General features: G+C 68.1%; 50 protein-coding genes. 22 read left to right on the top strand and 28 right to left on the bottom strand.

Translation table 11 applies throughout. The features are described from left to right. Nucleotides 1-189 precede the first annotated feature (189 nt). The 3 genes from ABD679_RS09755 to ABD679_RS09765 are packed head-to-tail and all read left to right on the top strand — an operon-like array spanning nucleotide 190 to nucleotide 2,172. On the top strand, nucleotides 190-1,032 hold the full coding sequence (locus ABD679_RS09755) for an alpha/beta fold hydrolase (protein WP_344759841.1): 843 nt from the start codon (nucleotides 190-192) through the stop codon (nucleotides 1,030-1,032). 8 nt (nucleotides 1,033-1,040) lie between these two features. Continuing rightward, nucleotides 1,041-1,484: a nuclear transport factor 2 family protein gene (locus ABD679_RS09760; protein WP_344759791.1), complete on the top strand. Its 444-nt coding sequence runs from the start codon at nucleotides 1,041-1,043 to the stop codon at nucleotides 1,482-1,484. Between the two features lie 55 nt (nucleotides 1,485-1,539). Further along, nucleotides 1,540-2,172 (top strand): class I SAM-dependent methyltransferase, encoded by a 633-nt coding sequence (locus ABD679_RS09765; RefSeq protein WP_344759792.1) that lies wholly within the window; start codon nucleotides 1,540-1,542, stop codon nucleotides 2,170-2,172. A 148-nt stretch (nucleotides 2,173-2,320) separates the two neighbouring features. Here the strand turns inward: ABD679_RS09765 and ABD679_RS09770 are convergent, their stop codons facing one another. From ABD679_RS09770 to ABD679_RS09780, 3 genes are read right to left on the bottom strand one after another with little or no spacing between them, the layout of a single operon-like run. Beyond that, nucleotides 2,321-3,607 (bottom strand): arsenic transporter, encoded by a 1,287-nt coding sequence (locus tag ABD679_RS09770; protein WP_344759793.1) that lies wholly within the window; start codon nucleotides 3,605-3,607, stop codon nucleotides 2,321-2,323. 3 nt (nucleotides 3,608-3,610) lie between these two features. Then, a complete protein-coding gene (locus tag ABD679_RS09775; RefSeq protein WP_344759794.1) occupies nucleotides 3,611-4,156 on the bottom strand; it encodes an arsenate reductase ArsC in 546 nt (181 codons plus the stop codon). A 39-nt stretch (nucleotides 4,157-4,195) separates the two neighbouring features. After that, nucleotides 4,196-4,528, bottom strand: coding sequence for an ArsR/SmtB family transcription factor (locus tag ABD679_RS09780; RefSeq protein WP_344759796.1), 333 nt, complete (start codon nucleotides 4,526-4,528; stop codon nucleotides 4,196-4,198). 17 nt (nucleotides 4,529-4,545) lie between these two features. On the opposite strand from ABD679_RS09780, the gene arsH reads away from it, so the two are divergent. The 3 genes from arsH to ABD679_RS09795 all read left to right on the top strand — a co-directional run bounded on the left by arsH (nucleotide 4,546) and on the right by ABD679_RS09795 (nucleotide 7,133). Then, entirely contained in the window at nucleotides 4,546-5,304 is a 759-nt protein-coding gene (arsH, locus tag ABD679_RS09785; RefSeq protein WP_344759797.1) for an arsenical resistance protein ArsH, read from the top strand. 151 nt (nucleotides 5,305-5,455) lie between these two features. After that, nucleotides 5,456-5,968 (top strand): arsinothricin resistance N-acetyltransferase ArsN1 family B, encoded by a 513-nt coding sequence (locus ABD679_RS09790; RefSeq protein WP_344759798.1) that lies wholly within the window; start codon nucleotides 5,456-5,458, stop codon nucleotides 5,966-5,968. A gap of 109 nt (nucleotides 5,969-6,077) precedes the next feature. Continuing rightward, nucleotides 6,078-7,133: an NAD(P)-dependent alcohol dehydrogenase gene (locus ABD679_RS09795; RefSeq protein WP_344759799.1), complete on the top strand. Its 1,056-nt coding sequence runs from the start codon at nucleotides 6,078-6,080 to the stop codon at nucleotides 7,131-7,133. Between the two features lie 326 nt (nucleotides 7,134-7,459). On the opposite strand, the gene ABD679_RS09800 is transcribed toward ABD679_RS09795, so the two are convergent. From ABD679_RS09800 to glmS, 9 genes are all read right to left on the bottom strand, one after another. Beyond that, nucleotides 7,460-8,353, bottom strand: coding sequence for a hypothetical protein (locus ABD679_RS09800; protein ID WP_344759800.1), 894 nt, complete (start codon nucleotides 8,351-8,353; stop codon nucleotides 7,460-7,462). Nucleotides 8,354-8,489: 136 nt separating this feature from the next. Beyond that, entirely contained in the window at nucleotides 8,490-9,578 is a 1,089-nt protein-coding gene (locus tag ABD679_RS09805) for an acyltransferase family protein (RefSeq protein ID WP_344759801.1), read from the bottom strand. Nucleotides 9,579-9,618: 40 nt separating this feature from the next. Further along, the gene (locus tag ABD679_RS09810; RefSeq protein WP_344759802.1) at nucleotides 9,619-10,296 is read right to left on the bottom strand and encodes an ABC-2 transporter permease; all 678 of its coding nucleotides are present in this window, start codon (nucleotides 10,294-10,296) and stop codon (nucleotides 9,619-9,621) included. Next, the gene (locus tag ABD679_RS09815) at nucleotides 10,293-11,177 is read right to left on the bottom strand and encodes an ATP-binding cassette domain-containing protein (RefSeq protein ID WP_344759803.1); all 885 of its coding nucleotides are present in this window, start codon (nucleotides 11,175-11,177) and stop codon (nucleotides 10,293-10,295) included. Before ABD679_RS09815 ends, ABD679_RS09810 begins: the two co-directional genes overlap by 4 nt. Continuing rightward, complete coding sequence (locus ABD679_RS09820; protein WP_344759804.1) at nucleotides 11,174-11,554, bottom strand: GntR family transcriptional regulator; 381 nt, start codon at nucleotides 11,552-11,554, stop codon at nucleotides 11,174-11,176. The genes ABD679_RS09815 and ABD679_RS09820 overlap by 4 nt, the downstream gene beginning before the upstream one ends. Before the next feature lie 119 nt (nucleotides 11,555-11,673). Then, the gene (locus tag ABD679_RS09825) at nucleotides 11,674-11,853 is read right to left on the bottom strand and encodes a c-type cytochrome (protein ID WP_344759805.1); all 180 of its coding nucleotides are present in this window, start codon (nucleotides 11,851-11,853) and stop codon (nucleotides 11,674-11,676) included. Further along, complete coding sequence (locus tag ABD679_RS09830; RefSeq protein WP_344759806.1) at nucleotides 11,802-12,140, bottom strand: c-type cytochrome; 339 nt, start codon at nucleotides 12,138-12,140, stop codon at nucleotides 11,802-11,804. The genes ABD679_RS09825 and ABD679_RS09830 overlap by 52 nt, the downstream gene beginning before the upstream one ends. Then, complete coding sequence (locus ABD679_RS09835) at nucleotides 12,119-12,784, bottom strand: cytochrome c oxidase subunit II (protein ID WP_344759807.1); 666 nt, start codon at nucleotides 12,782-12,784, stop codon at nucleotides 12,119-12,121. The genes ABD679_RS09830 and ABD679_RS09835 overlap by 22 nt, the downstream gene beginning before the upstream one ends. A 233-nt stretch (nucleotides 12,785-13,017) precedes the next feature. Continuing rightward, nucleotides 13,018-14,856: a glutamine--fructose-6-phosphate transaminase (isomerizing) gene (gene glmS / locus ABD679_RS09840; protein ID WP_344759808.1), complete on the bottom strand. Its 1,839-nt coding sequence runs from the start codon at nucleotides 14,854-14,856 to the stop codon at nucleotides 13,018-13,020. A 378-nt stretch (nucleotides 14,857-15,234) separates the two neighbouring features. Here glmS and ABD679_RS09845 point away from each other — a divergent pair, with 378 nt between their 5' ends. The 10 genes from ABD679_RS09845 (at nucleotide 15,235) to ABD679_RS09890 (ending at nucleotide 26,313) form a co-directional block, all read left to right on the top strand. Beyond that, the gene (locus ABD679_RS09845) at nucleotides 15,235-16,530 is read left to right on the top strand and encodes an efflux RND transporter periplasmic adaptor subunit (protein WP_344759809.1); all 1,296 of its coding nucleotides are present in this window, start codon (nucleotides 15,235-15,237) and stop codon (nucleotides 16,528-16,530) included. A gap of 3 nt (nucleotides 16,531-16,533) precedes the next feature. Then, nucleotides 16,534-16,767 (top strand): hypothetical protein, encoded by a 234-nt coding sequence (locus tag ABD679_RS09850; RefSeq protein ID WP_344759810.1) that lies wholly within the window; start codon nucleotides 16,534-16,536, stop codon nucleotides 16,765-16,767. Nucleotides 16,768-16,831: 64 nt separating this feature from the next. Then, complete coding sequence (locus ABD679_RS09855; RefSeq protein WP_344759811.1) at nucleotides 16,832-17,560, top strand: ABC transporter ATP-binding protein; 729 nt, start codon at nucleotides 16,832-16,834, stop codon at nucleotides 17,558-17,560. 11 nt (nucleotides 17,561-17,571) lie between these two features. Beyond that, nucleotides 17,572-18,894: an ABC transporter permease gene (locus tag ABD679_RS09860; RefSeq protein WP_344759812.1), complete on the top strand. Its 1,323-nt coding sequence runs from the start codon at nucleotides 17,572-17,574 to the stop codon at nucleotides 18,892-18,894. An 8-nt stretch (nucleotides 18,895-18,902) separates the two neighbouring features. Then, nucleotides 18,903-20,117: an ABC transporter permease gene (locus ABD679_RS09865; protein ID WP_344759813.1), complete on the top strand. Its 1,215-nt coding sequence runs from the start codon at nucleotides 18,903-18,905 to the stop codon at nucleotides 20,115-20,117. Between the two features lie 15 nt (nucleotides 20,118-20,132). Beyond that, nucleotides 20,133-21,443, top strand: a complete 1,311-nt coding sequence (locus tag ABD679_RS09870; RefSeq protein ID WP_344759814.1) for an ABC transporter permease — start codon at nucleotides 20,133-20,135, stop codon at nucleotides 21,441-21,443. A 113-nt stretch (nucleotides 21,444-21,556) separates the two neighbouring features. Then, nucleotides 21,557-22,789, top strand: coding sequence for an ABC transporter permease (locus ABD679_RS09875; protein ID WP_344759815.1), 1,233 nt, complete (start codon nucleotides 21,557-21,559; stop codon nucleotides 22,787-22,789). A gap of 138 nt (nucleotides 22,790-22,927) precedes the next feature. Continuing rightward, nucleotides 22,928-24,271 carry a sigma-54-dependent transcriptional regulator gene (locus ABD679_RS09880; protein ID WP_344759816.1) on the top strand — a complete coding sequence of 448 codons (1,344 nt, stop codon included), beginning with the start codon at nucleotides 22,928-22,930 and terminating at the stop codon, nucleotides 24,269-24,271. Further along, nucleotides 24,271-25,581, top strand: coding sequence for a sensor histidine kinase (locus ABD679_RS09885; protein WP_425561882.1), 1,311 nt, complete (start codon nucleotides 24,271-24,273; stop codon nucleotides 25,579-25,581). The genes ABD679_RS09880 and ABD679_RS09885 overlap by 1 nt, the downstream gene beginning before the upstream one ends. A 108-nt stretch (nucleotides 25,582-25,689) precedes the next feature. Then, entirely contained in the window at nucleotides 25,690-26,313 is a 624-nt protein-coding gene (locus ABD679_RS09890; RefSeq protein WP_344759817.1) for an LbetaH domain-containing protein, read from the top strand. A gap of 12 nt (nucleotides 26,314-26,325) precedes the next feature. On the opposite strand, the gene glmU is transcribed toward ABD679_RS09890, so the two are convergent. Continuing rightward, nucleotides 26,326-27,696: a bifunctional UDP-N-acetylglucosamine diphosphorylase/glucosamine-1-phosphate N-acetyltransferase GlmU gene (gene glmU, locus ABD679_RS09895; protein ID WP_344759819.1), complete on the bottom strand. Its 1,371-nt coding sequence runs from the start codon at nucleotides 27,694-27,696 to the stop codon at nucleotides 26,326-26,328. A gap of 87 nt (nucleotides 27,697-27,783) precedes the next feature. Here glmU and ABD679_RS09900 point away from each other — a divergent pair, with 87 nt between their 5' ends. After that, a complete protein-coding gene (locus ABD679_RS09900) occupies nucleotides 27,784-29,799 on the top strand; it encodes a hypothetical protein (RefSeq protein ID WP_344759820.1) in 2,016 nt (671 codons plus the stop codon). Next, nucleotides 29,796-30,179: a GtrA family protein gene (locus ABD679_RS09905; RefSeq protein ID WP_344759821.1), complete on the top strand. Its 384-nt coding sequence runs from the start codon at nucleotides 29,796-29,798 to the stop codon at nucleotides 30,177-30,179. The genes ABD679_RS09900 and ABD679_RS09905 overlap by 4 nt, the downstream gene beginning before the upstream one ends. A 137-nt stretch (nucleotides 30,180-30,316) precedes the next feature. On the opposite strand, the gene ABD679_RS09910 is transcribed toward ABD679_RS09905, so the two are convergent. The 10 genes from ABD679_RS09910 to ABD679_RS09955 all read right to left on the bottom strand — a co-directional run bounded on the left by ABD679_RS09910 (nucleotide 30,317) and on the right by ABD679_RS09955 (nucleotide 39,883). Next, the gene (locus ABD679_RS09910) at nucleotides 30,317-30,742 is read right to left on the bottom strand and encodes a F0F1 ATP synthase subunit epsilon (protein WP_344759822.1); all 426 of its coding nucleotides are present in this window, start codon (nucleotides 30,740-30,742) and stop codon (nucleotides 30,317-30,319) included. Nucleotides 30,743-30,802: 60 nt separating this feature from the next. After that, nucleotides 30,803-32,227, bottom strand: coding sequence for a F0F1 ATP synthase subunit beta (atpD, locus tag ABD679_RS09915; protein WP_344759823.1), 1,425 nt, complete (start codon nucleotides 32,225-32,227; stop codon nucleotides 30,803-30,805). Between the two features lie 64 nt (nucleotides 32,228-32,291). Then, complete coding sequence (atpG, locus tag ABD679_RS09920; RefSeq protein ID WP_344759824.1) at nucleotides 32,292-33,155, bottom strand: F0F1 ATP synthase subunit gamma; 864 nt, start codon at nucleotides 33,153-33,155, stop codon at nucleotides 32,292-32,294. 144 nt (nucleotides 33,156-33,299) lie between these two features. Beyond that, nucleotides 33,300-34,850 carry a F0F1 ATP synthase subunit alpha gene (gene atpA, locus ABD679_RS09925; protein WP_344759825.1) on the bottom strand — a complete coding sequence of 517 codons (1,551 nt, stop codon included), beginning with the start codon at nucleotides 34,848-34,850 and terminating at the stop codon, nucleotides 33,300-33,302. A 79-nt stretch (nucleotides 34,851-34,929) separates the two neighbouring features. After that, entirely contained in the window at nucleotides 34,930-35,457 is a 528-nt protein-coding gene (locus ABD679_RS09930; RefSeq protein WP_344759826.1) for a F0F1 ATP synthase subunit delta, read from the bottom strand. A 3-nt stretch (nucleotides 35,458-35,460) separates the two neighbouring features. After that, the gene (locus ABD679_RS09935; RefSeq protein ID WP_344759827.1) at nucleotides 35,461-35,946 is read right to left on the bottom strand and encodes a F0F1 ATP synthase subunit B; all 486 of its coding nucleotides are present in this window, start codon (nucleotides 35,944-35,946) and stop codon (nucleotides 35,461-35,463) included. Nucleotides 35,947-36,017: 71 nt separating this feature from the next. Beyond that, a complete protein-coding gene (gene atpE / locus ABD679_RS09940) occupies nucleotides 36,018-36,293 on the bottom strand; it encodes a F0F1 ATP synthase subunit C (RefSeq protein ID WP_344759828.1) in 276 nt (91 codons plus the stop codon). Between the two features lie 68 nt (nucleotides 36,294-36,361). Continuing rightward, on the bottom strand, nucleotides 36,362-37,243 hold the full coding sequence (gene atpB, locus ABD679_RS09945) for a F0F1 ATP synthase subunit A (RefSeq protein WP_344759829.1): 882 nt from the start codon (nucleotides 37,241-37,243) through the stop codon (nucleotides 36,362-36,364). Between the two features lie 4 nt (nucleotides 37,244-37,247). Then, nucleotides 37,248-37,634: a hypothetical protein gene (locus ABD679_RS09950; RefSeq protein ID WP_344759830.1), complete on the bottom strand. Its 387-nt coding sequence runs from the start codon at nucleotides 37,632-37,634 to the stop codon at nucleotides 37,248-37,250. A gap of 344 nt (nucleotides 37,635-37,978) precedes the next feature. After that, complete coding sequence (locus tag ABD679_RS09955; RefSeq protein ID WP_344759831.1) at nucleotides 37,979-39,883, bottom strand: N-acetylmuramoyl-L-alanine amidase; 1,905 nt, start codon at nucleotides 39,881-39,883, stop codon at nucleotides 37,979-37,981. A 319-nt stretch (nucleotides 39,884-40,202) separates the two neighbouring features. Here ABD679_RS09955 and ABD679_RS09960 point away from each other — a divergent pair, with 319 nt between their 5' ends. Then, nucleotides 40,203-41,012, top strand: a complete 810-nt coding sequence (locus ABD679_RS09960; protein WP_344759832.1) for a hypothetical protein — start codon at nucleotides 40,203-40,205, stop codon at nucleotides 41,010-41,012. Nucleotides 41,013-41,124: 112 nt separating this feature from the next. Here the strand turns inward: ABD679_RS09960 and lpdA are convergent, their stop codons facing one another. The 4 genes from lpdA to ABD679_RS09980 form a co-directional block, all read right to left on the bottom strand. Beyond that, nucleotides 41,125-42,987 carry a dihydrolipoyl dehydrogenase gene (gene lpdA, locus ABD679_RS09965; protein WP_344759833.1) on the bottom strand — a complete coding sequence of 621 codons (1,863 nt, stop codon included), beginning with the start codon at nucleotides 42,985-42,987 and terminating at the stop codon, nucleotides 41,125-41,127. Between the two features lie 4 nt (nucleotides 42,988-42,991). Next, nucleotides 42,992-44,155: a mechanosensitive ion channel family protein gene (locus ABD679_RS09970; protein ID WP_344759834.1), complete on the bottom strand. Its 1,164-nt coding sequence runs from the start codon at nucleotides 44,153-44,155 to the stop codon at nucleotides 42,992-42,994. 20 nt (nucleotides 44,156-44,175) lie between these two features. After that, a complete protein-coding gene (gene aceF, locus ABD679_RS09975) occupies nucleotides 44,176-45,555 on the bottom strand; it encodes a dihydrolipoyllysine-residue acetyltransferase (RefSeq protein WP_425561883.1) in 1,380 nt (459 codons plus the stop codon). Between the two features lie 171 nt (nucleotides 45,556-45,726). After that, the gene (locus tag ABD679_RS09980) at nucleotides 45,727-46,476 is read right to left on the bottom strand and encodes a DUF2884 family protein (protein ID WP_344759835.1); all 750 of its coding nucleotides are present in this window, start codon (nucleotides 46,474-46,476) and stop codon (nucleotides 45,727-45,729) included. 244 nt (nucleotides 46,477-46,720) lie between these two features. On the opposite strand from ABD679_RS09980, the gene ABD679_RS09985 reads away from it, so the two are divergent. Beyond that, entirely contained in the window at nucleotides 46,721-47,362 is a 642-nt protein-coding gene (locus ABD679_RS09985) for an OmpW/AlkL family protein (RefSeq protein ID WP_344759836.1), read from the top strand. Between the two features lie 263 nt (nucleotides 47,363-47,625). On the opposite strand, the gene ABD679_RS09990 is transcribed toward ABD679_RS09985, so the two are convergent. Then, nucleotides 47,626-48,474 (bottom strand): DMT family transporter, encoded by an 849-nt coding sequence (locus tag ABD679_RS09990; protein WP_344759837.1) that lies wholly within the window; start codon nucleotides 48,472-48,474, stop codon nucleotides 47,626-47,628. 305 nt (nucleotides 48,475-48,779) lie between these two features. Between ABD679_RS09990 and ABD679_RS09995 the strand changes: the two genes are divergently transcribed. Both ABD679_RS09995 and ABD679_RS10000 read left to right on the top strand, forming a co-directional pair. Then, entirely contained in the window at nucleotides 48,780-49,262 is a 483-nt protein-coding gene (locus tag ABD679_RS09995; protein WP_344759838.1) for a YajQ family cyclic di-GMP-binding protein, read from the top strand. Nucleotides 49,263-49,374: 112 nt separating this feature from the next. Then, a complete protein-coding gene (locus ABD679_RS10000) occupies nucleotides 49,375-49,914 on the top strand; it encodes a DUF1415 domain-containing protein (protein WP_344759839.1) in 540 nt (179 codons plus the stop codon). The last annotated feature ends 84 nt before the right edge of the window (nucleotides 49,915-49,998 follow it).

Here is a 49,998-nt window from a genome sequence, read left to right on the forward strand (position 1 = left end):
CCGAAGACGCAATCGCCTGATTCAGAGGAGGACCGTGGAATGAATCATCAGCTGGAAACCGCCTCCAGGGAACGGACGACTTTCACCCGCAGGGAATTCGTCGCCGGCGCAGCGGGAGCAATGGCAGTCAGTCTCATCCCGGCCGTCGCCTGGGCTGGCGCCGGCAAACCATCAACTGGAGATATCGCTATGAGCAAGGACTACATCACGACGAAGGATGGCGTGGACATCTTCTACAAGGATTGGGGCCCGAAGAGCGCACAACCGATTGTGTTCCACCATGGATGGCCACTTTCATCGGACGACTGGGATGCACAGATGCTCTTCTTCCTTTCGCATGGATATCGTGTCGTTGCGCACGATCGGCGCGGCCACGGACGCTCCGCACAGGTGGATTGGGGCCACGACATGGATCACTACGCAGAGGATGCCGCGGCCGTGGCTGACGCGCTCGACCTTCGCAACGCGGTCCACATCGGTCATTCGACCGGCGGAGGCCAGGTGGCGCGCTACGTCGCAAGGCACGGGCAACCGCAAGGACGTGTTGCCAAGGCGATCCTGGTAGCGGCGATACCGCCGATAATGGTCAAGAGCGATGCCAATCCGGGCGGCACTCCGATCTCCGTGTTCGACGGATTCCGAACCTCACTCGCCGCCAATCGAGCAGAGTTCTTCCTGGCTGTCGCGTCGGGTCCGTTCTATGGATTCAACCGGCCGGGAGCGGAAGTCTCGCAGGCAACCATCGACAACTGGTGGCGCCAGGGAATGATGGGAAGCGCACTGGCACATTACGAAGGCATCAAGGCATTCTCCGAGACGGATCAGACGGAAGACTTGCGCTCGATGAGCGTCCCGACGCTCGTCATGCAAGGCGACGACGACCAGGTCGTTCCTTACGCGGACGCCGCGCTGAAGCAGGTTGAGTTGCTTACGAACGGGACGCTGAAGATCTACAAGGGATATCCCCATGGAATGCTCACCACCCATGCGGGCGAACTCAACGCGGACATGCTCGAGTTCGTGCGTTCCTGAGCCGTGGCTTGAATGAGAACGGATCTGAAATGGATGCAAGGATTTCGATGAGCACCCGAGAGAATGTCCAGGTCGTGCAGGATTTTTTCGCGGCACTCCGCCGCGGCGACAGGCCAGGTGCACTGGCGCTGTGTGACGAAGATATCGAGTGGATCATTCCGGGCCAGGACTGGCCGCTGGCCGGCACGCGCCGCGGGCACGCGGGGTTGGAGGATCATTTCCAGAAAGCTTCCGAAACCGTGGAAACCTCGTTCATGGAGCCCCGCGAATTCGTGGCGCAGGCAGACCGCGTGCTGGTCGTCGGCTTCGCCAGCGGCAAGATCAAGGCCACGGGCAAGTCGTTCGAGGACGACTGGATCTTCGCCATCACTGTCCGTGATGGCAGGCTGGCGAGCATCCGGGAGTACATCGACACGCAGGCACTGGCGCGAGCCTCGCAGATGGCGTCCTGATCGGCCTGGCGCTGGCCATCCGCACCCATGATTCCCGACCGCAACGGAGGTCCCGATGTACAACCAATCCAGGCAATCCGGGTTGATCCGGTTCGCACGAGTCGATGCCGGCTCGACCGTCATCGACGTTTACCCGGGTGACGGCGACTGGACCCGAATTTTCTCCGACGCCGCGGGACCCGAAGGACGGATCTACAGCTTCGTGCCGGCAGAAGTCGCCCACTTCAACAACGATCCAGTCGGTCGCATGCGGACGCTTGCGAAGGAGCCGGGGCGGGAGAACGTCGAAGCTGTCTCAGCAGACCTCTTGGCGCTGCCCGAGGTCACGCAGCCAGCGGATGTCCTGTGGCTGCATCTGTTCTACCACGATCTCCACACCGCGCTGATCCGGGCCAGGGGCGCGACGGCTGCCGACTTCAATCGCGCCTTGTACGAGCGGCTCAAGCCCGGCGGTTCCTACGTCATCGTCGACCACGCCGCCGCAGCCGGGACGGGCACGGGCGATACCCAGTCTCTGCACCGGATCGACCCTGCTTCCGTCCGCGAGGAGGTGGAGGCGGCGGGCTTCGTACTGGACGCGCAAAGCCCCATGCTCGCGAACAAGGACGATCCGCACGCGGTCAAGGTGTTCGACCCCTCGATCAAGGGCAAGACCGATCGTTTCGCCTACCGGTTCGTGAAGCGCTGACGATTGCAGGGCCGTAGGCTGGGTTGGCTTCACCAACCCGGCGTTCGCATCAGGTTTCGCGGAGGGCTGGGTTGGTGAAGCCAACCCAGCCTACGAAGCCAACCCAGCCTACGTGGTCTCCTGGCGACGCCGCACCACCGCCGCCCCATCACCCAAGACTCAGTCGCAGCGCCAAAGCCGCCAAGGTGGCGAGCAGTACGGGCAGCGTCAGCACCACGCCGACCTTGAAGTAGTAGCCCCAGGTGATCCTGACGTTCTTGCGTGCCAGCACGTGCAGCCAGAGCAGCGTGGCCAGGCTGCCGATCGGGGTGAGCTTCGGCCCCAGGTCGCTGCCGATGACGTTGGCGTGGATCATCGCCTCGCGTACGATGCCTTCCGCCTGGCTGGCATCGATGGACAACGCGCCGACCAGCACCGTCGGCATGTTGTTCATGATCGATGACAGGAACGCGATCAGCAGGCCGGTCCCGAACGTCGCGCCCCACACGCCGTATCCGGCAAACAGGTCCAGCAATGTCGCCAAGTGGTCGGTCAGTCCCTCGTTGCGCAGGCCGTAGACCACCAGGTACATGCCGAGCGAGAACACCACGACCTGCCACGGCGCTTCCCTGATCACCTTGCGGGTCGATATCCGGTGCCCGCGTGCCGCCACGCCCAGCAAAATCAGGGCGCCGGCGCCTGCCACGGCGCTGATGGGTACGCCGATCCTCCCCAGCCCGAAGAATCCCGCCAGCAGCAACGCCAACACCGCCCAGCCCGCGTTGAAGGTTATGGTGTCGACGATCGCCGAGCGCGGTTCCTTCAACTCGGCAATCTCGTAGCGGCCCGGGATGTCGCGGCGAAAGAACCACATCAGCATGCCCAGCGACGCGGCGACGGCGACAAGGTTGACCGGCACCATGACCGACGCGTACGCGGCGAAGTCGATGTCGAAGTAGTCCGCCGACACGATGTTGACCAGGTTGGACACGACCAGCGGCAGGCTGGCGGTGTCGGCGATGAAGCCGGCCGCCATCACGAAGGCCAGCGTCGCTGCCGGGCTGAACTTCAGCGCCAGCAGCATGGCGATCACGATGGGCGTGAGGATCAGCGCCGCGCCGTCGTTGGCGAACAGCGCCGACACCGCGGCACCCAGCAGCACCAGCAGCGCGAACAGCCTGCGCCCGCTGCCCCTGCCCCAGCGCGCCACGTGCAGCGCGGCCCACTCGAAGAAGCCGGCTTCGTCCAGCAGCAGGCTGATGATGATCAACGCGATGAAGGTGAAGGTGGCGTTCCAGACGAAGCCCCAGACCGTCGGGATGTCCGCCAGCGCCACCACGCCGGTCAACAGGGCCAGCGCGGCACCGAACATGGCGCTCCAGCCCACCCCGAGGCCCTTCGGCTGCCAGACGACCAGCACGATCGTGGCGACGAAGATCAGCAGTGCCGTGAGCATGGATCAGGCCTTGGGCTTTCGGGTTATCGCCTCGGCCGTGTTGGCCGCCTCGTCGTCGGGTTCCACGAAGCCGATGCGGTCGAGCGCCTGCTTCAGGGCCGGGCGGTCATCCCAGGCATCGGCCGGCAGCGCCAACAGCGCCTGCAGGCGCGCCTTGACGATGCGGTGGGCCTGGCGGAAGGCTTCGCGCTTCGCATCATCGTCGCCCTCGACCGCCGCCGGATCCGGCAAGCCCCAGTGCGCGCGCAGGAAGTCTCCGAACACGATCGGGCATGCCTCGGCCGCTGCCGAGTCGCAGACCGTCACCACCAGGTCCATCGGCGCCGCATCCGCGGTGGCGAACTCGTCCCAGGACTTGCTGCGCAGCCCGGCGGTGGCAATGCCGTCGGCCGCCAGTTGGCCGAGCGCGTACGGGTTGACCGTGCCGGCAGGCTGGCTGCCGGCGCTGAAGACCTCGAAGCGGTGGCCGGCCCACGCGCGAAGCGTGGCCTCGGCCAGCACGCTGCGGGCCGAGTTTCCGGTGCAAAGAAACAGGACGCGACGTTTCATCGGTTGGATCCAGGTGGTGGGAATGGGCAGTCGTTGCGATCAGCAGGCACGACCAACCGCCGGGCCCGGCGCGCAGGCCTCGTCCGGCGAGTCCGCGCAGCAGTTGTGGGTCAGGTAGGCGACCAGCCCGTTCATGGCATCGAACCTGGCGCGGTAGCAGACGTTGCGGCCGCGGGTCTCGTTCTCGACCAGGCCCGCATGCACGAGCTCCTTCAGATGGAAGGACAGGGTGGCGCCGGGCACGGCGAGCGCCTCGGCGATTTCGCCAGCCATGCGGCCGTCGGGGCCCGCTTCGACCAGCAGCCGGAAGGCCGCCAGCCGGGTCGCGTGGCCCAGCGCCGTAAGCGCGGCTATTGCCTGTTCCGTTTCCATAATTCTAGAATAGTCGAATGAATATCGAGCAGCAAGTATCCCTACTCCCGGATCTCCCCCACCTGGCGACCGACCTGCTGCCGGCCCCGCGGCGCGACGCCCTCGGTGCCGACGCCGTCGCGCACGCGCCCCGCATCCTGCTGCTGTACGGCTCGCTGCGGCCGCAGTCGTACAGCCGCAAGCTGGCGCTGGAAGCGCAGCGCATCCTGCATCACCTCGGCGCCGAGACTCGGGTGTTCGACCCGCGCGACCTGCCGATGCTGGACAGCGTCGACAAGGACCACCCGAAAGTGCGACAGCTGCGCGAGTGGTCGCAGTGGTCGGAGGGCCAGGTCTGGGTCTCCCCCGAGCGGCACGGCACCATCACCGGCGTGTTCAAGAACCAGATCGACTGGCTCCCGCTCGAGGACGGCAGCGTGCGCCCGACCCAGGGGCGTACGCTGGCGGTGATGCAGGTCTCCGGGGGCTCGCAGTCGTTCAACGTGGTCAACGCCCTGCGCGTGCTGGGGCGCTGGATGCGGATGGTGACCATCCCCAACCAGTCGTCGGTCGCCAAGGCCTGGCAGGAGTTCGACGACGCCGGACGCATGCGCCCGTCGCCCTACTACGATCGCGTGGTGGACGTCATGGAGGAACTGGTGAAGTTCACCCTGATGGTTCGCGGGCGCAGCGACTACCTGGTAGATCGCTACAGCGAGCGGAAAGGCGCCGATGACGCCCGCCGCCTGGCCCGGGAGTCTGGTGCCGTCGAGGCCAGCTCTGCAACGACTGCCTGAAGGCTCTACGTCGGGTCGATTCATGGTGGCGAGCGTCCCGACGCAACAGCAGTGCCATCCCGGGGCGCGTTCTCGCGGTGATTGATTCGCAGCGATCTTCCCCAGACAATCAAGCCCTTGCAGCGATCTCGCCTGCGAGAGGACTGTTCGCATGGACATCCGTAACGCCACGGGCGATGACGCGGCAGCAATCGCCGCGATCTATAACCCCTACATAGCAAACACCTGCGCTACCTTCGAAACCGACGCCGTATCCGCGCACGATATGCGCGCGCGGATCGCGGAAGCAGGCGACTCGCAGCTCCCGTGGCTCGTTGCGACAGATCGGGGATCGATTGTCGGCTATGCCTACGCCTCCAGATGGAAAGGGCGCTGCGCCTATCGGCATTCGGCCGAATCGACCGTGTATCTGAATCAGTCGAGCCGGGGGCAAGGCATCGGCCGGGCGCTGTACACCGAGCTGGTTGATCGCCTGCGCGTCCGGGGCATTCATGCCGTCATCGGCGGCATTGCGCTGCCGAACGACGCCAGCATTGCGCTGCACGAGCGACTGGGGTTCGAGAAAGTCGCCCATTTCAAGCAGGTGGGCTTCAAGCAGGACCACTGGATCGACGTTGGATACTGGCAACTTCTGCTTAACGAACCTCGCGGACAGGCAGCCTGATACTGACGTTAGCCTTGCCGCTGGCACCGCTTCACCGTCCTCCCGCGCCTCGCGCGCGGTTGGCCACAGCCGCTCGACCTGACCCGAAACCCCACGGAGAACCTCCCCCATGACCACCAAAGCCTACGGCGCCCACGCCGGCGACCAACCCCTCGAACCCATGGACATCATCCGGCGCGCAGTGGGCGCACACGACGTGCGGATCGACATCGCCTACTGCGGCCTGTGCCATTCGGACATCCACCAGGTGCGTTCGGAATGGGCGGGCACACAGTACCCCTGCGTACCGGGGCACGAAATCGTCGGCCGCGTATCGGCGGTGGGCGGGGACGTCATGAGTTTCCAGGTGGGCGACCTGGTGGGCGTCGGTTGCATCGTCGACAGCTGCAAAAAGTGCGAGGACTGCGGCGAAGGGCTGGAGAACTACTGCGACCACATGGTCGGCACCTACAACGGCCGCACGCCCGACGCGCCCGGCTGGACGCTGGGCGGCTATTCGCAGCAGATCGTCGTGCACGAGCGCTACGTGCTGCGGATCCGCCACTCCGAAGACCAGCTCGCCGCCGTGGCGCCGCTGCTGTGCGCGGGCATCACCACCTGGTCGCCGCTGCGCCACTGGAAGGTAGGGCCGGGCAGCAAGGTCGGCGTGGTCGGCATCGGCGGGCTGGGCCACATGGGCATCAAGCTGGCGCACGCGATGGGCGCGCACGTCGTCGCCTTCACCACGTCGGAGTCCAAGCGCGAAGCTGCGAAGGCGCTGGGCGCGGACGAGGTCGTGGTGTCGCGCAACGACGACGAGATGAAGGTGCACCGGAAGAGCCTGGACTTCATCCTCGATACCGTCGCCGCCCCGCACGACCTGGACGCCTTCATGACCCTGCTCAAGCGCGACGGCACCATGGTGCTGGTGGGCGTCCCCGCCACCCCGCACCCCTCGCCGCAGGTGTTCAACCTCGTCGGCAAGCGCCGCACGCTGGCGGGCTCGATGATCGGCGGCATCCCCGAGACCCAGGAGATGCTGGACTTCTGCGCCGAACACGGCATCGTCGCCGACATCGAGATGATCCGCGCCGACCAGGTCAACGAGGCCTACGAGCGGATGCTCAGGAGCGATGTGAAGTATCGGTTCGTCCTGGAGAACAGCACACTGGGCGATGCGGCCTAGCGGCGGATGCCCGGGTCGGGGTTGATGGCTGTGACTCGGGGGGCGCAGGAAACCAGGCCTCGCCTCCGGAAATGGATAGCGGCAACCTTGCGAGAGCGGTGCAGAATTGTTCTCAGTCCCCTATGGCGACGAGCGGGTTTTCATGGATGAGGCATGACTTCAAGAAAATTCGGGAGCGCGCTGCGGCTGGAAACACCGGCGCTCTCACCGCCTGTCAAGAGGACTGCTTTCGACGCGAAGCGGACCCCCGTTGATAGCAACTAGCAGCTAGTCTTGCGTCTGCGTGGCTCCCCCGCCATGCGAAGGGCTAACAAGTCTGCCCCTAGTTATCGCATGCTCGCCTGGAGGCGTTCTTCATAGCGCCCTAGCAATTCTTGTAGGACATGGGCCGAGACGGCAGCATTCATGAAACGCCCGCTGGTCCTGAAGTCCTTATAGAGATGGAGTGGATTGGGTCGCATCGTACCTTTGACCATGGAGCCCGCGAAGGCTTGTGTTTCCTGTGCTACGAAGAGCGCCAAGAACTGCGTCTGCCACGTATGAGCACCCAATGACAAGAAGTGCACCTCCTCTGAGCTCGTGAGCGAAGGACTGAATGCGCCAAACAAAGAGGAGTTTCGTCCCCCGTGCGTACTGTCTGAGAAACGCTTTTTTGCTTCTCGATGCCGTTCCACTAATTTCGTGGCGTGCGTCTCATCGACGCCACACGCGGCGGCATACTGAAGCATTTGCTCGTACACGCGGCCGTATCCAATGTGCTTGTTCCAGAATTCGTTTGTGTCGTTCGTTTCAGCAAAGGCTTTGCAGGTCTCTGCGTTCAACGCTAGCGCCATTGCAATTTCAATACTCTCAACGAAGGCGCGAGCAAGTACGCTCGCCCCTATGCCTTGACCAATCGCGAGTAGCTCGCGAATAGAAAGAATGTCTCTCTTCAATCTAGAAACCGTTATCGCGTATCCCATCAGATTGCTGTTGGGTGGGACTTCGTACAAGTAGCGTTCGAACTGGATGAAGAATTGAATACTCTCGTCGAGCAGGACGAACCATGGTTGTAGGTGTTCATCGCGCTGCGCAGTCAGTCTCGCACGCAAAGCATCCAGTTCACGGGGTATGTCCACCCGGCCGCAATCGGCGGGCGGTGTCGCAGCGATGTGCAGGAGATCGGCGTGATCGATCAGAGCCTGCAGCGTGGGGCCGTCGATTCGTATGGGGTCATTCATTCGCGCAGTATCCGCGTACGCCAGTCAGGTGTCAGTAGGTGTGCATGATCCTGTCAAGTGGCCGAAAGCGGCCACGAGCGTCCCGCGCTCGACCCAAATGGACCATCCCAGCTGGTACGCACCCTTTACGATCCCCTCAGCCCACGAATCGACGCAGCGGCGTATGCCGCACCAGCAGCTGGTAGCTCACCAGGCACAGCGCGAGCGTGGTGGTCATGGCCAGCCCGAACTTCAGCGGCCAGAACAACGTCAGGTCCATCAGCAGGTACTGCAGCGCGAACAGCAGCGGCAGGTGCAGCAGATAAGTCCAGTAGGCGCTTTGTGCCAGGTATTGCATCGTCGCGCTGGGGCGATGGAGCAGGCGCTGGCCGGCCAGCAGGCACAGCACGGTCAGCCAGACGCTGAGGATGGCTTCCAGCGCGGCGACCAGCCATGACGCAGTGGGATGCGCCTGGCCCGGCAACTCGACGGCGAGACGCCAGAGGAAGGTGGCGTAGAGCACGACGCAGCCAACGGCGAGCCAAGGTGCTGCGCGCTGCGCGCGCGCCAGCCAATCCGGCTGCCCGTGCACCAACGTGCCCAAGGCGAAGAAAGTCCCGTAGAACGCAATCGCCCAGAACTGCGGCAACAGCCCTTCCGGCGCCGGGTGCGGTGCGCTCACCGAGGCCAGCGCGGGCAGCAGCAACAGCGGCAAGCCGGCCAGCAACCATGCCGGCGGGCGGCGAACCAGCCACTGGCCAAGGCGACCGAGCCCCAGCGTGCGCGCCACCCAGTGCAGCACGCCGAACAGCAGCAGGTAGTAGAGGAACCACAGGTGCGCCGTGTTCGGCGGTGCGCGCGGCCGGTCAGGCAGTTGCATCCACTCGCGCACCATGGCCAGGAACGCGGAGGGATGCTCCACGTTCATGGCCGCCCAGCCGGTACTGGACGACAGCGCCAGCCACACCAGCGGCCACGCCAACAGGAACGGCAGCGCGATGCGGCGCAGGCGCTGTCGCGCCAGGGCGGTGCCGCCGCGCCGGTCGATCACCCAGGCGGCGAAGAACCCCGCCACCAAAAAGAACAGCGGCATCCTTACCAGGTGCAGGCCCCAGACGACGGCATCCACCCACACGCTGCTCTGGCGGTCCGCGGTCGGGAAGAACCCGCTCATCACCGGGCTGTAGGCCAGCGCCGCGTGGAAGAGCACGCCGGCCAGCATGGCCAGCGCCCGCAGGTGATCCATGTAGTGCAATCTTTCCTGCGGGACGGGGACAGGCATGGCGTCAGTAGAACGCCGGCTTGCGGGCGTGGAACCAGCCGGTCAGCCCGAGCACTGCCAGCGACAGCACCACCAGGGTGGCCAGGATCGCCACCGCCGGGGTCGTCCACACCAGTGCATCCACGCTCACCCGCTCGCTGATATCCGGAACTTGCGTCAGCGCCATGATGTAGGGATTGATCAGCACCATGGAGCCGATCATCGCGAAGGTGGCCCAGCCTTCGGACTCCACCGACATCGCCACCGCCAGCGAGACGGCATAGGCGAACAGCAGGTACGCGAAGATCAGCAGCGCGTACACGAACAGGCCGTCGGGCAGCGGCGTGAACAGCACCACCGCCAGCGTGCCGCCCAGCAACACCACGAACGGCACCGCGAACGTGAGCGCGTTGCCCGCGAGCTTCGATACCGTGAAGTCCAGCGGCGACACCGGCAGGCTCATCACGAAGGCCAGTGTCTGCTCCTTGCGTTCGACCATCAGCGAGGTGGAAATGGAAAAGCACGCTGCGGAGACCATCACGATCAGCAGCATCAACGAGCCCACGTAGAAGGCCCACGGTTTGGCCAGGCCGAGGAAGCACAGGGCGACGATGCCGGCCAGCACGTAGAAGGCGAGCTGCTTCTGGAACAACTGCCAGTCCTTGGCGACCAGCAGGCGGATCACGGGGGTATTGAGGGTCATGCCACGCCTCCAGAACGAACTGCGGTCACGAAGATGTCTTCCAGCGCCATCGGGTCGGCGCGCTGGACCTGAAGGCCCTGCGCGGCCAGGCGAGCGGGCAGTTGGTCGTTCCAGGCTCGGGCCTTGATCTCGACCACGCTGCCGTTGGCGCGGGCGCTGGCGATCTCGGGCCACGCGTCCAGTCCGGCGGGCAATGCGCCCTGGCAGACGACGCGGCGCCAGCTGTCCACGAACGCGTGCTTGTCGGCCGAGGCCACCAGGCGGCCCTTGTGCAGGAAGGTGATGCTGTCGGCGAGCTGCTCGACGTCGTGGGTGTTGTGCGAAGAGAACAGCACACTGCGGCTCTCGTCGCGCAGCACGTCGGCCAGGGCTTCCAGTACCTCCAGGCGCGCCACCGGATCCAGACCGGTGGTCGGCTCGTCGAGCAGCAGCAGGCGCGGGCGCCGCGCCAGGCACAGCAACAGCAGGGCCTTGACCCGCTGGCCATGGGAGAAGCCGCCAAGCACCTGCTCGGGGCGCAGTTCGAAGCGCTTCACCAGGTCGTCCGCATAGGGCTCGTCCCAGCCGGGGTAGATGCGGCTCACCAGGTCCATGTGCCAGCGCAGTGTCTGGCCCCGATACAGGCGCATGTCCTCGGAGGCGAAGCCGATGTCGCGCTTGGCGTCCACCTGGCCTTCGGGCAGGCGATGCCCCAGCACCTGCACCTCGCCGGAATCGGGCGCGGCCAGCCCGGTCAGCAGGCGCAGCAGCGTGGTCTTGCCGGCGCCGTTCACGCCGACCAGGCCCATCACCTGGCCTTCGGGGAGATCCAGCGAGACATCCTGCAACGCGAAGTGCGGGTAGCGCTTGGCGATGCCGGACAGGGAGAAGGCGAGCGTCATGGCGTGGATCCTTTCCGGTTCGTGGGGTCGGCCGCGCTGCCCGTGTCGGGATCGGCGGCCTGGTCGATCAGGCGGTGCAGTTCGCTGCGCGGCAGGCCGAGCCGGGCGGCGCAGGCCAGCAAGCCCTCCAACTGGCGCTGCAGTTCCTCGTGCATCAGCACGGTGGGCAGGTCACTGCGTTCGGCCACCATCGAGCCCTTGCCCTGGCGGGTGGCAATGAGGCCGGCCCGCTCGAGCTCCTCGTACGCGCGGCGCACGGTGATCACGCTGACCCGACTGGCCGCCGCCAGCTCGCGGATGGAAGGCAGCGGCTGGCCGGCCGTCCAGTCCCCCGCCATCACCTTGGCAGTGATCTGGTCGACGATCTGCTGGTACATCGGCCTTGGATCGCTGGCCGAAAGAAACAATTCAGGGTTCACAGACTACTGTGCTTGTAGAGTATGCACAGTATGCACAGTTGTCGGGGGCTTGGCAAGCCTTCGCAGCCGGGCCCCCCTCACTGCCCCCGCAGCGACCCGTAATACGCCGACAAGTCGCGAATGTCGTCTTCCTCCAGCCGGCCCGCGATCTCCCGCATCACCGGCGTGTAGCCCGTGCCGCCGCGGCGGTCGGCCTTGAACAGCCTCAGCTGCAGCGCGAGGTATTCCGCGTACCGGCCGACGAGTTCCGGATACATCGGATTGCGTTCCGCGCGGCGGAGATCCAGCGCTCGAACGCGGCCGCGTCGTTGGGCAGCGTGCCTGCGGCCAGCTCGAGCCGGCTGCCGACGTGGGTGAGGTCCGGCCCGACCGTGCCGCGCGCACGCGTGCCGCGGACCGCGTGGCAGGCGCCGCAGCCGTTGCGCAGGAAGGCCTGTTGGCCGGCTTGCTGTTGCGGCGTGCGCGGCGCGTGCGCGGGCGCGGCCTGGGCGCGCAGCCAGCGGTCGAACTCCGCGCGCTCGCTCACCACCGCCACGAAGCGCATGTGCGCGTGTGCGCGTGTGCGGTGCCGCAGTACTCGGCGCAGGCGCCGCGGAACACGCCGGTGCGCGTGGGTTCCAGCACCAGGGTCGTGGTCCGGCCGGGGATCATGTCGACCTTGCCGGCCAGCGACGGTATCCAGAACGAGTGGATGACGTCGGGGCTGTCGAGCAGCAGCCGCACCCGTGCCCCCACCGGCAGCCTGATCTCGTTGGCGAGCGTGACCGCGTCGTCGCCGCCCTCCGCCCCGAAACCGACGTAGCGCACGCGCCACCACCACTGCTCGCCGGACACCGCGATGTACGGCCCTTCCGGCTCGGCCGGCTCGCGCAGCTGTGGCATCAGCAGCAATCCGTACACCAGCAGCGCGCCGAGCACGACCGTCGGCACGATCACGCCGCCGCCGAGAATCAGCCAGCGCCCGGTGCGACGGTCTCGCGGTCCGGGGCGCAGGGCTGCGTACAGCGCGATGCCGAACACGGCCACCCACACCACGCCCGCGCCAGCCACCATGATCCAGAACAGGTGCGCGACCGCCTCGGCTTCCGCTCCCGCCGGCGCCAACGTCGACATGCCGGAGCCGGCGCAACCGGCCAGCATCGGCATCGCCACGACGATCGCGCATGCGCTGCAGCGGTTGCGGTCCATCTCCCTTCCTGCCGTGGACCGATGCGCGCGATCGAGACGAGGCATCGAGCAGGCCGGGTCGAGCCCGCAACCGGATGGCGAATAGGCACCGAGGGTGCCGGCGCTGCGCGCAAAGGGTCGTGAAGGCAGCGCGTATGTGCTGGGAGCAACAGCAGGCTCGCTACGCTCGCGCCCTCATCCGGCGCTGCGCGCCACCTTCTCCCACTGCGCAGGAGAAGGGCTGGATCCTGCCCCTACTCCACCGTCACCGACTTGGCCAGGTTCCGCGGCTTGTCCACGTCCGTGCCGCGCGCCAGGGCGGCGTGGTAGGCGAGCAGCTGCACCGGGATGGTGTGCACGATCGGGCTGAGCACGCCGACGTGGCGCGGGGTGCGGATGACGTGGACGCCTTCGGATTCGCTGAAGTTGCTGTCGGCGTCGGTGAACACGAACAGTTCGCCGCCGCGCGCGCGGACTTCCTGCATGTTGGACTTCACCTTCTCCAGCAGGTTGTCGTTGGGGGCGATCACCACCACCGGCATGTCGGCGTCGACCAGCGCCAACGGGCCGTGCTTGAGTTCGCCCGCCGGGTAGGCCTCGGCGTGGATGTAGGAGATTTCCTTGAGCTTGAGCGCGCCCTCGAGCGCGATCGGGTAGTGCACGCCGCGGCCGAGGAACAATGCATGCTGCTTCGGCGCGAAACGCTCGGCCCACGCGGCGATCTGCGGCTCCAGGTTGAGCGCGTGCTGCACGCTGCCGGGCAGATGGCGCAGGGCTTCGATGTATTCGGCTTCCTTGTCTTCCGGCAGCCGGCCCTGCAGCTTGGCGAGCGTCGCGGCCAGCGTGAACAGGGCGACCAGCTGGGTAGTGAACGCCTTGGTGGAGGCCACGCCGATCTCGGCGCCGGCGCGGGTGTACAGCACCAGCTTGCTGGCGCGCGGGATCGCGCTCTCGGGTACGTTGCAGATCGACAGGGTCCTGTCGTGTCCTAGCGACTTGGCGTACTTGAGCGCCTCCATCGTGTCGAGCGTTTCGCCCGACTGCGAGATCGTCACCACCAGGTGCTTCGGGTTGGCCACCGCGGTGCGGTAGCGGTATTCGCTGGCAATTTCGACGCTGCACGGCAGGCCGGTGATGGCCTCGATCCAATAGCGGGCGGTGGAGCCGGCGTAATAGCTGGTGCCGCAGGCAAGGATTTGCACGCCCTCGACATCACCCAGGACAGCTTGCGCGTTTTCTCCGAACAGCTCCGGACCGAAGGCGTTGGCATCCATCAACGCCTCGACCGTATCCCCGATCGCGCGCGGCTGCTCGTGGATTTCCTTCTGCATGAAGTGGCGGTAGGGACCAAGCTCCAGCGAGGCCAGCGACACGTCGGAAACGTGCACCTCGCGCTCGACCACGGCACAGGCGTCGTCGAACACCCGCACGCCATCGCGCATGACTTCGGCGGTGTCGCCTTCCTCGAGGAAGATCACCCGGCGCGTGGCCTGGATGATGGCCGAGACATCGGAAGCGATGAAATTCTCGCCCTCGCCCAGGCCGACCAGCAGCGGGCAGCCCATACGGGCGCAGACCATGCGATTCGGTTCCGCACGGCTGACCACGGCCAGCGCGTACGCGCCATGCAGGTCCTTGACCGCACGCTGCAGGGCAGCAAGCAGGTCGTTGCCATCCTGCAGGTAGTGATGGATCAGGTGGGCGATGACCTCGGTATCGGTCTGCGATTCGAATGCGTAGCCCAGCGCCTGCAGGCGCGCGCGCTGCTCTTCGTGGTTCTCGATGATGCCGTTGTGCACCAGCGCCACGCCGTGGCTGACGTGCGGGTGCGCGTTGAGTTCGGTGACACCGCCGTGCGTGGCCCAGCGGGTGTGGCCGATGCCGAGGTCGGCACGCAATCCTTCACCGCAGGCGGCCGCCTCCATCTCCGAAACACGGCCAGTGCGGCGCACGCGACGGATGTCGCGCTGCTGGTCGCCGTCGACCACGGCGATACCGGCCGAGTCGTAGCCGCGGTATTCGAGGCGCTTGAGGCCTTCGATGAGGACGGGAACCACATCGCGATCCGCGATCGCGCCGACGATGCCGCACATGTAGGGGGGAACTCCTTTCTGGTGAAGGGCGATTGTAGTCGCACGCCAGCGCGCGCCCGCGGACGGCGCATGCGCCCAGGGACCGGCCATTGCCCATTCCCTGTGGGAGCGGCCATGGCCGCGATGGCTCCCCGCGAAGGCATCGCGGCCATGGCCGCTCCCACAGGGCCGCTCCCACATGGCTGCTCTCAAGGGAATGCCCCACGAGCGGTGCAGCCTGTATGGAAGAACGCAGGAAGGGTGTCCGCGCGGACGCTCCCGGTGTCCGACCGGACACCCGTACGCCTCGATAAACTTTAATAAAATCAACATGTTACAATTGGCACGCAACTTGCATCTTGCAACCATATGAAGCCCTCGAACATCCAAGACCTGCACATGGACAACCGCACCCGCATCCGCGACACCTCCGGCCAGGACCAGGTGGTGTCGTCCGCCCGCCTGGGCAAACGCCACCGCAAGGGCCTGATCGTCGGCGGCGTGGCCGGCGCCCTGTTGCTGGCGCTGGCGGCGTGGGTCGTGATCGGCTGGAACTCGGGCGGACGCTCGTTCGATGCCAGCCGCGTGCGCGTTGCTACCGTGACCCGCGGCGACCTGGTGCGCGACCTGTCGGCCGACGGCCGCGTGATCGCCGCCAACAGCCCGACCCTGTATGCCATCGCGGCCGGCACGGTCGCGCTCAAGGTGGTCGCCGGCGACGTGGTGAAGAAGGACCAGCCGCTGGCGGTGATCGACAGCCCCGAACTGCGCAGCAAGCTGGTGCAGGAGGAGTCGACGCTCGCCAGCATGGAAGCCGAGGCCAGCCGCGCGGTGCTCGACGCGCAGATCGCCCGCGCCGCCGCACGCAAGGTCGTGCAGCAGGCCGAGATCAGCCGCACCGCCGCACAGCGCGACCTGGAGCGCTACCAGCGCGCTTTCGAGGGCGGCGCGGTCTCCCAGAACGAACTGGCCAAGGCGCAGGACGACCTGAAGAAGGCCGAGATCGAACTGGAGAGCGCCCGCAAGGACAACACGCTGCAGGGCGAAGGCGCCGGCCTGGACGCGCGCAACAAGCGCCTGCTCGCCGACCGCCAGAAGGCAGTGGTGGCCGAGGCACGGCGCCAGGTCGAGGCGCTGACGATCCGCGCGCCGTTCGACGGCCAGGTCGGCCAGGTGCAGGTCCCGCAGGGCACCAGCGTGGTCGCCAACGGGCCGGTGCTGAGCGTCGTCGACCTGGCCCGGTTCGAGGTCGAGATCAAGGTGCCCGAAAGCTTCGCCCGCGACCTGGGCATCGGCATCCCGGCGCAGGTCACCAGCAACGGCAAGGTCTACAAGGCCGAGGTTTCGGCGGTGTCGCCCGAGGTCGTCAACGGCGAGGTCAATGCCCGCCTGCGCTTCGCCGACGGCCAGCAGCCACCCGGCCTGCGCCAGAACCAGCGGCTGTCGTCGCGCATCGTGCTCGACACGCGCAAGAACGTGCTGATGGTCGAGCGCGGCCCGTTCCTGGAACAGGACGGCGGCAGCGTCGCCTGGGTGGTCGAGGGCGGCAGCGCCACGCGCCGCCCGATCCAGGCCGGCGCCAGCAGCCTGGGCCAGGTGGAAATCATGTCCGGCCTCAAGGAAGGCGACCGCATCGTCGTCTCCGGCACGGACCAGTTTGGCAACGCGGACCGTGTCCGCATCAATGGAGAGTGAGTCATGTACGCCCTGAGCAGTAAGTCCCCCGCCTACTTCTCGTTCCCGCGGCACTGGAATGCGCAGGACCTCGTCGACGCCATGCCGCGGCACCTGCGCCTGTCGCAGATGATCGATTTCGATGCCGTGCGCGCCGGCGCCGACGCCTGCGCCAACAGCCCGGCGCGCAGGTCGCGCGTCGCGCAGCGCGGCTATGCACGCAACCCCACGCTGCAGCCGCTGTTCCGCGTGCGCTGAGCGCACGCCCCGCCGCTGCTGCGGACAGATTGCAATACCCCATTCTTCGAACAGGAACATCCCGATGCTCGACATGCGCCAGGTCTCCAAGGTCTACCGCACCGAACTGGTCGAGACGCACGCGCTGCGTTCACTCGACCTGCACGTGAAGGAAGGCGAATTCGTCGCCGTCACCGGTCCGTCCGGGTCGGGCAAGACCACGTTCCTCAACATCGCAGGCTTGCTCGAAACGTTCACCGACGGCGAGTTCATGCTCGACGGCGAGAACGTCAAGGGCCTGTCGGACAACCAGCGCAGCAAGCTGCGCAACCAGAAGATCGGCTTCATCTTCCAGAGCTTCAACCTGATCCCGGACCTGAACCTGTTCGACAACTGCGACGTGCCACTGCGCTACCGCGGCATGCCGGCCGGCGAGCGCCGGCTGCGGATCGAGGACGCACTGGGCATGGTCGGCCTGGGCTCGCGCATCAAGCATTACCCGGCCGAACTCTCGGGCGGACAGCAGCAGCGTGCGGCGATCGCGCGCGCACTCGCCGGCAGCCCACGCCTGCTGCTGGCCGACGAGCCCACCGGCAACCTCGACTCGCAGATGGCGCGCAGCGTGATGGAGCTGCTGGAGGACATCAACTCGCAGGGCGCGACCATCATCATGGTCACCCATGACCCCGAGCTGGCCGCCCGCGCGCATCGCAACGTGCACATCGTCGACGGCATGGCCACCGACCTGGCGCGCGAACGCAGCCTGGCATCAGAGGATCCGGGCGCGGAAGCGGCAACGGCCCATTCCGCCTGAGGCCGCCCCGCATGTTCGGCTACTACCTGCAACTCGCCGTCCGCAGCCTGCGCCGCAACAAGGTGCTGACCGTGCTGATGGTGCTGTCGATCGCGGTCGGCATCGGTGCGTCGATGACCACGCTGACCTTGATGCACCTGCTGTCGGGCGATCCGCTGCCCGGCAGGAGCCAGCACATCTTCTACCCGCAGGTGGACGCGCTTTCGACCAGCAAGGCCCGCAGGTATCCGCCGGACATGCTCGACTACACCTCGGCGATGGACCTGTGGCGCGCCGGGCGCGGCGATCGCCAGGCGCTGGTGAACGACAGCGAGATCAAGCTGCAATCGCCGGACACCGGGCACCCACCGCTGATGACGACGATGCTTTCCACGCACGCCGACTTCTTCCCCATGTTCGCCGTGCCGTTCGCCTTCGGCGGCCCCTGGACGGCCGAGGACGACGAGAAGCGCGCGCGGGTCGCCGTCATCTCTTCGGACCTCAACGAAAAACTGTTCGGCGGCAAGGACAGCGTTGGCCGCACCCTGGTCGTCCGCGATGCCGCCGTGCGCATCGTCGGCGTGCTCAAGCCGTGGCGGCCGTCGCCGCAGTTCCACACGCTTGCCGGCGGCAATTTCTCGCAAGGCGACACTGCCAGCTTCTATGGCAAGGCCGAGGACGTGATGGTGCCGTTCCAGACCGGGCTGGAGATCAACGACGGCCACTTCGCCCAGTTCACCTGCAATTCGCTGCCGGCCGTGCCCGGCCACCTGCAGAACACCGACTGCGTCTGGCTGCAACTGTGGGTGGAACTGGGCAGCCCCGCCAAAGTCGCCGACTACCGCCGCTTCGTCACCGACTACGCCGCGCAGCAGAAGGCGCTGGGCCGCATCCCCTTCCCCGAGAACGCCCGCCTGCTGTCGCTGATGGAATGGCTGGACTACAACCGCGTCGTACCGCGCGACGTGCGCCTGCAAAGCTGGCTTGCGCTGGCCTTCCTGCTGATCTGCCTGTTCAACACGGTCGGCCTGCTGCTGGCGAAGTTCCTGCGCCGCGGCAGCGAGATCGGCGTGCGCCGCGCGCTGGGCGCGTCGAAGCGTTCGATCTTCGCGCAGTGCCTGACCGAGGCGGGATTGATCGGCCTGGTCGGCGGCACGCTCGGACTGCTGCTGACCCTGCTCGGCCTGTGGGCGATCCGCAACCAGCCGGTGGAATACGCCGACCTGGTGCACCTGGACCTGAAGATGTTCGTGGCCACCTTCGCCCTGGCGCTGTCGGCCAGCATCCTCGCCGGCCTGTTCCCCGCCGCGCGCGCCAGCCGTATCGCGCCGGCGATGCAGTTGAAGACCCTGTAAGGCACGCCATGGACATCAAGCCAATCCTCTCCGCGCTGGGCCGCCATCGCGTCGCCGCCGCGCTGATCACGCTGGAGATCGCGCTCGCCTGCGCGGTGCTGTGCAACGCCTTCTTCCTGATTACCAGTCGCCTGGAACTGATGCGCATCGACAGCGGCACGGACGAAAGCGCGGTGGGCGCGATCGCACTGAGCGGCTGCGACGGCTGCGCCAATGCCGACCTCAACGCGCGCGTGCTCGGCGCGTTGCGCGCGATCCCCGGCGTGCGCGCCGCCGGCACCGCCAACACCACCCCGTTCGGGCCACGTGCCGGCTACATGGGCGCCAGCCTCGACCGCGAGGAGAAGCACTGGGGCGGCGTGCTGCATTTCTATATGTTCGACGCCGCCGCGATCGAGGCACTCGGCCTGCACCCGGTACAGGGCAGCCCGTTCGGCGCCGCCGATTTCCAGCCCATCGAGAACTTCATACCGAGCGATGCCCCGGTGTGGGTGACACGCGCGCTGGCCGAACACCTGTGGCCCGGCGAAAGCCCGCTGGGCAAGGAGTTGTGGAGCGGCGCGCATTTCCGCGTGACCGGCGTGGTGGACAGCTTCGCCGTCACCGACCCGGGCCGCAGCGAGGAAGGCGTGGCCGGCGCGCAGTGGTCGGTGATCGTGCCGGTGCGCGACGACGCGCAATCGGGCAGCTACGTGCTGCGCGCCGATCCGCTCGACCTGCCGCGGGTGATGGAGGCCGCGCGCCAGGCAGTGGCCCGCGCCGTGCCCGAGGCGGTACTCGACCAGCAGCAAAGCCGCACGCTGTCCGAACTGCGCGAACGCTATTTCCGCAGCGACCGCGCGATGGCCTGGCTGCTGGTCGCGGTGATCGCGGCGATGCTGCTGGTCACCGCGCTGGGCATCGTCGGCCTGGCCAGCTTCTGGGTGCAGCAGCGCACCAAGCAGATCGGCATCCGCCGCGCGCTCGGCGCCACCCGGCGCCAGATCACCGTCTATTTCCAGACCGAGAACCTGCTCTTGACCGGCGCCGGCATCGCGCTCGGCATGCTGCTGGCCTACGGCGGCAACCAGGTATTGATGCACTACTTCGAGATCGCGCGGCTACCGCTGCCCTACCTGCCGTTCGGCGCGCTGGCGCTGTTGCTGCTGGGCCAGGCGGCCGTCATCGGCCCGGCGCTGCGCGCCGCCGCCGTCCCGCCCGTCGTCGCCACCCGCAGCGCCTGACACACAGGAGTCGACATGTTCGCCTACTACCTCAACCTTGCCCTGCGCAGCTTCCGCCGCAACCGGGCGCTGACCGTACTGATGGTGCTGGCGATCGCGCTGGGCATCGGCGCCAGCATGACCACGCTGACGGTGTTCCACATCCTGTCCGGAGACCCGGTGCCGACCCGCAGCGACCAGCTGTACTACGTGCAACTCGACCCGGCAGGCATGAACGGCTACACGCCCGGCGAAGACCCCGCGCAGCAGGTCACCCGCTTCGACGCAGAAGCCCTGTTGCGCGAGAAACGCGGCGACCGGCAGGCGATGATGACCGGCGGCAGCGTCGCGATCACGCCGCAGCGCGCGGACCTGAAGCCGTTCTATGCCGATGCGCGCTACTCGAGCGCGGACATCTTCCCCATGTTCGACGTGCCCTTCCTCCACGGCAGCGGCTGGAGCGCGGCCGAGGACGAGCACCATGCGCGGGTGGCGGTGATCGCCAAGGCGCTCAACGACAAGCTGTTCGGCGGCGCCGACAGCGTCGGCAAGACCGTCAGGCTGGAAAACGCCGATTTCCGCATCGTCGGCGTGATCGACGACTGGCGCCCAACCCCGCGCTTCTACGACATGAACAGCGACCGCTTCGGCGAACTGGAACAGGTGTTCCTGCCGTTCTCGACCTCGCGCGACCTGAAGCTGAGCCGCAGCGGCAGCATGGACTGCTGGGGCGACACCAGTACCGATCCCGAGGGCGAGGCCAGCCTGAACGCGCCCTGCGTGTGGATCCAGTACTGGGCGCAGCTCGACACGCCGGAAAAGGCCGACGCCTACCGCCGCTACCTGGTCAACTATTCCGACCAGCAGCGCGCCAGCGGCCGCTACGAGCGCCCCACCAACGTACGCCTGCGCAACGTGATGCAGTGGCTGGACTACAACAAGGTGGTGCCCGGCGACGTACGCCTGCAGGTGTGGCTGGCGTTCGGCTTCCTGCTGGTGTGCCTGCTCAACACGGTGGGCCTGCTGCTGGCCAAGTTCCTGCGCCGCAGTGGCGAAGTCGGCGTGCGGCGCGCGCTGGGCGCGTCGCGCCGCGAGATCTTCGTGCAGTGCCTGGTCGAGGCCGGCGCCGTCGGCATGGCCGGCGGCATCGTCGGCCTGGCACTGGCCTGGCTCGGCCTGTGGGCGGTGCGCCAGCAGCCGGCCAGCTACGCCGAACTCGCGCATCTCGACCCGATGATGCTGCTGGTGACCTTCGCGCTGGCCATCGGCGCCAGCCTGCTGGCCGGCCTGATCCCGGCCTGGCAGGCGATGCAGGTCACCCCCGCCATGCAGCTGAAGTCGCAATGAGGTGCGGTGACTGGTGATTCGCGGCAGCCGGCATCACTGCCGTGTCATCCACACCAACACCCACCATCAGGCGCCAAGCGCCAGAAGAACGACACGAATCCCGGAGAATCCCCATGGAACTGCGCCCCATCCTCTCCACCCTGCTCCGGCACAAGACCGCCGCGGCGTTGATCGTGCTGGAGATCGCGCTGAGCTGCGCGATCGTCTGCAACGCCCTGTTCCTGATCGGCAACCGCATCGAGCGGACCAGCCTGCCCAGCGGCGTGGCCGAGAACGAGATCGTGCGCGTGCAGCTGACCGGCATCGGCACCGGCGACGACGACGATGCGCTGACCAGCAGCGACCTGGCCATCCTGCGCGGGTTGCCGGGCGTCAAGGCCGCGACCGCCACGAACCAGGTTCCGTTCGTGAACTCCTCCTGGAACTCGGGCGTGAAGTTGAGCCGCGACCAGAAGCGGCCGACCCTCAATGCCACCCAGTACATGGCCGAATCGCAGTTCCTCGACACGCTGGGACTCAGGCTCGTGGCCGGCCGCAACTTCACGCCGGACGAATTCCAGCAGTGGTCGGAGCTGACCACCCCCGGGACCAACGCGTCGATTCCCTCGGCCATCATCACCCGCAACATGGCCGACCGGCTGTTCCCCGGGCAGGAAGCAGTCGGAAAAGCGTTCTACGGCGGAGACGACGAACCGATCCGGATCGTGGGCGTGGTCGAACACCTGGTGCGCCCGGGCAACAACGGCGGCCCCGCCGCGCGCGAGTACTCGATGATCTTCCCGATCAACGTGCCCTACTCGCTGGGCGGCAACTACCTGCTGCGCACCGAGCCCGGACGCCGCGACGAGGTGCTCAAGGCCGCAATCGCCGCGCTGGAGCGCAACGGCCCGAACCGCATCATCCTGACCGACAACAGCAAGACGCTGGAAGCCCTGCGCGACGAGTTCTACCGCCAGGACCGCGCCATGATCTGGCTGCTGGTCGCCGTGATCGTGGCGCTGCTGGTGGTGACCGCACTGGGCATCGTCGGCCTGGCCAGCTTCTGGGTGCAGCAGCGTACCAAGCAGATCGGCGTGCGCCGCGCACTGGGCGCGACCAGGGGCCAGATCCTGCGCTACTTCCAGACCGAGAACTTCCTGCTCGCCAGCGTCGGCATCGTGCTGGGCATGCTGCTGGCGTTCGCCATCAACCAGATGCTGATGGGCAAGTACGAATTGCCGCGCCTGCCGCTGGTGTACCTGCCGATCGGCGCGGTGGCGCTGTGGCTGCTCGGCCAGTTCGCGGTGTTCTGGCCGGCGCGGCGCGCGGCGGCGGTGCCGCCGGCGGTGGCGACGCGTAGCGTTTAGCTTGCAGCCCTTCTCCTGCGAAGCGGGAGAGGGGTTGGGGGTGAGGGCGCGTGACGAAGAGCGCCCTCATCCGCCCTGCGGGCACCTTCTCCCGCAAGCGGGAGAGGGGAATTGGCCACATGGACCATAATTCACCTCATGCCCACCATCCTCGTCATCGACGACAACCCCTCCGTCGCCACCGCGCTCGACCTGCTGTTTTCCCTGCACGACATCCACACGCTGCGCGCCGAATCGCAGCAGGCGGGACTTGAACAGCTGCAGGCGCACGATGTCGACCTGGTGATCCAGGACATGAACTTCCACGCCGACACCACCTCGGGCGAGGAAGGCGTGGCGCTGTTCCACGAGATCCGTGCGCGCTTCCCGGACCTGCCGGTGATCCTGCTCACGGCGTGGACGCACCTGGAGTCGGCGGTGGACCTGGTCAAGGCCGGTGCCGCCGACTACCTCGCCAAGCCCTGGGACGACCACAAGCTGATGGCGACGGTGAACAACCTGCTGGAGCTGGGCGAGTCGCGCCGCGAACTGTCGCGCCAGCGCGGCGGCGAACGCCAGCGGCGCGCGGCGCTGCTGCAGGACCACGACCTGCGCGGGCTGGTGTTCGACGATCCGGCGAGCGAGAGCACCGTTTCGCTGGCCTGCCAGGTGGCGCGTTCGGAGATCCCGGTGCTGGTCACCGGGCCCAATGGCACCGGCAAGGAAAAGTACGCCGAGATCGTCCATGCCAATTCCGGCGTCCGCAACGGCCCGTTCGTCGCGCTCAACTGCGGCGCGCTGCCCGCCGACCTGATCGAGGCCGAACTGTTCGGCGCCGAGCCCGGCGCCTACACCGGCGCCAACAAGGCGCGCGAGGGCAAGTTCGAGGCCGCCGACGGCGGCACCCTGTTCCTCGACGAGATCGGCACGCTGCCGCTGGCCGGGCAGGTCAAGCTGCTGCGCGTGCTGGAGACCGGCCGCTTCGAGCGCCTGGGCGGCAACCGCGAGCGCAGCGTCAAGGTACGCATCATCAGCGCGACCAACGCCGACCTGCCGGCGCTGATCGCCGACGGCCGCTTCCGCGAGGACCTGTTCTACCGGCTGGCCGGCATCGAGCTGCGCCTGCCGCCGCTGGCGCGGCGGCCGCGCGACATCCTGCCTCTGGCGCGGCACTTCCTGCCGCAGGGCAAGCGTCTGGGCGAGGACGCCGAACGCGCGCTGCTGTGCCACGCCTGGCCGGGCAACGTGCGCGAACTGCGCAACACGATGCAGCGTGCGGCGCTGCTGGCGCGCGGCGACGGGATCTCGGCCGCGGACCTCGCGCTGCAGCCGGCACCCGGCGCGCCCCCCGTCACCGCAACGGCCGACGAACCGGACCGCGCGGCGATCGAGGCCGCGCTCGAACGCCACGACGGCGTGCTGGCGCAGGCCGCGGCGGAACTGGGCCTGTCACGGCAGGCGCTGTACCGGCGCCTGGACCGGCTCGGGATCAGGCGCGACTGATGCACTGGTGGCGCCGCCTGCCGTTGAACGTCGTCTACGCCGTGCTGACGGTCGGCTACATGCTCGCCGCCGCCGCGCTCGCACTGCTGTTGCAGCGCTGGCTGCAGCCGTGGGCAGCGGTGCTGCTGGCGGCCGCACTGCCGCTGCCGCTGCTGCTGTCCCACCTGCGATGGATGTTCGCGCCGGCGCGCTCGCTGTTCCGGGCGCTGGCCGGCAGCGTGGCCAGCTATCGCGACGGCGACTTCAGTACCGGCGTGTCCTGGCAGGGCCGTGGCGAGCTGCGCGAACTGGTCGAAAGCCATAACCAGCTCGGCAAGGTGCTGCGGGAACAGCGCCAGGCGCTGGTCCAGCGCGAACTGCTGCTCGACACGGTGGTGCAGAACACGCCAGTAGCCATGGTGCTGCTGGATTCGACGCGGCGCGTGGCGCTGGCCAACCTGGCTGCACGCAGGATGTTCGGCGACGGGCACAAGCTCGAAGGCCAGTCGTTCGACAGCCTGCTCTCGGCCAGCAGCGACGCGGTGCGCGAGGCCTTCTCGCGCGGTGGCGACGGCATGTTCACCGTCGGCGACGACGATCAGGAGGACATCTACCACCTGAGCCGGCGCGGCTTCCGCCTCAACGGCCGCCAGCACGAGCTGGTGTTGCTGCGCCAGCTCACCGCCGAACTGCGCCGGCAGGAAGTACAGACCTGGAAGAAGGTGATCCGCGTGATCAGCCACGAGCTCAACAACTCGCTGGCACCGATCGCCTCGCTCGCCCACTCCGGTGCGGAACTGCTGCGGCGCGGCCAGTACGAACGCCTGCCGGCCGCGCTGGCGACCATCGAGGAGCGCGCGCGCCACCTGGAGGGCTTCATCCGCGACTACGCGCGCTTCGCCAAGCTGCCCGCGCCGCGGCTGGAAGCGGTGGAATGGCGGCGCTTCATCGCGCAGTTGCGCAGCCAGGTGGAGTTCGACATCGACCTGCATCCCGCCGACGGCACCGTGCGCATCGACGCAGCGCAGGTCGAACAGGCCCTGCTCAACCTGCTGCGCAACGCGCACGAGGCCGGCGGCCCTGCGAACGAGGTGCGCCTGTCGCTGCGACGGCTTCCCGATGCCTGGCGCATCGACGTGCTCGACCGCGGCAGCGGCATGAACGAGGCGGTGCTGGCCAACGCGCTGCTGCCGTTCTACTCCACCAAGCGCCACGGCACCGGCCTGGGCCTGGCGCTGGCGCGCGAGATCGCCGAGGCGCACGGCGGACGGATCGCATTGCTCAACCGCGACGGCGGCGGGCTGTCCGTCGCCATCACGTTTCCTGCCTAACCAAGCCCAAATGCGATCGACTTTGCCACTGCGCCGACTATCATGCGGAGAGCTTCCCCCCGCGCTTGGACCGTGCGGTGGAAAACCTGCTCTTCCCGAGGATCTTTCATGGTACAGACAACCGACCAACCAACCACACGGTGGATGGAGGCTTTCGGAGGACTTCTTGATGCCGGGATCCCGTCGATTATCGAAATCCACAAGCATGCCCAGCGGCACCTTCAAGCCGGCGACGAGGTCACCGCGCGCCGCTGCGAGCGGCTCATTTACCTGCTGCACAACAGCCATGTGCCGGCACAATGCAAACTTCCCTTGGACACCCGCTTTGCCTACGGCGGAATCGGCGTGGTGCTACACGCCGCTGCCCGATTCGGGAATGGCGTGATGATCGGTCAGAACGTGACGATCGGTGGCAACGGAGGTAAAGGCAAACCGGACGCGTCCGGGCGATCGTTCGCCATTCCTCGGGTCGGCAACCACGTATACATCGCGGCTGGCGCACGAGTACTGGGAGGCATCAGCATCGGCGATTACACGATCATCGCAAGCAATTCCGTGGTACTGCACAACACTCCGCCCTTCAGTGTAGTCGCCGGAAATCCGGCGAGTGTGCGCCGGATCATTGGCCTCGACAACGCATTGCGCTACAAGGATTTCTTCGTGTTTGGCAAAAAAAAGGACGAGACGTCCTACCTTGATTTTATTCGTGCCGAACTGGCCAGGCTGGCTTGATGTTGATCAAGCTCACCTGATGGGCTTGCGTGGCCTCTGCCAGCCTTCGACCGTCACCTGCCGCGCGCGCGCGACGGTGAGCTCGCCCGCCGGCGCGTCATTGCCGATCACCGAACCCGCGCCGATCGTCGCGCCCTTGCCGATCGTCACCGGGGCCACCAGCGAGGCATTGGAGCCGATGAATGCGTTGTCCTCGATGGTCGTGGTCGACTTGTTGGCGCCGTCGTAGTTGCAGGTGATGGTGCCGGCGCCGATGTTGACGCCGGCGCCGATGCGGGCGTCGCCGAGGTAGGTGAGGTGGTTGGCCTTGCTGCCCACGCCCATGTGCGTGTTCTTGGCCTCGACGAAGTTGCCGATGTGCACGCCGTCGGCCAGCACGGTGCCCGGGCGCAGCCGCGCGAACGGGCCGACCTGCACCGCGCCTTCGGTGCGCGCGCCGTCGATGTCGCAGTGGGCGCGCACTTCGGTGCCGGCGGTCAGTTCGGCGTTGCGGATGCGGCAGAACGGACCGATGCGCACGCCGTCGCCGAGCGCGACGCTGCCCTCGAACACGACGTCGACGTCGATCTCCACGTCGTGCCCGACGGTGACCTCGCCGCGGATGTCGACGCGCGCCGGATCGGCGAAGCGCGCGCCCTGCACGCACAGCGCGCGCACCTGGCGAAGCTGGAACGCGCGCTCGAGCTGCGCCAGCTGCCACGGGTCGTTGGCGCCTTCGGTCTCGACGGCATCCTCGACGACCACGATCTCCGCGGCGTTGTACTCGGCGGCAGCCATCGCGAAGACGTCGGTGAGGTAGTACTCGCCCTGCGCGTTGTCGTTGGACAGGCGCTGCAGCCAGCCCTTCAGCGCGACTGCGTCGGCGGCGAGGATGCCGGTGTTGACGGTGTGGATGCGGCGCTGGTCCTTGTCCGCGTCCTTGTGCTCGACGATCGCGCCGACGCGGCCTTCCGGGTCGCGCACGATGCGGCCGTAGCCGGTGGGGTCGTCGAGATCGGCGACCAGCACGGCGATGCGGCCATCGGCACCCAGCAGCCGGCGCAGCGTGGCGGTGGTGATCAGGGGCACGTCGCCGTACAGCACCAGCACCTGCGCGTCGTCCGGCACGCCGGGCATGGCCTGGGCAACGGCGTGGCCGGTGCCGAGCTGGCGCGCCTGTTCGGCCCACTGCAGTTCCGGCTGGTCGTCGAACGCATCGCGCACCTGTTCGCCGCCGTGGCCGTACACCACGTGGATGCCGGCAGGCTCCAGCGCGCGCGCAGCGGCGATGACGTGCGCCAGCATCGGCCGCCCGGCGATCTTCTGCAGCACCTTGGGCAGCGAGGACTTCATGCGCTTGCCCTCGCCGGCGGCGAGGATCACGACGTGCAGGGGTGCGGACATGGAGTTTCCCGGGGCGACGGCAGTGGTGAGGCGGCAATTCTAGCGGGTGGCGTTGCTATGATCCCGCGTTTGCAGCCGGGCGCATCGATGATCGAAGCAGTGGACCGCCACCAGCCGGCACGGCGCATGGCGCTGTACGGCGGCGCGTGCGCGCTGGCCGCCGGCTTCGCACTGCATGCGATGTGGCGGGTGCTGCCGTGGGAACGGTTGGCGCTGTCGCTGCTGCTGGCCCTGGTCGCCGCCGGTGCCGCGTGGCCGCTGCGGCGCTTCGCACGCTGGTCGTGGGCCTCGTCGCTGGCGCTGGCGTGGTCGCTGGCGCTGCTGTGGTTCGCCGGTCCGCCGGCCGTGATCGCGACGCTCGCGCTGCTGGCCGCGGCGGCGGCGATCGGGCTTGGCTGGCTTGCGGTGGGGACGCCCGGCCGGCTGCCGCTAGCCACCGTCATCGGACTGGCCACGCTGGCGGGCCTCGGCGGCTGGATCATCACCTGGCCGGTCCACCATGCGTGGGCGTGGTGGCCGCTGGTGTTGGCACTCGTGGCCTGGCGCTGGCGCGCCCTGCGCGCGGAAGCGGGCGTGGCGGCAGCCGGCTGGCGCGCGGCCGTGGCGAAGACCCCGGGATGGGCGGCGCTGGCGGTGATGCTGCTGGGGCTGGCCTCGACCGCCTGCTGGCTGCCAACGATGCAGGCCGACGACCTGCGCTACCACCTCGGCCTGCCGAGCCAGCTGCTGATGTCCGGCGCGTACCGGCCCGACCCGGCCCACCAGGTGTGGGCGTTTGCACCGTGGGCGGGCGACGCGCTGCAGGGATTTGCCGCGGTACTGGCGGGCGGGCACGCGCGCGGCGGCCTCAATGCGGGGTGGCTGGCGCTGGCGGCGGCATCGCTGTGGACCGCCGGCGCGGGCGTGGGGGCACATACGAGCGAACGCTGGGCCTGCGTGGCCCTGTTTGCAAGCCTGCCGCCGCTGGTGTGGATGGCGGCCGGCATGCAGACCGAGCTGCCGGCCACCGCGGTCCTGCTCGCCCTTGCGGCGCTGGTGGTGCTGCCGGAATCCGCAGCCGGCCCGTCGCGGCTGTATCCGGGGGCGATCCTGTTCGGCGCGCTGATGGCGCTCAAGGGCATGCACGTCCTGACCGCGCTGCCGCTGTTGGGCTACGCGGCCTGGCACCATCGCCATGCACTGCCCTGGCGGCGGGTGCCGGTCGCGCTGCTGCTGGTCGCCGCCATCGGTGGTGCCAGCTACCTGCAGTCCTGGTGGCAGACGGGCAACCCGGTGTTGCCGCTGTTCAACGGCGTCTTCGAGTCGTCTTATTTTCCGGCCGTGGACTATCGCGATCCGCGCTGGCACGCCGGCTTCGGCCCGGGCCTGCCGTGGCGGATCACCTTCGACACCGACCGCTACGTCGAGGCGCTGGACGGCGGATTCGGGTTCGTGCTGGTCGGCCTGGCCGGCGCCTGGCTGGTGGCGCTGCTGTCCGCGCCTTCGCGCGCACTGACGCTCGCGCTGACCGCGGCGCTGCTGCTGTCGCTGGCGCCGCTGCAGTACGCGCGCTACGCGTATCCGGCCCTCGCGCTGCTGCCGCTGGCACTGCTGCCGCATGCGCGGCGGCGGTTCGGCGTGCGTCATTTCCGCTGGATGGTGCTCGGCCTGTGCCTGCTCAACCTCGCCTTCCAGGCCAACGCCAGCTGGCTGCACCACTCGGCGGCGCTGAAGCGGACGCTCCGCGCCGCGGGCGATCCGGTTCCCGTCGAAGCCCGCTACGTCCCCGAACTTGTGCTGCTGCGGGAAATTCCCGCCGGCGATGACGGCGTGGTGCTGGCGACCGATCCCGAACGCGGCTACGTCGCCGGGCTGGGCGGACGCGGGCGGGTCGTGTTCGAACACGATCCCGGCCTGCAGGCGGCACGCGCGGTCGCGGAAGCGGACGCGACCGGCACGGAATGGCTGCGGCTGTTCGCGGCGAACGACGTGCGCTGGCTGCTGGTCAGTCCCGCGCAGGCCGGTCCCGCGCTCGGCGCCGCGCTGCAGCGGGGCGCGACGCGCGTCGACGGACTCGGTGAAGTCGAGCTGTGGCGCGTGGCCGGCCGGGAGCATGCGCGATGAGCCTGACCCGGCAGGGCCGCCACTACCTGTTCATCGGCGGCATCCAGTGGCTGGTGGACTGGGGCGTGATGATGGCGCTGAGCCATTTCGGCATGGCCGTCGGCCCCGCCAATGTCGCCGGCCGCATCAGCGGCGCGCTGCTGGGCTACTGGGCCAACGGCAAGCTGACCTTCGCCGGCGATGACACCGCGGTCGGTCGCACCCAGCTGCTGAGGTTCCTGGCGATGTGGCTGGGCACGACGGCGGTCAGCACCTGGTCGATGACCCACATCGACGGGCTGTTCGGCCTGCGCTGGGCGTGGCTGGCGAAGCCGGGTATCGAGCTGGCGCTGGGGATGCTGGGCTTCGTGCTGTCGCGGCACTGGGTTTACAAGCGGTGAGGGACTCGGGTCTCGGGTCTCGGGACTCGGGGGGGACTGGACAAAAAAAGCCCCGCTTGCGCGGGGCCCTTCGTTTTTTGGCTGGAAGGATGCGGATCGGAAGGTGCTTCCCGAGTCCCGAGTCCCGAGTCCCTGCCTCAGTGCTTGAGGTTTTTGCGCAGCCGCTCCAGCGCGCTGAGCTGGGCGATGCTCATCGCCAGCTGGGTCTGTGCTTCCTCGGCGGACATCTTCGGGTCCTTGTTGGCCAGCGCGCGTTCGGCTTCTTCCATCGCCGTGCGCACGGCGGCCTCGTCGATGTCCTGCGCGCGCACCGCGGTGTCGGCCAGGATCGTCACCAGCTGCGGCTGCACCTCGAGGATGCCGCCGGAAATGGCGAAGTCGAGCGTCTCGCCGCCGGGCTGGGTCACCACCACCTTGCCCGGCTTGAGCCGGGTGATCAGCGGGGCGTGGCGCGGCGCGATGCCGAGCTCGCCCATCTCGCCGGTGGCGACGATCATTTCCGCCTCGCCGTGGAAGATTTCCTGCTCGGCGCTGACGATGTCGCAACGGATTGTGGATGCCATGGGTCTCTCGCTTCGAAGGTGATTCGTGACCGGTGGCCGGCCTCAGCCGGCCAAGGGCCGTCAGGCCGCGACCTTCTTCGCCTTCTCGATCGCCTCGTCGATGCCGCCGATCATGTAGAACGCCTGCTCGGGGATGTGGTCGCACTCGCCGTCGACGATCATCTTGAAGCCGCGGATGGTGTCCTTCAGCGGCACGTACTTGCCCGGCGAGCCGGTGAACACCTCGGCCACGTGGAACGGCTGGCTGAAGAAGCGCTCGATCTTGCGCGCGCGCGACACGGCCTGCTTGTCTTCCTCGGACAGCTCGTCCATGCCCAGGATCGCGATGATGTCCTTGAGCTCCTTGTACTTCTGCAGGGTCTGCTGGACGCGGCGGGCGGTGTCGTAGTGCTCGTTGCCGATCACGTTCGGGTCCATCATCCGCGAGGTCGAATCCAGCGGGTCCACCGCCGGGTAGATGCCCAGCGAGGCGATGCTGCGCGACAGCGCCACCGTGGAGTCCAGGTGGGCGAAGGTCGTGGCCGGCGACGGGTCGGTGTAGTCGTCCGCGGGCACGTACACGGCCTGGATCGAGGTGATCGAACCGGTCTTGGTCGAGGTGATGCGCTCCTGCAGCACGCCCATTTCCTCGGCCAGCGTGGGCTGGTAGCCCACCGCCGACGGCATGCGGCCCAGCAGCGCCGAAACCTCGGTGCCGGCGAGCGTGTAGCGGTAGATGTTGTCGACGAAGAACAGCACGTCGCGGCCCTTGCCGGTCTCGTCCTTCTCGTCGCGGAAGTACTCGGCCATGGTCAGGCCGGTCAGCGCGACGCGCAGGCGGTTGCCCGGCGGCTCGTTCATCTGGCCGTAGACCATCGCCACCTTGGACTCGGGGAAGTTGTCCGGGCGCACGACCTTGGCCTCGATCATCTCGTGGTAGAAATCGTTGCCCTCGCGGGTGCGCTCGCCGACGCCGGCGAACACCGACAGGCCCGAGTGCTGGGTCGCGATGTTGTTGATCAGCTCCAGCATGTTGACCGTCTTGCCCACGCCGGCGCCGCCGAACAGGCCGACCTTGCCGCCCTTGGCGAACGGGCACATCAGGTCGATGACCTTGATGCCGGTTTCCAGCAGCTCGTTGGCCGCGGCCTGCTCCTCGTAGGACGGCGCGTCGCGGTGGATTTCCCACTGGTCGTCCGCCTCGATCGGGCCGACCTCGTCGATCGGCTCGCCAAGCACGTTCATGATCCGGCCGAGCGTGGCCGCACCGACCGGCACCGAGACCGCGCGCCCGGTGTTCTCGGCCACCAGGTTGCGCTTCAGGCCGTCGGTGGAACCCAGCGCGATGGTGCGCACCACGCCGTCGCCGAGCTGCTGCTGCACCTCGAGGGTGACCTCGGTGCCCTGCACTTTCAGCGCGTCGTACACCTTCGGCACGTTGTCGCGCGGGAACTCGACGTCGACGACGGCGCCGATGATCTGGACGATCTTGCCCTGGTTGCTCATTTGGAAACTCCGCTGACTCTGTTTGATTCGTGTGTCGGGAATGGGGAACCGGAATTCCCGGCTGTCAGACCGCCGCGGCGCCGCCGACGATCTCGGAAATCTCTTGCGTGATCGCCGCCTGCCGGGCCTTGTTGTAGACCAGGTTGAGAGTGTCGATCAGCTTGTTGGCGTTGTCGCTGGCCGCCTTCATCGCCACCATGCGCGCGGCGTGTTCGGAGGCGACGTTCTCCATCACCGCCTGGTACACCAGCGACTCGACGTAGCGGGTCAACACGTGTTCGAGCACGGCCTGGGCATCGGGTTCGTAGATGTAGTCCCAGTCGTGGCGCGCGACCACTTCGTCCGACGGCGGCAGCGGCAGCAGCTGGTCGAACGCCGCGCGCTGGGTCATCGTGTTGACGAAGTCGTTGTAGGCCAGGAACACCTTGTCGACCTTGCCGCCGTTGTAGGCGTCGAGCATCACCTTGATCACGCCGATCAGCTGGTCGACGCGCGGCTGGTCGCCCAGGTGGGTCACGGTCGCCAGCATCTCGACCTTGATCCGGCGGAAGAACACCGAGGCCTTCTGGCCGATGGTGACCACGTCGACCTCGACGCCCTGCTGCTGCCAGTTGCGGATCTCGCCGAGCAGCTTGCGGAACAGGTTGTTGTTGAGGCCGCCGGCCAGGCCACGGTCGGACGAGACGATGACGTAGCCGACGCGCTTGATCTGCTTGCGCTCGACCAGGTACGGATGCTGGAACTCGGAATTCGCCTGCGCGATGTGCCCGATCACCTGCTTCATCGCGCGCGCGTACGGGCGCGACGCCTTCATCCGGTCCTGCGCCTTGCGGATCTTGGAAGCCGAGACCATCTCCAGCGCACGCGTCACCTTGCGGGTGTTCTGCACGCTCTTGATCTTGGTTTTGATTTCTCTGCCGCCGGCCATACTCTTTAATCCGGAACTCGGGACTCGGGGCCCGGGACTCGGAAGAGCCCGCGCGCGAATCGTTTTGAATCATCCGGCACCCTGGCCCGGTCCACGGGGCTCGCGCTCCGCGAGTCCCCGGTACCCGGCCCGAGTCCCGGCCCTTTACCAGCTACCCGTTGTCTTGAAATCCTCGATGCCCTTCCGGTACGCGCCCTCGATGGCGTCGTTCCAGTCGCCACTGTCGTTGACCTGCTTGATCAGGTCGCCGGCGGTGTTGGCGAAGTGGGCGTGCAGAGCCTCTTCGAACGCGCCGATCTTGCTCACCGGCACGTCGTCCATGTAGCCCTTGTCGACCGCGTAGATCGACAGCGCCTGCTCGGCCACCGACATCGGGGCGTACTGCTTCTGCTTCATCAGCTCGGTCACGCGCTGGCCGCGCTCGAGCTGCTTGCGGGTGGCTTCGTCCAGGTCGGAGGCGAACTGCGCGAACGCCGCCAGCTCGCGGTACTGCGCGAGCGCGATGCGGATGCCGCCCGAGAGCTTCTTCATGATCTTGGTCTGCGCCGAACCGCCCACGCGCGACACCGAGATGCCGGCGTTCACGGCCGGGCGGATGCCGGCGTTGAACAGGTCGGTCTCGAGGAAGATCTGGCCGTCAGTGATCGAGATCACGTTGGTCGGCACGAACGCGGACACGTCACCGGCCTGGGTCTCGATGATCGGCAGCGCGGTCAGCGAGCCGGTCTTGCCCTTCACTTCGCCGTTGGTGAACTTCTCGACGTAGTCCTCGTTGACGCGCGCGGCGCGTTCGAGCAGGCGGCTGTGCAGGTAGAACACGTCGCCCGGGAACGCCTCGCGGCCCGGCGGGCGGCGCAGCAGCAGCGAGATCTGGCGGTAGGCCACGGCCTGCTTGGACAGGTCGTCGTAGATGATCAGCGCGTCTTCGCCGCGGTCACGGTAGAACTCGCCCATGGTGCAGCCCGAATACGGCGCGATGTACTGCATCGCGGCCGACTCGGAGGCGCTGGCGGCCACGACGATGGTGTGGGCCATCGCGCCATGCTCTTCCAGCTTGCGCACGACGTTGGCGATCGAGCTGTTCTTCTGCCCGATCGCGACGTAGATGCACTTCACGCCGGTGCCCTTCTGGTTGATGATCGCGTCGATCGCCACCGCGGTCTTGCCGGTCTGGCGGTCGCCGATGATCAGCTCGCGCTGGCCGCGGCCGATCGGGATCATCGAGTCGATCGCCTTGTAGCCGGTCTGCACCGGCTGCGACACGCTCTTGCGCGCGATCACGCCCGGGGCGATGGTTTCCACCGGCGCGGTCTGCGCGGCGTTGATCGGGCCCTTGCCGTCGATCGGCTCGCCCAGCGCGTTGACCACGCGGCCCAGCATCTCCGGGCCGGTCGGCACTTCGAGGATGCGGCCGGTGGTCTTGGCCACGTCGCCCTCGCGCAGGTGCTCGTAGTCGCCCAGCACCACGGCGCCGACCGAATCGCGCTCCAGGTTCAGTGCCAGCGCGTAGGTCTCGTTGGGCAGCTCGATCATTTCGCCCTGCATCACGTCGGCCAGGCCGTAGATGCGCACGATGCCGTCGGACACGCTGGTCACGGTGCCTTCGTTGCGCGACTCGGCGCCGAGCTTGACCTTCTCGATGCGGGTCTTGATCAGTTCGCTGATTTCGGACGGGTTGAGCGTGGTGGTTGCCATTGCGGTTTTCCTGTAGGGCGGGCCCAGGCCCGCCATCACGGTTTGCTTTTGCGGCGGGACGGGCCCGCCCACGGATCAATCAGCTGGCCAACGCGGCCTGCAGGCGTTCGAGCTTGCCCTTGAGCGAGCCGTCGATGACCACGTCGCCGGCGTCGATCACGGCGCCGCCGATCAGCGAGGCATCGACCGCCGATTCCACGTCGACCTCACGGCCGAAGCGTTTCTTCAGCGCGGCACGGATGCCTTCGAGCTCGCCTGCGGGCAGTTCCGCGGCCGAAGTCACCCGTGCCTTGACCACGCGCTCGGCGTCGGCGCGCAGCTCTTCGTACAGACCGGCGATCTCCGGCAGCAGCACGAGGCGGCGGTTGTCGGCCAGCAGCGCCAGGAAATCGCGGAACAGCTGGTCCGCGTCTTCCGGCGCCAGCAGCACGACCGCGTCGGCATCGGTCAGCGCCGGGTTGCCGAGCAGGCCGGCGACCTGCGGGTCGGCCGCCAGGCGCGCGGCGAAGCCGAGCGCGGCGGACCATTCGGCGGACCTGCCGCCGTCGCGCGCGATGGAGAACGCGGCGCGGGCGTAGGGACGGGCGAGGGTCAGTGCCTGGCTCATCGGTCAGGCCGCTTCGGATGACAGCTGGGCGGCGAGTTCGTCGAGCAGCGCCTTGTGGGCGTTGGCGTCGATCTCGCGGTGCAGCAGCTTTTCGGCGCCGGTCACCGCCAGCACGGACACCTGCTTGCGCAGGTCCTCGCGCGCACGGTTCGAGGCCGCGTCGATCTCGCTCTGGGCGAGCGCCTTCTGGCGCTGTCCCTCGGCAATCGCCTCGGTCTTGGCCGCATCAACGATCTGGTTGGCGCGCTGGTGGGCCTGCTCGATGATCTCGTTGGCCTTGGCGCGGGCCTGTTTCAACTCGTCGTTGATCCTGTCCTGCGCCTGGGCCAGCGCCTTCTGGCTGTTGTCGGCCGCGGCGAGGCCTTCGGCGATCTTCTGCTGGCGCTCCTCGATGGCCGCGATGATGTGCGGCCAGCCGAATTTCATCACCAGCCAGACGACCGCGAAGAATGCGATGCCCTGAACGACCAGAGTGAGGTTGGGTAGCATGGTGCTGTGCTCCTGGTGCCGGCGGCGGGCCGCCGGCGATGCCTGAATCGCGTGCTGTATCCGGTGCCGGCTCAGCCGCCGAGCGAGGCGAGCAGCGGGTTGGCGAACAGCAGCAGCAGGGCGATGGCGACGCCGATCATCGGCACGGCGTCGAGCAGGCCGGCGACGATGAACATCTTGGTCTGCAGCATCGGGGTCAGCTCCGGCTGGCGCGCCGCGCCTTCGATGAACTTGCCGCCGAGGATGGCGAAGCCGATCGCGGTGCCGAGGGCGCCGAGGCCGATCAGCAGGCCCGCCGCGATGACGGTGAACTTCAGGACTTCGGCGATGAGGACTGCGTTTTCCATGGTGTGCTCCGGTTGGATCGTTTGCTGTTGCGTAGGTGGATGGGAGGAACGAAAGGGGTGCGCGCGGCCTAGTGGCTCTCGGCCGCCATGCTGAGGTAGACGATCGTCAGCATCATGAAGATGAAGGCCTGCAGGGTGATGATCAGGATGTGGAACGCGGTCCAGGCGAAGCCCGCGATGAACTGCATCGTGCCCATCAGGTAGGTGCTGAAGTGGGCCAGCGACGCGTCGAGGGTCATCAGCGCGATCAGCACGAAGATCAGCTCGCCGGCGTACAGGTTGCCGAACAGTCGCAGGCTCAGGCTGAGCGGGCGCACGCCCTCCTCGATCAGGCGCAACAGCACGTTGGCCGGCGCCAGCAGGATCTTCATCGGCGTGCTTTCGGCATGGAACGGCGCGGTGAAGATTTCCTTGGTGAAGCCGCCGACGCCCTTGTGACCGATGCCGAACACCTGGATCAGCAGGAATACCGCGATCGACAGGCCGAAGGTCGTGTTGAGGTCGGCGGTGGGCACGGCGCGCAGGTAGGCATGCGCGGGGTCGTGGCCGGCGGCGACGTAGCCGTTGGCCCAGGCCCACGGCAGGAAGTCGACCGGGATCAGGTCGATAAAATTCATCAGGAACACGAGCACGAAGATCGTCAGCGACAGCGGCGCGATCATCTTGCTGCGGCCATGGAAGGTCTCGCGCACCAGCCCGTCGACGAAACCGACGATGATCTCGACCAGGGTCTGGAACTTGCCCGGCACGCCGGCGGTGGCCTTGCGCGCGGCGGCGATGAAGAAGAACAGGAACAGCAGCGACAGCACCGCGGTGAAGAACAGCGTGTCCACGTTCAACGTCATGAACTGGCTGTCGCCCACGCTCACCTGCAGGTGGTGCAGGTGGTGGTTGATGTATTCGGTCGAGCCGCCGGATTCCGGGGCCCCGCTGGCATTTTCGGCGATCACGCGTTCAACCCTTGCTGTGTACGTCCTGCTTCAGGAAATTCAGTGCCACCAGGTAGGCCAGCAATCCCGCCACCAGCCCACCCAGCAGCGGCAACGGCGGCAACCGCCACACCGCGAACCCGGCCGCGAGTACCGCGATCGCGACCAGCCACTTGCCCATCGCACCCAGCAGCAGCCTGCCGAATGCGACCGGTGCCGGGACGATGCCGCCCAACGCCACGACGGCGGAAAGCGCATTACCCAGCACCAGTGCGAGCCCCCCCACCCCCACTGCCAGCGCCTCCTGCGCGCTGCGCGCGAGGAAAGCCGCTGCCAGCAGCGCGACGACCAGTCCCTGGACGGCCACCGCGCGCAGCGCTGCCCGGCGACCGGCGGCGATGGGATCGTGCACGCGAATCACCTGTTCAGCTTTGCGGGATCTGCCGAGGAGGGCCGCACGACCTGCCTGATGCAAATCCCTCCTGCGAAGCCGCAGAAGTATAGCAGGCGCCGGAATTGGGCGGCAACCGCCGGAAGCCCTTGTTTTCCGGGGGCTTGGTGTGGGTCCGGGACGGTCGGCGGAGGCCGGCCGCGGGAACCTTCCGCGGCCGGCGCGGTCAGTCCCTGCAGGCCTGTGACCCATTCCTCGTCGGATCCGCAGCAGGCCGCTGAAGCCCCGGCTCTCTCCATGGCCGGGGCTTCACTCTTTCAGCCTTCCAGAAAGCGGACGAGGCCGGTGCCCCGCCCGCCCGGAGGTCACTGCTTGAGCTGCACGTTGTCGACGTAGGCGTTGACGGTGTAGCTGGTGTTGGCATGCATGAACCAGATCGCGTCGAGCTTCACGGTCGATGCGTTGATCGTGCCGTTACTGTTGCCGGCCCAGGCGTTCCACTGCGCAGCGTCGGACAGCTTCCATTCCACGTAGGTCCACTTGTTGGCGGCGATCGCCTTCGAGGTGGAGCGCTCGGTGCCGTCGCTGTCGTCGATGCCGACCGCCACCTTCATCCCGCTGCCGGCGACGTAGACCCAGAACCCGATCTTGCCGTTGCGCGACAGCGCGGTGTTGCTGCCGGGATTGCCGCTGCCCGAGAGCAGGCGCACCGACCAGGCTGCCGACGAGGACGTGTTGTCAACAAGCCGCACCTGCAGCGAGCACGACCCGTTGTGGCTCATGCTGCAGTTGCGCTTGGCCGTGGACGAGGTGGCGATGCCGGTGGTGCTGCCCGAATACGTCGGGCTGGTCACGAAGTGGCCGACGCTGCTCTCGAAGCTGTCGAGGACCTTGGTCGTGCCGCCGGAGCCGGGGTTGATCAGGCCGTAGTACTTCGACCAGTTCCAGTACTTGCCAGGGTCCGTGTGCGAGTTGTCGGTCAGGTTCTGGTGACCGATGACGTCATAGTCGGCATCGCTCAGGGTGGCACTGGTGTACGTTTTCATCGCCCGCGTGCAGACGATGCCCGCGTAGCGCGCGCACGACTGCCGGGTAATCGCCGCGGAGGTGTTGTACATCGCACTGGTGTACCAGTCCGGATTGCTGATGTAGCCCTCGTGCTCGATGCCGATCGAATGCGGGTTGTGCGAGCGCACGTGCCAGGCCTTCTGGCTCTCGCGCACCATCTGCGTGACCTGGCCGTCCGAACTGCGGATCAGGTAGTGCGCACTGACCTGTGAACTCGAGTTCTGGAACCATGAAATCGAACCGGCGTAGCTGCCCTGCATGGTGTGGATGGCGACCTCCCGTACCGCGGTGCCGCTGCGCGAGGACTGGTTGGGCGAATTCACCCAGCGCGCGCCCGGGAAGTCCACGGTGGCCAGGCTGGCGTTGTCGTCCTTCGCCAGCAGGTCCGCCTGCGCGCCCTCGGATGCGCGCTCGACCAGCTGTTCCGTGCGCGGGTCGACCTCGAACGCGTCGGTTTCCACCGTGTCGTGCACAACGTCCAGCCGCACCATCGGCGCGCTGAGCGTGGCCAGCGTGTCGACCGGGAACGCGCGCTCCCACTGCACCGGGCGCTCGGGCACGCGGATGCCGTTGTCATCGACGCCGCGGTCGATACCCAGCAGCACGTCGAAGGCAAAGCTGGCGCGGGCGTAGTCGTCGACCGCGCTGGCGCCCTCCTTCGTGCCGAAGCCGGCATAGCGCTGCAGCGCCTGCGCCAGCGCCTCGTCGTCGCGCGCGGTGCCGCGCAGTTCGCGATCGAGCAGCACGGCGGCGGCGAGGATGTTGGTCGACGGGTTCTGCATGACCCGCTCGGGCGTGGTGCCCAGCAGCGCCGCGGCTTCGCCGACCTGGTCGGCGAAGCCGTCGCCGGCATACAGCCCCATCACGCCCCAGGCCTGCGGCATGCCGTGGCGCGGCTCGCCGTTGCGGTCCGGCCGCAGCTGGTGCCAGCGGCTCTGGCTGTAGGCCAGCGCCTCCAGCGTGCCCTTCGGGATGCTCGGGTAGCGCGCGTAGGCGGCGCTGAACATCGCCGGGTAGTGCGCGCGTTCCGCGGCCAGCAGCCGTTCCTGCGCCTGCAGGCGCTGCACGAACCCGTCGGCCTCGCCGGCCGCGGCCAGCGCCCCGGCCCCGTCGACGTTCGGCGCGGGCGCCTGGCCCGCCATGACCACGCCGGTCCCCATGGCGCAGGCAAGCGCCAACACCGTCCACTTCAGGTGCTTCATCGTTCTCTCTCCCTGGATCGATCCCCTGCACCGATCTGGATACGGCAACGGGCCGCGCGGCGGCAGTGGGGTAAACCCGTGCAGGGCGCGGGCAGCGTCACAGTTCGGCAATCGCACTGGCCGCCCCCGCGTTGCCTGTCCCGGGTCCGCGCAACCGGGGGCCGGAACCTTGCACTGCGTCACGCACCGCGATGTCGCAGGCTCCCCAGCGGGGGATCCCGCCGCGCTTCACGTGCGATGCACCGCGACGACGGACTAATAGGCGCTGCCGTCCGGCAGCCGGGCGGCGATTCCTCCCCCCTTCAGCCGGAGCAATTTGGTGCGCGATCTTTGCAGAATCCTCCCTCTTTCCCTCGCCATCGTCGGCGCAACGGCATCGCTGGCGGCACACGCCGACGACGACCGCTTCACCCTGCGCCTGGGCGCCATGCAGGCCAGCGGAGACGCCCGACTCAAGGGCACCGTCGATTTCGCCGGCGACACCTATCGCTACACCAGCGACCACCTCGACTTCGGCGACGACACCGCGCCGCGGGTCGAGGGCATCTTCCATTTCAGCGAGCGCAACCGCCTGCTGTTCAACTACTTCCAGTACGACCGCGACAAGCGCTACGAACTCGGCGAGGACGTCGTCCTCGGCGACACCACCATTCCTGCCGGCAGCATGGCCAAGGCCAGGGCCGGATTCGACCTCGGCAGCCTGGTGTACGACTACGCGCTGGTCGAAACGCCGACCACGAGTTTCGGCCTGCAGGTCGGCGCCGAATGGGCGCGGCTGAAAGGCAACGTCTACGCCTCCGACGGCACCGACAGCTTCGAGAGCCGCGACAGCGAGTCGGGCGTGGCGCCGGTCGTCGGCGCGCGGTTCTCGACCAACACCGCCGACCACAAGTGGGGCTTCACGCTGCAGGCGCAGTACCTGGATGCCGACTGGGGCAATTTCGACGACTACAGCGGCGACATCAGTCGCGCCAACGCGCTGGTCGAATACCGGTTCACCCGCAACTTCGGCCTGTATGCGGGCTACGACTGGTTCAAGCTCGACGTCAACCGCGACTACGATGACGGCAGCGCCGGCATGGACCTGACCTTCAAGGGCCCGACGGCGGGCGTGACGTTCGCGTTCTGATTGCGGCGAACCCCGACAGGGGGCGCACGGGAAGAAAGCCCCGCAATGCGGGGCTTTCCATCGCAGTCTCCTGCCGGCGGCGCGCGGCAATCGCACGCGCCCGGCCCGGGGGTTACGTCTTCTTCGGGATGTACAGGTCGGTGATGGTGCCGTCGTAGACCTCGGCCGCCATGCCCACCGACTCGCTGAGCGTGGGATGCGGGTGGATGGTGTGGCCGATGTCGGCGACCTCGCAGCCCATCTCGATCGCCAGCGCCGCCTCGGCGATCAGGTCGCCGGCGTGCACGCCGACGATGCCGGCGCCGACGATGCGCTGGGTGGCCTCGTCGAACACCAGCTTGGTGAAGCCCTCGGTGCGGCCCAGGCCGATCGCGCGGCCCGAGGCGGCCCACGGGAACTTGCCGACGCCGACCTTCAGCCCCTTTTCCTTCGCCTCGGCCTCGGTGACACCGACCCAGGCGATCTCGGGATCGGTGAACGCCACCGACGGGATGACGCGCGCCACCCACTCCTTCTTCTCGCCGGCGGCGACTTCGGCCGCCAGCTTGCCCTCGTGCGTGGCCTTGTGCGCGAGCATCGGCTGGCCGACGATGTCGCCGATGGCGAAGATGTGCGGCACGTTGGTGCGCATCTGCGCGTCGACGTCGATGAAGCCGCGCTCGGTCACGCGCACGCCGGCCTTCCCGGCGTCGATCTTCTTCCCGTTCGGCGCGCGGCCGACGGCGACCAGTACGCGGTCGAAGGTTTTCGTTTCCGGCTGGCTGTCGCCCTCGAAGACGCAGGTGATGCCCTTCTTGCCGGCCTTGGCCTCGACCACCTTCGTCTTCAGGTGCACGGCGACGCCCTGCTTCTTCAGCCGGTCGGCGAGCGGCTTGACCAGGTCCTTGTCGGCGCCGGGCATCAGCTGCTCCATGAACTCGACCACCGTCACCGCGCTGCCCAGCGCGCGATACACCGTGGCCATTTCCAGGCCGATGATGCCGCCGCCGACCACGAGCAGCTGCTTCGGCACGTCGGCCAGTTCCAGCGCGTCGGTGGAATCCATCACCCGCGGGTCGTCCCACGGGAAGAACGGCAGCTTTACCGCCTGCGAGCCGGCGGCGACGATGCACTGGTCGAACTTCAGCAGCTGCGTCTTGCCGCCGTCGCTGGCGATTTCCAGCTCGTTGGCGGACACGAACTTCGCATCGCCCGTGGCCACGCGCACCTTGCGCTGCTTGGCCATCCCGGCCAGCCCCTTGGTCAGCTGGCCGACGACCTTTTCCTTGTAGCTGCGCAGCTTGTCGAGCGCGATCTCCGGCTTGCCGAAGTCGACGCCGTAGTCGGACGCGTGCTGCGCCTCGTCGATCACCGCCGCGGCGTGCAGCAGCGCCTTGGACGGAATGCAGCCGACGTTGAGGCAGACGCCGCCGAGCTGTGCGTAGCGCTCGACCAGCACGGTGTCGAGGCCGAGGTCGGCGGCGCGGAAGGCGGCGGTGTAGCCGCCGGGGCCGGCGCCGAGGACGACGACGGCGCATTCGATGTCGGGCTTGCGGCCGGTGGCGGATGCCGCCTGCGGTGCATCGTCGCCCTGCTCCCGGCCCCCTCTCCCCCCTGCGGGAGAGGGCTGGGGCGGGGACTCCGCCTTTGGAGCCGTACCCTCACCCGGCGCGCCTTGCGCGCCGCCCTCTCCCGCAGGCGGGAGAGGAGCCTGTTTCGCGGCGGCATCGGACGACGCCGCTTCGTCGTCCTCGGCGTCCTGCGTTTCCACCACCGCCACCACGCCGCCTTCCGACAGCGTGTCGCCGACCTGGACCTTCAGTTCCCTGACCACGCCGGCCGCCGACGACGGCACTTCCATCGTCGCCTTGTCCGACTCCAGCGTCACCAGCCCCTGGTCCTTCGTGATCGTGTCGCCGACCGCGACCAGTACCTCGATCACCGGCACGTCGTCGAAGCCGCCGATGTCGGGAACCTTTACTTCCAAAGTCGCCATGTCTTCACTCCTCGGGGGACGGGTCGCCGCGTCCGCGGCCGGCCCTGGTGGATGGGGAACGGGCCGCCTCTTCCTCGGCCTGTCGCCGGATCGCCTCGTCCTCGGCGATGCGGCGCTGGGTGTCTTCGCTGGCGTCGTTGCCGGACGGCACGCGGTGCCCCGGCGGCGACGCGGACGCGGGCGGCGCAGCCGCGGGCGCCGGCCCGGTACGTTCGTGCAGCAGGCGCTGCACGGCCTGCTCGCCTTCCATGCCGAAGGCCGAGCGCAGGCGCAGGTCGCGCTGCGGGCACGGCACCTCGATGCCATGTTCCTTGAGCGCGCTGTCGAGCTCCCACAGGTAGGCGGCCTGGATGGCGACGTTGCGCCGCGCCGCGGCGCCGGTCAGCCACACCACCAGCAGGAAGTCGACGCCGTTCTCGCCGTAGTTGACCAGCCACACCTGCGGACGCTTCTCGCCCTCGATGGCCAGCGTGAACGGCACCCGCGCGGCGGCGGCCAGCGCGGCTTCCTTCACCAGTTCCTTGTCGACGCCGAACGGCACCCGGAACGGCACCCGGATGCGGCGGTTGACGCTGCGGTGGGTCCAGTTGACGACGCGGCCGTTGACGAACTCGGCGTTGGGCACCAGCACGCCGATGTTGTCGTTAGTGATGATGCGGGTCGCGCGGATGTTGATCGCATGCACCGTGCCGCGGGTGTCGGCGTCGAGTTCGACGAAGTCGCCGACCTTGAGCGAGCGGTCGAACAGCAGCACCAGGCCGGCGATGAAGTTGCCGAAGATCGCCTGCAGGCCGAAGCCCAGGCCCACGCCCACGGCGCTGGCGAACAGTGCGAACTTGCCCAGCGAGACACCGGCGAAGTCCAGCGCCATCAGGATGCCGACCAGCAGCAGGATGTAGTGGATCACGCGCGACAGCGCGTACAGCGCGGCCTGGTTCACGCCCTGGTGGCGGCGGCCGAAGCGGTGCAGCGCGCGCCGCAGCAGCACCGACGCCAGCCAGGTCAGGCCGATCGCCAGCACTGCGGCGATCAGGCCGCCCACGGTCACGTCCAGCCCGGAACTGCGCAGCAGCGGCACGTCCAGCAGCGTGCCGACGTCTTCCCAGCCGCGTCCGGCCGCCGCGCGCAGGCGGTCGCCGGCGTCGCCGGGGGCGAGGGCGGCGGCCATCGCGCGCAGCATCGGCCCGCCTACAGCAGCGCGCGCCGCAGGTCGCCGAGCAGCTGCGCCAGATACGCGGTGAAGCGCGCCGCGGCCGCGCCGTCGATGACGCGGTGGTCGTAGGACAGCGACAGCGGCAGCATCAGGCGCGGCTCGAACTCCTTCCCGTTCCAGACCGGCTTCATCGACGCGCGCGACACGCCGAGGATGGCCACTTCCGGCGCGTTGACGATCGGCGTGAACGACGTGCCGCCGATGCCACCCAGCGAACTGATCGAGAAGCAGCCGCCGCTCATCTGCGCCGGGCCGAGCTTGCCCTCGCGGGCCTTGGCGGCCAGTTCGCCGGTCTCGGCGGCGATTTCCAGCACGCCCTTGCGGTCGCAGTCGCGCACCACCGGCACCACCAGCCCGTTGGGCGTGTCGGCGGCGAAGCCGATGTGGAAGTACTTCTTCAGCGTCAGGTTCTCGCCGCTCTCGTCGAGCGAGGCGTTGAACTCGGGATACTTCTGCAGCGCGGCGACGCTGGCCTTCATCAGGAAGGCGAGCATGGTGAGCTTGGCGCCGGACTTTTCGTTTTCCTTGTTGAGCGCCTTGCGTAGCGCCTCGAGCCCGGTGACGTCGGCGTCGTCGTGCTGGGTGACGTGCGGGATCATCGCCCAGTTGCGGGCGAGGTTGGCGCCGGAGATCTTCTTGATCTTCGACAGCGGCTTGACCTCGACCTCGCCGAACTTGGAGAAGTCGACCTTCGGCCACGGCAGCAGGCTCAGCCCGCCGCCACCGGCGACGGCCGCGCCGCCCCCGGCCATGGCCGACTTGACGAACTGCTGCACGTCGTCCTTCGTGATCCGGCCGCCGCGGGCACTGCCCTGCACGCGCGACAGGTCGACGCCCAGCTCGCGCGCGAACAGGCGCACCGCGGGGCTGGCGTAGGGCACCTTGTCGGGCATCAGGCCGTCTGCGTCCAGGCGCCGCGCCGGCGTGGGCACCCTGTCGTCGGAGCGGATGACGTCGCCGCGCGCGATGTTGTCGCGCTGCCCGGGCACGGCCACCGGCTCGACCTTGGCGGTGGTTTCGGCGGTGCGGTTTTCAGGCGCGGCCGGCTTTTCGGCCCCTGCCGCCGGCTGCGCGGGCGCGGGCGCTTCGGCCGGCGCCTCCTGCGCGGCGTCGCCGGCGGCCTCGATCACCGCCACCACGCCGCCTTCCGAGAGCGTGTCGCCGACCTTGACCTTCAGTTCCTTGACCACGCCGGCGAACGGCGACGGCACTTCCATCGTCGCCTTGTCCGATTCCAGCGTCACCAGGCCCTGGTCCTTGTCGACCGTGTCGCCGACCGCGACCAGCACCTCGATCACCGGCACGTCGTCGTAACCGCCGATATCGGGGACTCGTGCTTCCTTCAGATCGGCCATGCGACGCTCCGGGGTGCCAGGGGAACGGGCATTGTCGCCCGCCGCGCCGCCAGCGCCAACTCCGCCGGCCGCGGAGGCGCCCGGAAAGAAGCGCCCTCCGCGGGGGCGCGGAGGGCGCGGGGTCCGCGCCGCTGGGGAGAAACCGGCGCGAACGGGGGGACGGGCGGCGGCTCAGTCGGCAGTCGTGGCGTGATTGCCGGCGCGCACCCGCAGCAACTCCAGCGGCCTGCCCTGGTGGCGGTATTCGAGCGCGTCGTCGATCCGGTCGAGGTCCTGCAGCTTGAGACACAGCGTTTCGGCGTTGCGCTCCAGCGCCCTGGCGCGCGGTTCGACGATCGCGTCGATGCGGGCGTCGAGGTCGTCCAGCCGTGCCAGCTGCCCGGTGTCGCCGGTCAGTGCGGCGCGCAGCGCGCCGCCGACGATGTCGCCGACCAGGCTCGGGACCACGCCCGACACCGCTTCGCCGATGCCCTTGCCCAGCTCGGCGCTGCTGAATCGCGTGGGGCTGATCGTGCGCGCGAGGGTGCGATCGAGTTCACCCCTGGCCTGCTCAAGTTTCTTCGCGGTCTGCGCCGGGTCGTTGCCGAAGCCGCGGGCGACCTCGCCCAGCGCGGTGAAGGCGATCGTCGCCGCGTCGCGGCCGATCTTCGCCGCCAGCGGCATCGCCGCGCGCGCCTCGCGCTCGTAGCTGGCCAGGCGTTTGCCGTCGGCGGGACTGACCGCGACCCAGCGATCGTCGATGAACAGCCGTCCCTGCCGCATCAGCACCGTCCGCGGTGCGCCGTGCCTGCGCGTGAGCACCACGCTCTTGGGCGTGAGCGTGAAGTCGTAGTCGCTGTGCACGTCGCAGTCGACGCTGACCGCGGCCTGCGCGCCGCCGCAGGCCAGCAGCAGCAAGGAAGCCAGGACGAGGATACGCATCGCGTTTTCCCGGGAAGCGGTGGCGTCCAGTGTCCCGCCGCCGCGCGTGCCCGTCCCGTGCCTGTGGGGGGAATGACCTTCGTCACGCCCGCATGCGCAGGCGGGCCGCGCGCGGCGCTCGCCTTAATCGCGCGTCAAAGTTCCCTGAACGCTTCCATCGCGAACAACGCAGGTTCATGCGGGTCTTTGCAGGATAGCCGCGCCCTCTCCCCGGGGCATAAGAAGACCAAGAGGAGACTCCCCCATGTTGTCCATCCGCACCCTGACCCTTGCCCTTGCCGCCACCGCAGCGTTCGCCCCTGCCGCGTTCGCGCAGGACGCCTCGGGCGACACCGCAGCCGGCAAACGCTTCAGCGTGGTCGGCGGCTATTCGCTCACCGAGCCGACCCGCAATCCCGTCATCGACGGCAACCTGACCAAGGCCGAGGGCGAAGGCACGCCGACGCTCAGCGCCGCCTGGAACATCACCGACAACATCTCGGTCGAAGCCTGGGGCGCCGACAAGGCCGGCTATCGCATCGCCACCGGCGGCAACAAGACCGCCAGCATCGATGGCCAGGCGTATTCGCTCAGCGGCCAGTACCACTTCGGCGCCGCCGACAACACGGTGCGTCCGTTCGTGGGCCTGGGCTACCACGAGACCAACTACAGCAACGAAAAGGCCGCCGGCAGCGGCGCGCTCGCCGGTGACCGCATTGGCGTCGAAACCGCCAAGGGCGCGGTCGCCACGGTCGGCGTGGACGTGAACATCAACCCGACCTGGTTCGCCCGCGCCGACGCGCGCTACTTCGACGGCGACGGCGACATCAAGCTCAACGGTGCCAAGGCCGGCACCACCGAGTTCAACCCGGTGATGGTCGGCGTCGGCATCGGCGCGCGCTTCTGACCACGGCCCTGGCCGGCCGGACCTCTCTCCCCGGTCGATCCATGGCGCAACGACAGGCGGGCCCGCGAGGGCCCGCTTTTTTGTCTTCGCCAACGGAGAAAAGACTGCCCCCGGCGCGGATACGCGGTGGCCGCCGCAAAAGGCGAAGCGCACCTTCCACGTCAGCCTGCGATTCGATGCCCCGCTGTAGTCCGTCAAACTGCGGTGCGGCGTGCAACCGGGCAGTCAGCCTGCATCGTGTTCCCCGGAACGCGATACCCGCGTCAGGAATCGATCACCGGCGTCACGGCACGCACGCGCTCGCGCTTGATCAGGTACAGCCCGCTGGCGACGATGATCGCCGCGCCCAGCCAGGTCATGCCGTCGGGCAGGACCTGCCACAGCGCCACGTCGAGCAGCACGCCCCAGACCAGCGCGGTGTACTCCAGCGGCGCGATCATCGACGCCTCGCCGCGGCGGAAGGCCTCGGTCAGCAGCACCTGGGCCAGCGTCCCGACCACGCCGATGCCGGCGATCACCCACCAGTGTCCGGGCTGCACCGGCAGCCAGTCGTGCCACGACAGCGCGCCGGCGCCGACCGCGAGCATCAGCATCAGCCAGAACACCATCGCCTGGGTGCTGTCGCGCTGGGCCAGCACGCGCACGGTGATCGCCGAGGCGGCGTAACACACCGCCGCGCCCAGGATCGCCAGCCCGCCCAGGGTCATCATCCCCTGCCCCGTCGGCCGCAGTACCACCAGCACGCCGACCAGGCCGACGACGATCGCCGCCCAGCGCCGCGGCCCGACCTTCTCGCCCAGGATCGGCACCGCCATCGCCGTGACCAGCAGCGGCGCGACGAAGCTGATCGCATAGGCCGTCGACAGCGGCAGCGTGCGCAGCCCGAAGACGAAACCCGCCATCAGCGCCACGCCCAGCGCGCCGCGCAGCAGGTGCAGCGGCCAGTGCACGCGCAGCAGCCCGCGCACGCCAATCGAGGCCAGCGACCACGCCAGCACCAGCGGCAACGCGGCCAGCCCGCGCAGGGTCGCGACCTGCAGCGCCGGATAGTGCGGCGAGAGGATCTTGAGCCCGGTGTCCATCAGCGCGAACAGCGCCACCGCCGCGAGCATGTACAGCGCCGGCCCCGTGCGACGCGTGGTCGGCGGCCGGGCGGCAGCCGGCGGTGGCGATATCGAAGGCTGGGGCATCGGGCGACGTTGCCCGCGCCACGGATGCGGCGCAAGTGCGTTCGGTCAGCTGCGGGCGGGCCCGCGATGCCGATCACCAGGCGATCGCGCAGGCCGCCGCGGCGGCCTGCGCCCGCAGGCGGCGGCGACCAGCTCCCGGATGCGCCCCCGTGGACAACGCCGCCGCAACGGACCGCGGCGCGTTGCGCTAACCTGCCCTGCCCCACTGACACGCCACGACCACCGCCATGCCCTCCTTCGATATCGTTTCCGAAGTCGACACCCACGAGCTGACCAACGCCGTCGACCAGGCCAACCGCGAACTGTCCACCCGCTTCGACTTCAAGGGCGTGGATGCCAGCTTCGAGCGCGACGAGGCGGTGATCACGCAGTCCGCGCCGAGCGAGTTCCAGCTGCAGCAGATGGCCGACATCCTGCGCGCCCGGCTGGCGGCACGGAAGATCGACGCCCGCTGCCTGGAAGCGGGCGACATCGAGACCAACGTCGCCGGCGCGCGGCAGAAGCTCACCGTCAAGCAGGGCATCGAGCGCGAACTGGCGAAGAAGATCCAGGGCGAGATCAAGGCCGCCAAGCTCAAGGTCGACAGCCAGATCAACGGTGACAAGCTGCGCGTGACCGGCAAGAAGCGCGACGACCTGCAGGCGGTGATGGCGCTGCTGCGCGGCAAGGAATTCGAGCTGCCGCTGCAGTTCGACAACTTCCGCGACTGACCGCCGTCCCCAGCTCCTGTAGAAGCGGCTTCAGCCGCGAACTTTTCGGTCGGCGCGAAGAAAAATCAAAAGCTCGCGGCTGAAGCCGCTCCTGCACGTGACAGGGCAAGCCATGACCGACCCCATCGCCGACACCCGCCGCTGGATCGAGCGCGCCGTCATCGGCCTCAACCTGTGCCCGTTCGCCAAGGCCGTGGTCGCCAAGGGCCAGGTGCGCTACGTGCTCAGCGACGCCACCACGCCGGGGGCCCTGCTCGAAATCCTGGGCGAAGAGCTGCTGCGCCTGCGCGACACGCCCGCGGAAGACATCGACACCACGCTGATCGTGCACCCGAATGTGCTGGCCGACTTCCTCGACTACAACGACTTCCTTGACGACGCCGACGCGCTGGTCGTGCAGCTGGAATTGGACGGCGAACTGCAGGTCGCCAGCTTCCACCCGCATTACCGGTTTGCCGGCAGCAGCGAGGACGACATCGCCAACTTCACCAACCGTTCGCCCTGGCCGACGCTGCACCTGCTGCGCGAGGACAGCGTGAGCCGCGCGGTGGCCGCGTTCCCGGATCCGGATGCCATCGTCGAGCGCAACGTCGCGACGCTGGAGGAGCTCGGCCACGAAGGCTGGCAGCGCCTGCTGGGCGGCGATGCCTGATTGCTCCCGAATCCCGTAGGAGATTCTATGTATCCCCGCAACCCGCCAGCCGGGGTTGGTACTGGGTCTGGTGCCTGATCAGCG

Source organism: Luteimonas lutimaris (assembly GCF_039537065.1).
GTDB classification, from domain to species: domain Bacteria; phylum Pseudomonadota; class Gammaproteobacteria; order Xanthomonadales; family Xanthomonadaceae; genus Luteimonas; species Luteimonas lutimaris.

Excerpts from the sequence above, each read along its gene's own strand:
- aceF (WP_425561883.1), bottom strand. The coding sequence starts at position 45,555 with ATGGCCGATCTGAAGGAAGCACGAGTCCCCGATATCGGCGGTTACGAC.
- ABD679_RS09935 (WP_344759827.1), bottom strand. The coding sequence starts at position 35,946 with ATGCTACCCAACCTCACTCTGGTCGTTCAGGGCATCGCATTCTTCGCG.
- ABD679_RS09775 (WP_344759794.1), bottom strand. The coding sequence starts at position 4,156 with ATGAAACGTCGCGTCCTGTTTCTTTGCACCGGAAACTCGGCCCGCAGC.
- ABD679_RS09845 (WP_344759809.1), top strand. The coding sequence starts at position 15,235 with ATGGACAACCGCACCCGCATCCGCGACACCTCCGGCCAGGACCAGGTG.
- arsH (WP_344759797.1), top strand. The coding sequence starts at position 4,546 with ATGAATATCGAGCAGCAAGTATCCCTACTCCCGGATCTCCCCCACCTG.
- ABD679_RS09770 (WP_344759793.1), bottom strand. The coding sequence starts at position 3,607 with ATGCTCACGGCACTGCTGATCTTCGTCGCCACGATCGTGCTGGTCGTC.
- ABD679_RS09930 (WP_344759826.1), bottom strand. The coding sequence starts at position 35,457 with ATGAGCCAGGCACTGACCCTCGCCCGTCCCTACGCCCGCGCCGCGTTC.
- ABD679_RS09995 (WP_344759838.1), top strand. The coding sequence starts at position 48,780 with ATGCCCTCCTTCGATATCGTTTCCGAAGTCGACACCCACGAGCTGACC.
- ABD679_RS09985 (WP_344759836.1), top strand. The coding sequence starts at position 46,721 with ATGTTGTCCATCCGCACCCTGACCCTTGCCCTTGCCGCCACCGCAGCG.
- ABD679_RS09900 (WP_344759820.1), top strand. The coding sequence starts at position 27,784 with ATGATCGAAGCAGTGGACCGCCACCAGCCGGCACGGCGCATGGCGCTG.
- lpdA (WP_344759833.1), bottom strand. The coding sequence starts at position 42,987 with ATGGCGACTTTGGAAGTAAAGGTTCCCGACATCGGCGGCTTCGACGAC.
- atpA (WP_344759825.1), bottom strand. The coding sequence starts at position 34,850 with ATGGCAACCACCACGCTCAACCCGTCCGAAATCAGCGAACTGATCAAG.
- ABD679_RS09805 (WP_344759801.1), bottom strand. The coding sequence starts at position 9,578 with ATGGATCACCTGCGGGCGCTGGCCATGCTGGCCGGCGTGCTCTTCCAC.
- ABD679_RS09870 (WP_344759814.1), top strand. The coding sequence starts at position 20,133 with ATGTTCGCCTACTACCTCAACCTTGCCCTGCGCAGCTTCCGCCGCAAC.
- ABD679_RS09905 (WP_344759821.1), top strand. The coding sequence starts at position 29,796 with ATGAGCCTGACCCGGCAGGGCCGCCACTACCTGTTCATCGGCGGCATC.
- ABD679_RS09825 (WP_344759805.1), bottom strand. The coding sequence starts at position 11,853 with ATGTATCCGGAACTCGTCGGCCGGTACGCGGAATACCTCGCGCTGCAG.
- ABD679_RS09865 (WP_344759813.1), top strand. The coding sequence starts at position 18,903 with ATGGACATCAAGCCAATCCTCTCCGCGCTGGGCCGCCATCGCGTCGCC.
- atpE (WP_344759828.1), bottom strand. The coding sequence starts at position 36,293 with ATGGAAAACGCAGTCCTCATCGCCGAAGTCCTGAAGTTCACCGTCATC.
- ABD679_RS09890 (WP_344759817.1), top strand. The coding sequence starts at position 25,690 with ATGGTACAGACAACCGACCAACCAACCACACGGTGGATGGAGGCTTTC.
- ABD679_RS09875 (WP_344759815.1), top strand. The coding sequence starts at position 21,557 with ATGGAACTGCGCCCCATCCTCTCCACCCTGCTCCGGCACAAGACCGCC.
- ABD679_RS09830 (WP_344759806.1), bottom strand. The coding sequence starts at position 12,140 with ATGCGCTTCGTGGCGGTGGTGAGCGAGCGCGCGGAGTTCGACCGCTGG.
- ABD679_RS09855 (WP_344759811.1), top strand. The coding sequence starts at position 16,832 with ATGCTCGACATGCGCCAGGTCTCCAAGGTCTACCGCACCGAACTGGTC.
- ABD679_RS09860 (WP_344759812.1), top strand. The coding sequence starts at position 17,572 with ATGTTCGGCTACTACCTGCAACTCGCCGTCCGCAGCCTGCGCCGCAAC.
- ABD679_RS09880 (WP_344759816.1), top strand. The coding sequence starts at position 22,928 with ATGCCCACCATCCTCGTCATCGACGACAACCCCTCCGTCGCCACCGCG.
- glmS (WP_344759808.1), bottom strand. The coding sequence starts at position 14,856 with ATGTGCGGCATCGTCGGCGCGATCGCGGATCGCGATGTGGTTCCCGTC.
- ABD679_RS09980 (WP_344759835.1), bottom strand. The coding sequence starts at position 46,476 with ATGCGTATCCTCGTCCTGGCTTCCTTGCTGCTGCTGGCCTGCGGCGGC.
- ABD679_RS09910 (WP_344759822.1), bottom strand. The coding sequence starts at position 30,742 with ATGGCATCCACAATCCGTTGCGACATCGTCAGCGCCGAGCAGGAAATC.
- ABD679_RS09810 (WP_344759802.1), bottom strand. The coding sequence starts at position 10,296 with ATGACCCTCAATACCCCCGTGATCCGCCTGCTGGTCGCCAAGGACTGG.
- ABD679_RS09780 (WP_344759796.1), bottom strand. The coding sequence starts at position 4,528 with ATGGAAACGGAACAGGCAATAGCCGCGCTTACGGCGCTGGGCCACGCG.
- ABD679_RS09765 (WP_344759792.1), top strand. The coding sequence starts at position 1,540 with ATGTACAACCAATCCAGGCAATCCGGGTTGATCCGGTTCGCACGAGTC.
- ABD679_RS09755 (WP_344759841.1), top strand. The coding sequence starts at position 190 with ATGAGCAAGGACTACATCACGACGAAGGATGGCGTGGACATCTTCTAC.
- ABD679_RS09815 (WP_344759803.1), bottom strand. The coding sequence starts at position 11,177 with ATGACGCTCGCCTTCTCCCTGTCCGGCATCGCCAAGCGCTACCCGCAC.
- ABD679_RS09835 (WP_344759807.1), bottom strand. The coding sequence starts at position 12,784 with ATGGACCGCAACCGCTGCAGCGCATGCGCGATCGTCGTGGCGATGCCG.
- ABD679_RS09800 (WP_344759800.1), bottom strand. The coding sequence starts at position 8,353 with ATGAATGACCCCATACGAATCGACGGCCCCACGCTGCAGGCTCTGATC.
- ABD679_RS09790 (WP_344759798.1), top strand. The coding sequence starts at position 5,456 with ATGGACATCCGTAACGCCACGGGCGATGACGCGGCAGCAATCGCCGCG.
- ABD679_RS09885 (WP_425561882.1), top strand. The coding sequence starts at position 24,271 with ATGCACTGGTGGCGCCGCCTGCCGTTGAACGTCGTCTACGCCGTGCTG.
- ABD679_RS09990 (WP_344759837.1), bottom strand. The coding sequence starts at position 48,474 with ATGCTCGCGGCGGTGGCGCTGTTCGCGCTGATGGACACCGGGCTCAAG.
- ABD679_RS09795 (WP_344759799.1), top strand. The coding sequence starts at position 6,078 with ATGACCACCAAAGCCTACGGCGCCCACGCCGGCGACCAACCCCTCGAA.
- ABD679_RS09955 (WP_344759831.1), bottom strand. The coding sequence starts at position 39,883 with ATGAAGCACCTGAAGTGGACGGTGTTGGCGCTTGCCTGCGCCATGGGG.
- atpD (WP_344759823.1), bottom strand. The coding sequence starts at position 32,227 with ATGAGCAACCAGGGCAAGATCGTCCAGATCATCGGCGCCGTCGTCGAC.
- glmU (WP_344759819.1), bottom strand. The coding sequence starts at position 27,696 with ATGTCCGCACCCCTGCACGTCGTGATCCTCGCCGCCGGCGAGGGCAAG.
- ABD679_RS09850 (WP_344759810.1), top strand. The coding sequence starts at position 16,534 with ATGTACGCCCTGAGCAGTAAGTCCCCCGCCTACTTCTCGTTCCCGCGG.
- ABD679_RS09970 (WP_344759834.1), bottom strand. The coding sequence starts at position 44,155 with ATGGCCGCCGCCCTCGCCCCCGGCGACGCCGGCGACCGCCTGCGCGCG.
- ABD679_RS09820 (WP_344759804.1), bottom strand. The coding sequence starts at position 11,554 with ATGTACCAGCAGATCGTCGACCAGATCACTGCCAAGGTGATGGCGGGG.
- ABD679_RS10000 (WP_344759839.1), top strand. The coding sequence starts at position 49,375 with ATGACCGACCCCATCGCCGACACCCGCCGCTGGATCGAGCGCGCCGTC.
- atpG (WP_344759824.1), bottom strand. The coding sequence starts at position 33,155 with ATGGCCGGCGGCAGAGAAATCAAAACCAAGATCAAGAGCGTGCAGAAC.